Origin of the sequence: Vibrio sp. RM-41-2B, from assembly GCF_024744415.1 — a bacterium.
Classification (GTDB): domain Bacteria; phylum Pseudomonadota; class Gammaproteobacteria; order Enterobacterales; family Vibrionaceae; genus Vibrio; species Vibrio diabolicus.
Map to the genome: position 1 here is coordinate 57,672 of NZ_JAMQWD010000004.1, position 56,346 is coordinate 114,017.

Consider the following 56,346-nt stretch of genomic DNA (forward strand, 5'->3'; position numbering starts at 1 on the left):
ACGCGCTTGGTCTTTTGGTACCACAGGGAATGAGAAGCCGATTACGTAGATGCCTTTCTCTAGTGCTCGCTCAGCAAATTCTGCTGCCACTTTCGCATCACCTAGCATGATTGGAATGATCGCATGGTCAGCGCCGCCCATTGTGAAACCAGCAGCTTCCATACGTGCGCGGAAGTGTGCTGCGTTTTCCCATAGACGGTCACGTAGGTCACCGCTCTCTTCTAGTAGAGCTAGAACTCGGATAGAAGCGCTTACGATTGCTGGTGCAACAGAGTTAGAGAATAGGTATGGACGAGAACGCTGACGTAGCCAGTCAATCACTTCCGCTTTACCAGACGTGTAACCGCCTGAAGCGCCACCCATTGCTTTACCTAGCGTACCTGTAATGATGTCGATACGGTCAACCACGTTGTGGTATTCGTGCGTACCTGCACCCGTTTTACCCATGAAGCCAACCGCGTGAGAGTCATCAACCATGGTCAGTGCGCCGTATTTTTCAGCTAGGTCACAAATAGCCGGAAGGTTCGCCACTACGCCATCCATTGAGAACACACCGTCAGTAACGATAAGAATGTGGCGTGCGCCTGCTTCTTTCGCAGCAATCAGTTGCTGCTCTAGCTCTTCCATGTTGTTGTTTGAGTAACGGAAGCGCATTGCTTTACATAGACGAACACCGTCGATGATTGACGCGTGGTTTAGTGCGTCTGAAATAATTGCGTCTTCTTTACCGAGAATGGTTTCAAACAGACCTGCGTTTGCATCGAAGCAAGAGGTGTAAAGAATCGTATCTTCTTTACCTAGGAACTTAGACAACTTCTGCTCAAGCTCTTTGTGGATGTCTTGAGTACCACAGATGAAACGTACTGAAGCCATACCAAAGCCGTGTTCGTCCATACCCGCTTTACCCGCTTCAATTAGCGCAGGATGGTTAGCAAGACCAAGGTAGTTGTTTGCACAGAAGTTTAATACTTCTTCACCGGTAGAGATTTTAACAGCCGCTTGCTGCTGAGACGTGATTACGCGCTCTGATTTGTAAAGACCTTCAGCCTTCACTTCTTCAATTTGCTGCTGAATCTGTTGGTAGAATGCAGAAGACATTTGAAATTCCTTCCTGGTTATTTTGGCGAGTATTTACTCGTTTAGAATTAGGTTGAGCCTTTATGTGACGGGCATCACGGGCTATCACTCATCAATTAATTGTAGTGTAATTCAAGGAAGGAAGAAGGATTATCCCTTAAGGTGGAAAAGCATTAATGAATTCAAGGCACGAATTCAATTAATGCTTTCCTATATTATTGTAATAAAAGGAGTTATCGCCCAGTTGGTTGTTTAAGTAGTGCTTCAAAGTCTTTGGCTGGTAACGGGCGGCTATAGTGGAAACCTTGCCCGAACTCACAGTTTAAGCCTTTTAGATAATCGACATGACGCTGTTCTTCAATGCCTTCAGCAACAATCTTAAGGTTCAGCGCTTTCGCCATTGCAATGATCACGTTGACGAGCTCACGATCGGAGTCGTTTTCGAACATATTTTGCATAAAGCTGCGATCAATCTTAAGGCGATCGAACGGGAATTTCTGTAAGTAACTCAACGCAGAATAGCCAGTACCAAAGTCATCGATGGTAAGCTTAGTGCCTAACGCTCTTAAGTTATTGAGCATGTCTAATAGCTCTGAGTCGTGGTTAAAGAGAAGGCTCTCAGTCACTTCAATATCGAACTTATCTGATGGAAGACCAGACTCCTCAAGGCTCTTCTGAATAAACGCAAGTAAGCGATCACAATACCTAAATTGAACACTGGAAAAATTCACAGAAACAAACAGCGGCGTCAGACTTTGCCATTGCGCCGCTTGGCGGCACGCTTGCTGGATAGCGAATTCACCAATTTGATGAATCAAGCCATTTTTCTCAGCAATAGAGATAAACTCTTCAGGATTTACGAATCCGTACTTCTCATCATTCCAACGCATTAACGCTTCTGCGCCAACAATTTTACCACTGCTCAGATCAATAATAGGTTGATAATACAACTCTAGTAATTGGCTGGAGATGGCATTTCTTAGTCGATTTTCCAAATCCAAATAGCGTTGCAAGTCTTGGTTCATATTGTGGTTATAAAAGCAGAAGGCATCGCGTCCATCTTGCTTCACGCGATACATCGCCATGTCAGCACAGGCGAGGAGCTGCTCGGCATTATCTCCATCATCCGGAAATACAGACATTCCGACGCTGCTACTCAAGAAGAATTCATGGTTGTTCCATACAAATGGATCGTTAAACGCCGAAAGCACGCTTGAAGCAACGCGCTTCGCGGTGTCGTTATCAGGCAAGTCAGGAATCACTAATAAAAACTCATCCCCACCAATTCTCGCCAGTAAGTCTGTTTTTCTCGCGACTTGATGCAGTCGTTGAGCACTAAGTTTAAGGATCTCGTCGCCAACAAAGTGACCCATTGAATCGTTAATCTGCTTAAAGTGGTCTAGATCAATAAACATGACCAATACTTTTGAACCACTACGTGACGCTCTAATCAACTCCAAAGCCAGTCTCTCAGAACCGTAGCTGCGATTAGGCAAGTTAGTCAACGTATCGTATTTAGCTTGGAAGGCGAGTTCTTTTTCAGACGCTTTTCGTCGTTCAATTTCGTTAGTTAGTTTTCGGTTCTGTTGAGAAAGTATGTCTTTTCGCTTTTTCTCTTCTTCAAGTTTAATTTTCAATTCAATTCTATTATTGTTTGTGATGAACGCATAACACAGCGCAATAACAACCATAACAGCAAGAATACTCAAACCGAGAATGAAGATCCGTGATGTGAAAATATCTCGCTCACTCAAAGGCTCAAACCAAGCCATAAGTTTGAAGTGATGTTTTTCAACAAGCACTTCAAAATATATTTTTCCATCAACGGCTTCAGATATTAAATAGTTCTCATCTTTATTATGAGAAGACGTTTTATTTATTGTATCCCATACGACCATCTCAACGTCTTTTATTTTGAGCACCATCCGGCTATAACTGTCTTCGTGCTCTTGATTAGTGAGCTGATCAATAACAATGTTTTTATTGAGATCTGCAATTAGAAAGGCAACTGGCTTTCCAGAGAACTTAACTTGCTTAATGACTTGAATACGCACGTCGTCGTTATATCGAGTTGCACAAACCTCTTCGGGATGCCCATGTTGAGTCATTAAGGTTTGGATATCCATCTTATGCTCTATGTTGTCTTCAGAGCCCGTCGTGACAATCGTTGTGCCATCACTTCCTACCAGTGTGAGCTTTTTATAGATTTGGCTGCTATTAATTAACTTACCATCTATCTTTTCATCGAAACGACGCTTCAAGTTAATTAAACTCGCTCCTAATCCGTACTCCATTGACATGCCAGAGGCTAAATTAGCAAAGAAGGTTTGTACTGTTTTATCTGTAGATAAATTATCAACATCCTCACTGGCAATGGTAAATAAATTATCGAGTGTGCTTGCGTAGCTTTTTACTTTTAAACCGAGTTCCCTATGTTGGGATTCTTTTAATTTATTTTGCCCCAAACTTGTTACAACAATAAGCATAGCTAAATAAATAGAGACTAATATTGCGCTTATTGCAATAAATTTTTTACTGGATATTTTTTTAACGGCCTTTTTCATCGGGTTTTCTTACTATCTTCTATGAAGTAATCGTTATAAAAGTAGTAAATAGATGGATAGTATTTTTTTACTAATTTTTCGTAGGTTCCATCTTTCTTTATTGAATCTAAATAACGATCAAATGCTTTGCGTAATTCCGGCGAGTTTTTCCGGAATGCAACAGCCATTTTCTGATTTTCGGATACTGGACCAATGACTTTTATTTCACCTGGCCATTTTTCTAATGCAATTAACGTATCGGCGACGTCTAGTAATGTGCTTTCCGCATCATTTTTCATTATCGCTGGCACCATCTCATTCAGAAGACGAGCCCCATCAGGCAGTATGACTTTTGCGCCTGTGTCATATAAGTCATAAAGGTTAGGGTCCAAGCAAGAGTGCTCCAACGCCAACACTTCGCGACCATGAATAAGCTGCTTGACGGTTTTTACATCTTCATCAACCGACCCACTGGGTTTAATCGGACTCAGCGTGGAATCTGTTCTGGAAACTAACCAAACGCCTGACGGGAAGTAATCTTGTGAAAAGTCTAAAACTTCAGAACGCCAGTCAAGAATGGTAACGCCATTTGCGATCAAGTCCCCCTCGATTGGAACACTTTCTCCCACGACGGCTTGCTTATTATGGTATTGAACATCTTGGCCCGTCAGCTTACCGACCATATCGCTCCACTGAGCTGGAACATATTGGTACTTAACGCCCAACGACTTGGCAAAGCCTTTTACTATCTCTACATCTAAGCCAGTCAAGGTTTCCACTTCACCTTGTTCAATATAAGAAACGAAGTTAGCGTACGGCACACCAATATGGCGCAACACTCCGCGATCACGGATCTGTTGTAAGTCGTCTGACCAAGCGGAAGAGGACATAACAGAGGCCGCCATAAGCGCCATCGCCGCTAAAGTTCTTTTGAATGTTTTGACTGACATAATAATATCCTTACCTTTCACAAAGCGCCCAATCATGGGCGCTTGAGTGATAAACAACGATGTTAGAACGACGAGTAATACAAATTCGTCATCGCCACCACGAGCCCTTCAACATCCTGCTCGTCATGGAACAAGTGCGTGGAGATACGGAGTGCGTAAGTATCAAAGTCATCATCTTTATGCAGCTTAAAGCTGGTTGTTCGAATGATGTAGCCATATTCTTCACGTAGACGATCTCTGAATTCAGTCAATATGTCTTCATTCGTCACATCAGAGAATGGGTTAACTGTGGTTAAGCCACTCGTTAAACCTTCCACGTTTGGTGAGTACATTTGGGCTTGTGGCAAGTACTCTTGAAGTAAGGTTTTACACAAACTACCAAGACTTAGAACACGTTCCTCAATGCGGTCACGGCCAATCTCATCCCACATTTTACAGCTATCAACTAACGCTTGTTTAGCAGGATAGTTGTCGTTCCCGATGTACTGCATCTGTAATTGTTTGCCTAAGTAATCCGCATGAGAAAGTGAAGAGTTGATCAACCACAACGGGTTTTCACGATCACTCCAATACTCATTCAAGCGATTGGCGTTATCACGTACGTACAAAATACCGGTTGCGCCAGGACCACACTGCCATTTGTGGCCAGAACCTGCATAGAAATCACAATCCATATCATGGAAATCGAGGTCAAACATACCGACAGTATGCGCTCCATCTACAAGCGTAGGCACACCATATTCTTTCGCTAAAGCACAAATGGCTTTGGCTGGTAACGCCGTTCCCGTTTTATAGGTGATATGAGAGAACATGATGAGGCGAACGTTTTGATGCGCATCAAGCGCGTCGCGGAAAGCTTGGATGTAATCTTGTTCAGAAACGTCTTCAGTACCAGTAAATACCGGTAGTTGAATTTCAACAACATCGACGCCAAAACGATGCTTTGCGACGTTCATCGGTGATGTTGCAGCCATATGCTCATGGTGCGTTGTTAGAATCACATCGCCTGGTTCAAAGTGTAAGCCGTTAATGATCGAACATAGACCATCAGTAGTATTGCGGCTGAGAATGATTTCTTCTGGGTTAGCACCAAAGCCAGGCGCTACTTCTTGAACCATCTCAGAGACATAAGGCCAAGAGCCAAACTTGCCCTTCATATCCCAAGGATACTTAGCCACCAACTTGTTGTTATGCTCGTAATCTTGAAGAACTTGTCTTGGCATAGAACCCGTTGTGCCAATGTTCATGTAAGTCGTACGTTTATCCAAAACGAACTGTCGTTGCACTTTACGCCAAAAGCGCTTATCGTGTTTTCTACCTAGCCCGCGGCTGCTCCAATCAATTTTCTGTTCTCGTGCTTGAACTGCGCCCGAGAAAGCGGAAGCACTCACACCAGCAACAACAGCTCCTGTTGCGCCTTTCAGAAAATTACGGCGGCTGCTATTAGTCTGAATAGATTCCTTGTCTTTCATCTTTTTCAATCCTTGTCGGAAATTAGCCATATTATTAATTTTAAGTGCGTAACTATCTGTTACTAAAACATTATTACCCATTAAAACCAGAGTTTAATTTTTTCCTCTGCCATTAAGTGACTTTAGTTCCAATTTTTTATCTTATTTGATGATATAAGCAACAGTTTGACCACAAACCTATAAACAACCATATTCACATTAAAATATTCATTAAATTGATTATTTTTTATAGAAGACAATTCCGACAACTTCTTTATAAAACAATTATGAGCTTTGTTATAAAGTCATTAAAAATTTAACTTTGCGTTAATTTAAAAATATTCAGGCTATTTTTTGATTGACGTCTATTCTTTTTATATCTGAACAATCTCAATATGTTAAGTCTTAATAAAGGAGAACTGGTTTCGCAGATAGATACCAGTTTAAGACAATAGAGTGAGACACATCACTCTCTGACATAAACCCACCGCTCAACAGACATAAGGAAGAGAAGTTTTCACTAATATGTGCTTGAGCGTACAACCAAAAAGAAGGAAGTCCCATGTTAAAAGGATTGCTATGCATTTCAGTTGCTGCCACTCTCGTAGCCGCTCCTAACGTACTTGCGCAGACTGTCGCGATGACCGATCTCAACAGCAAGAAGAGCGCTGGCACCATTGAGATTTCACAAAGTGACTATGGCGTGGTATTTATGCCTCAGTTATCAGGTTTGTCATCAGGGGTACACGGTTTCCATGTTCACACCAATCCATCGTGCGATAGCGCGGAGAAGAATGGCAAAACCGTCCTTGGCGGTGCAGCAGGTGGTCACTATGACCCCAGCAACACAGGGAAACATGGCTACCCTTGGACCGATGACAATCATTTAGGCGACCTGCCTCCACTCTACGTGGACATGGATGGCAATGCTAATCAGCCCGTTGTCGCGCCTCGCCTAAAATTATCAGATTTAAAAGGCCGAGCATTAATGATTCATGCTGGTGGTGACAATCATTCCGACCATCCTGCTAAATTAGGCGGCGGCGGTGCGCGCGTTGTATGTGGCGTTATTAAGTAGTCATTCGATAAGCCAAATTCGCGCTTCTCCTCAAGTAGCGAGAAGTGCGAATTTTTGTTGATACTCAGTGTCAGTCTCACACGTCTCTAAGTAGCTGTGGTGCAACATTAAAATTGACTGCACTATCTTTGTACCAATTCCTAATGCGCCCCCGACGGCATCTTTATCAATTCGATTGACAAAAGTGAACAGGATTCGCGACTTATCTTCACTCAAATGCGCTTGGCAATGCACTTCTGAGCCAATTGGGCTGTGGCGTAATGCATTTTCAAGCAGGTTAAATACCAACCGCTCCAATAGCCCCTTGTCACCCACGGTTTGGATTTCGCTATCGATATCCACTTTCAACACCACTTCTTTACGAGAAAACTGGCTCTGCATCGTTTCAGCACATTCTGCCATCAACGCGCCAAGATCCACGGGGCGGTACTCGTAGTTTGGCATTGGGGCTTCTTTACGGGCAGCGTCTAATAAAGAATGCAATTGAGTTGAGAGCTTCTCACAATTTCGGAACGCGACATCAATCAAAGGATCAGATTCCGGATGTTTCAAACGCCACGTTTCCAAATAACCAAGCACACTCGATAACGGCGTTTTTAAATCATGACTGAGCTGCAACAAGCTCTGACGACGATGAGAAGACTGATACTCCAACTGTAAAAACTGCTGCTGAATGTGCTTCGCCATCATCTGATAAGAGTGCGCAATCGGCACGAGCTCCGGCACTTGGTGAGTAAAGTCAGGTTGCAGGTGAAAATCATGTTCGGCTTGCTGTTGAAGTTGCTTGGTCACACGCTCAATCGGGTTCAATAGGCTACGTTTGACCAGCACATAAGCCCCGAGAGCAAAGCCTAAAATGGACACTAAGACCAATCCTACCAGCGCGATGTAAGGGGTATCGACTTGCGCATTGGCAATGGCGTCATGCCGGGTACTGCCAATCACCACATAGAGATAACCGACCGTAGAGCCTAATTCCTTTATCGCCGCAACAGAAAACACTTTGTGTTCACCGCGATTACGAGGATCTTCGCCTAAGATGGGAAGCGGTTCGTTGTTTAAGAATTGCTGAATGGGGTTCAGATCCACCGAATCCATAAGCTTTGCCCCATCTGGCGCAGCATGAGTGGTGATATTGCCTTGGCTATCGAGGAAATAGATTTCAAAATCAGGGCCGATCAACATAAGGGTATGAAAGATCGACTTGAGCGCTTTAGGGTTGTAATCCGTACCAATCATCAGCGGATTATCATCGCGCATGTGGCTGGCTAGCTCTTTATGCAGGCTTTGCTTAGTCCGTAACTCAATGGTTTCTTTTTGCCAATTGTAAGTCAGTGCAATCACCACCGCCGCGAGGCAGAACCACAAGCTGGTAAATACTACCAAGCGAGATTTGAAGCTCATCCTATCGCCTCCTTAAACAGCGGTGTTTTTGAAACACCCGTGATGATTGAAAAATGACGGTGAAAACAACTGCCGACTTACTGTCTTGGCTTGATATTTTGACTTGCTTTTTTGCATTAGTGTCTTGGTTGAAACTTATACCCAACGCCCCACACGGTTTGGATGAAGTGATGATCTGAATCAGACAAAGACAATTTGCTGCGTAAACGGTTAATGGTGCTACACACCGTGTGGTGATAACCAGAATGACTGGTGTTCCATACGTGATCGAGCAATTCATCTTTACTGTAGACTCTGCCCGGACGAGTCGCGAGAAACTGCAGCAAAGTAAACTCTGTCGCGGTAAGAGTGACATCCTTGTCGTTTAGGGATACTTGGTGCAACTCCGGAATGATTCTCAGCGGGCCAAAATCCATCGCATCGTCGAGGACCTCATTTGCGACCTTTGCTTCTGCGGTTTGGCTGACTCTGCGTAACACGTTTCTCACTCGTGCTTGGAATTCTAATACGCTAAATGGCTTAGTGATGTAGTCATCAACGCCCGCTTCTAAACCGTCAACCTTGTCCATTTCACCGTCTCTGGCTGTCAGCATGAGCACTGGGCTCCAATCTTGTTGCTGACGCAAATAATGGCAGATGTCTAGACCATCACCATCTGGTAAACCTCGGTCAAGGATCAATAAATCAAAGGGTTGTTGCTGATATTGCGCTTTAGCATCGGCGACATTTGTTGCTCGCGACACTTGGTGTCCTTGAAACTTAAGATGCATCTGAACCAGTTCTGCCAAATCATCGTCATCTTCCACCAACAAGATGTTAGCGACTAAATTGATTGCCTGTTGTTCCATGGTCCTTTCCTTGCCTTCGAGTATCCTCACTTTGCACATGACCGGAACAAATTAGAAATTCTTTCAAAAAAGGTTCCGATGACGCCATGAGGGATAAAGCGCTCGGCTACAAGCGCTTTGGAAAGGAGACGTCATCGGAGCCTGTGTTACTCGACTCGAGTGATGGTGACTTTCGCACCTGGGTTCAAGAAACGATGGTTCGCAGAGAGTGCTGAGTTTGCTAATCCATCACCTTGGCTAACTACCCCCGCATGGAAGGCAACGACATCATTGCTGTCATTACGCGCGGCATTGAAGCCCTCACCGCCACCTGCTGGGCCTGGAATGGTTGCGGCAAGCTCATCGTTCAGTTCTGTGCCAGAATCCCAAACGTTCATGCTCATTTCATAGCTTTCACCCACTGCGAGCGATTTGAGCGATAGCCCCGTTTCGCCAACAAAGGCATCATTGGTATTCACGAACATAGACGCCACGGATAAGTAACCGTAACGACTAGGGTCAACCGTGATGGTGACTTCGTCCGATTCCCCCGGCAACACCAATCCATTACCCGAAATACCTTGGTAAACACTGTCATTACTGTTCATCAACTCAATCAGCTCTGCGTTACTACCGCCTTCGGCAAGATGCTCAAGTTCAACAGATGCGGCTTGTCCAATTTCAAACAATTGGTAGTCACCATTGTGAGTGAGTACCGCAAGCGGAGACATTGGTTGATTCGCAGTCAAGTTCGCCACGTTGACGGTGTAGCGGTACGATTTCACTATGTCGTTATCATCATCGCTTGGACAACCGGCGAGCAAACCGACTGAAGCTGCTACTAGTAAGATTCTGACTTTCATACATCCCCCTTACTTCACAACGATTGTGATGGTTGCAACTGGGTTTAACCAACGATGGCTGCTGCTATCTAGGTCACTGATGCCGCCGGTTGGATCGCTATCACCAAGGTTACCCGGATGCACGTGAACTTTGTCGTTAGTTACTGTTGCTTCAACGCCTGTGCCGCCAGTACCAAAGGTAATGAAAGGTGGGTTTGGCATGCTAGACGCAAGTTCATCGTTCGCTTCTGTACCGGCATCGTAACTTCTTAGCGTTGCTCGGTATGTACCCGCTTCCGTTGGAATCTTCCAGCTATCCAGACCGACGAAGCCATCATTGGTTGGCAGCAACATAGCGCTCAGAGAAAGATAACCGTGGTCACCACTGTCCAAAGTGAAGGTGGTTGCAACACCCGGATTCAAAATACCACCAGCAGGATTCTCAACCACCACACCACCAGCGTTACCAATCACACTAGCAAGACCAGAGATATCACCGCCTTCTGCCATTGCTTCTAGTTCTGGCGTTGCTGCTTGACCCGTTCTGAACATTTGAAGGTCGGAGCCATGTGCAGCAACAATAAGTGGCGTAAAGTAGATGCCTTTGGTTGCGTTTGTCACGGTGATTTCCAATTCCGCCGCATTCACTGATGCAGAGCCTAGTGCCATAGCGACTGAAGTCATGACGAGTCCGAGTTGGGTACGTTTTTTCATTGTGATTCCATCCTTTAATGAGGGTTGAACTACCCAAGCCCATCTGTACGGCTTTACTTCTTTGTTCGTGACTTGAGTAGGTTAAGCATTGCGTTTCGAACGTTTTGCGTTCTTGCCTCTAAGAATGACGAGCAAATCTATCAGCAACTTCATCGAATTCTCATAAAATTCTCACAAGTTCTGTTCGAATTCTGTCAGCAGCACTTTTTTACTCTTAATCAGCTATTTACACGTCGCGCTTTCCCCTCCTACAATGCGATATTCCCTGTTTAAATCACGATTCTCACCATGATTCATAACGTTCTGTCTGCCTACTATGGCGAAATCTACGGCATCGCTTTTTTCAACCACTACTTGAGCCATTACGCCCAAAGTGAACAACAAACACTGTGGCAAACCTTGATTGAAGTGGAAGAACTCACCGCAGAAAAGCTCAAACCTGTACTGCTGACAAATGGCATGGATATCGAAAGTCGACACCAAGAGATGCTGGATAAAGGCTTGGCAGATGCAACCAAGTGGATTGGTTTACCATGGCAAGAGTTGGTGGCGACTCTTCTGAAATGGGTGGAGCCTTATGAGGTCAAATATCGAGAGTGGCATGAAGAAGTGAAAGCTTCAAAACAGTATTCAATCGCTGAGCGAGAAGCTATCGAATTGATTGCAGACCACGAAACGGCCATTTATCACTGTTGGCAGCAATACCATACTGGTGAATCTGGCTTGCCTGCACTCAATGCATTTTTGGCAAAATATCGTTAAAGCGAGACGGTGACACTTGAACCTCGTGAAACCGTACCAGACAATATCGTTATTCCGCAGCGCAGAACTGAACAATTATGGTTAATCCAAAACTCATTGCCCTACTTCCTGATCTTGCGTCGTTTATCTTGGTGGTAAACGAAGGCAGTTTTACCGCTGCAGCCAAACAACTCGGCGTGACGCCATCGGCTTTAAGTAAGTTGATCACACGGTTGGAACAAGCCCTCTCAGTGAAACTGTTTGAGCGCACAACTCGTAAGTTGCTCATCACTCAAGCAGGGCAAAAGGTTTACGACCAAAGCATCGCAATGGTGAATGCCGCGCAGCAAGCCGTTGAATTATCGGCGGAAGATCATGCCGAGCCAACAGGCGCACTCACAGTAGCAGCCCCTGAAGCATTTCTTAATTCGGTGCTTCAACCGTTTGTGTTGCCATTCCTAGAACGTTATCCAAATATACAGCTTAAGCTGCGTGCAGCAGATGGTGAGATCGAGCTGTTCCGCCAAGGAATTGATGTCGCATTTAAGCTCACCGACAAACCCGATGAGAATCTGGTACTCAAAGAGATCAGCAAGACCAATCTCGTTTTATGTGCCTCTCCAGATTACCTCACCAAACACGGTATGCCTGAGCATCCCACTGAGCTTGAACAGCACGACTGCATTTACCTTGCCGAGAACGACAAAGACAACATCTGGTCGTTCTTTAAAGAGGAAGCCTTTCATTCGATTGCAGTAAGTGGGCGCTACGCCGTCAACCATTCTCAAATGCGCTTGAACGGGGTTAAGTCTGGCTTGGGAATTGGAATCTTCCATGACTTCGTGATCAAAGACGCGTTAGAGCAAGGAGAAGTGGTGGAGGTTCTATCGGATTGGATGATCAAGAGTAACTACCACGGTGCTATCGCGATGCAGTATGCACAAACCAAATACATGCCTGCTCGCCTGCGCGTGTTTATTGACTTCGTTAAGGAGCATTTAGTCTCCGAGGATACTAACCATGTTTGAAGAGGCTAACCATGTTTAATGCCATTCATCACGTCGCGATCATTTGCAGCGATTACCCAAGGTCAAAACGCTTTTACACTGAAGTGTTGGGGTTAAAAGTCATTGCCGAGAACTATCGTGAAGCCAGAGACTCATACAAGCTTGACCTCGCTTTACCTGACGGCAGCCAAGTGGAACTGTTTAGCTTTCCGGGCGCACCAGAGAGACCGAGCTTTCCTGAAGCACAAGGGCTACGGCATCTCGCTTTTTTGGTTGATGATGTTGAACAGGTGAAAGCCTACCTAAAATCGAATGACGTTGAAGTTGAGCCAATTCGTATTGATGAATTCACAGGCAAAGCCTTTACCTTCTTCCAAGATCCAGATGGCTTGCCACTGGAGATTTACCAGAAATAAAAAGAGCCAGCACGTCGCTGGCTCTTTTACCATTCCATTCTTTGTCTGTTACTAATTCAACGCTGTTTTCAGCTTCTCAACGCGGTTAAACAACAGCCAATCCAGTGCGAGAACGGTAACAATTGCCAAACCGCCCATCGGGAACGCCAGACACAATACTACCAACGTTACTAAACCAAGCTTCCAAATGCCGTCTTGCTGAAACTTAGGTGGCGCGCCCAATGCGGCACTGCGACTTGGTCTACGAATCCACCACATCACCACACCTGTGATTGAGATTAAAATGAACGCCAAACAGAACACTACGTTGAGCACTTTGTTAACCACACTGACATCACCTTGATGCAATGACACACCTGCCGCCATGAACTTGGCAAATAGGCTGTAATCTTGCCACGTTACATCCACCAACAAGCGACCGGAATATTGGTCAAAGTGGCTGGTGCGATCTTGTCTTGGGTCGGAAATGTCGCCGCCCATAGAGTTAGCTGCAACGGTGTAAACGCCCGTCTCAGAGCGTGGTAAAAACAGCTTATAGCCAGTGAAGCCCATCATTTCAGCCTTGAGGATGATATCATCAATGGAGAGCGCATCATGACTGCCTGCGTATGCCATCTCTTCCTTCATATTGGCATGATCATGAGCGGGCTTATCTTTCGATTCTGGCACAGCAGCAAGCTCTAAGTTCCATGGCATCTCTTCTGAAGCACCGTGGTTAAGATCTTTATGTGTCAGTGTGGATTCCGGTTTCTCACCCCATGTGTAATAGGTTGGGAAGGTATTCCAAGCTTGCACCATTTTCGCTCCCCAGATCCCTGCCCACGACAAACCTGAAATCAAAAAGAACAACAGTACAATCGACAGCACACCACCTAAATTCGCATGCAGGTCACGCATCAAAATTCGAGGACCATTGTTAAGGCGAATTTTCAAAAAGCCGCCGCGGCTGGCGTTGTCTCTAGGTAACCAAAGGTACAAACCAGACACCAACAGCAAAATCCCCAGACTTGCGGCGATTTCAATTAAACGGTCGCCTAGGTCGCCGATGAGCAACGTACCGTGAATGCTGTTCATCAGTTCATAGATGCTGTCACCACGATTAATGGTGCCTTGTACGTCTCCTGTATAAGGATTTACTGCAACAATCAGTGAGCTGCCTTCTTGGTTTTGAATCGAGAAGCGGTTGGCAATATCGGCCGTTTTAGCAGGTACAAATTGAGTGACATTAAAATCGGGATACGCCTGCTTGACGGTTTCCAGTTGTGCAGAGACAGGAACCATGTGCTCTTGTGGTGAAACTTGTAATGTCGCTTCATATCGAGCCAGTTCGATTTCATCATCAAACAACATCACCAACCCAGTGAGGGAAAGCATGAGCATAAATGGAATGACGAACAAACCTGCGTAGAAGTGCCATCGCCAAGTCATAAAGTAGATGGATTTTGCGCGTGAGGCTTCCTTGAGTTGAGGCTTTGCCGAGTTTCTCAACATGTGTATTTTCCTTTTTTCATTGTTGAACACCCAAATTCAGTCAAACGCATCCTGCACATACACATTCGTATGTGGCGCTAATTGACTTAGATTCGGGAGTACTACTGCTCAAAGTGGCAGTGTTATGTGACTTTACTTGTTATTGTTTTCGTTATGAGAAAAGGGAAACTGGCGGCGCTCTAGGAACTGGTGTTTCAAATCGTACACTTAGAGCCAAAAAAGTGTAGCTTTCAGAAATGACCAAGCTCAGTTGTGGAAGTATTGGTGTAGTTGGAAGTGAATCATGATGAAAGGTCGAGAAGTGGCTAAAAGGACAAGGTTTGCCTTTATGGCTGACGGCATTGTCACTTTCTTCGATTTGAACCAATTCAAAACCGTTAAGCGTACATAGCGTCGCCCACACACCCATGCTGTTACCATGAGCATTGATAACAGGCATTAGGGTCACTAGCACCCAACTTAGAGCACTAGCAAATAGCATGGAGCGATAAAAAGGAATTAATCTACGCATAACGGTGACTTAACAAATTTAATTCAGCGTAACTAATTCTGAGTGCTAGCTCAAAAACAGGATCAATAAGTGGTTGCCACCTCACAGCTTTTCTTCAATAACGCAATTGACAGACACAAAAAAGCCCACCAAAACGGCAGGCTATTTTCATATTCTATTGTCAGCTTTTATCGCGATTAGCCGAACAGCTTACTCCAAATACTTGGGTTACGCTTGTCATGGTATTCTTCACGTAGGCTATCAATTTCACGTAATTGTGCTTTCGCGTCTTGCAGGTTACCAGCGTCTAAGTCTGCTTCAATCTTGTCTAACGTTACCGTTAGTTTATTAAAGCCTTCTAAGTAGGTATCGAATTTCTCTGGTGGATAGTTACCGCGCTTAGATTGCTCGACGATTGCTTGCAAGCTATCAATTGCAGACTTCATGGTTTCAACATCCGACGCTTCTGCCGCCTGTTTGAATTCCATCTTCATCTGCTTCATGTTTTGTTTTAAATCAACCGCTTCTGCCATTGCGTATGTTGAGCCAAACGCAATCGCACACCCTAGGACTAAAGGACGTAACATTTTCACTTCTCCATTTATAGTGCCGAATTCTGTGTCGGCTTTATTTACCCAAATAACCCACGCCATAAAAGGCGACAAACTAGCTTAGTTGAGTATTTCCGGGTCGCAGTGTAAAGCAATCTTACGCCAGGTGCATACCTAAAATGTAATCAAGTTTATGCGTTGCGAATGTCGTCATACTCTGGAATTGGCTTACGGCCTCTCAGAGCTAAGAAAGACAAAAACTGCTGGGCGGTGTGAGTAATCACTTTTTTGCTATCGATACCCACTTTATCCATTAGCTCTCCAACCAAATCCAGATTACCAACATCATGGCAGAAATGTGCATCACTTCCTGTTGTGAAGAAGACACCGAGATCTTTACCGATTTGTGCAATCTCGTGGCAACGGTCTACGCTACCCACTCGGCTATTCCCTTTTAGCGTGGTGTTATTGATTTCAATCGCAACATTATACTCTTTCGCGCACGCTAAAACGGCCTGAAAATCAAAGTCGAAATTTGGATTCCCAAGATGGCCAAGCGCATCAATACGACCGTTTTGAATCACACTAATGAGCGCTTCCGTATGAGTTTCTTTGTTTGCAGGACGAAAAACAGGTTCATGGAAACTTGCAATAACCCAATCTAGGTTACGATCGACACTCAGCGGAATATCGATGTCGCCTTCGGTATTAAGAATGTTGGATTCCACACCCCGAATGATCGCGATACCGTCTAAAAATCGAGGCAGGATTTTTTGGTTGGAGAAAAACCAGTAATGCGGCGCGCCCGGCATTGATTCTGCGTGATCGGTCGTACAGAACATATCCAAGCCGTTCTCTTTCGCCAATTTTGCATTTTCAATCAAGGTGCTGTACGCATGACCACTGGCGTACGTATGTGTATGGGTATCAACTTTAAATTCCATCATCCACTCTCTTAGGTGCGCTATCTTGCGTGCTATTGTATACCTACACGTGACGTACCGTCAGCCCAAGATGAGTATCAGACTTCAGCTTGCTCCTCACTGATGGCTTTTATTAGGGGCAACGCTTTTTCCCATCCGTGATTAAACATAGAAACAAAGTCGCTGTGCGTATGAATGGTGACATTGAGTAACAAACGATCACTGTTGGTGTCGATCTGATAGATCTCTCGTGATCCAATCCACTTAGATGCTAAATCTCCATCCAGTTGCTGCCTATTATCCGGATTAAAAATGGCAATGTGATGAAATTCAAGGCGCTGTTGCGGTTGCACGATATCGATAGTCGCTCGCGTTCCGCCCATATCGGGATCAAAAAAAGTGATGTCTTGCCCTTCTTCCCATATCCCATCAAATTGAGACTGGGGTGAGAAAGCCTGTGCCCAGCGTTTGTATAACTCAGCATCGGTTAGCACTTCCCACACCCGTTGCGGTGTAGCCGAAATCTCAACGTAATAATTTAGCGTAAGCATTATTTCTCTCCCTGAACCTTTCTTGACGCTAGTTCATTGTCAGAAAAAATCAAACCTCACCTCTGATTTGCCTTATTTAATCCTCTATTTTCCGACAGGCTAAGAAGTTCTCGCTTGTAACCTACCACCACGATGCGCCGTAAAGCGAACCCAACATGTGTTCAGTATGGTTGCGAGCACGATTAAACTCATCCCGATAATTTGGCTTTGACTCATTCGGTCATCGAAAAACGCACTCTGCCAAACCGCGGTGAACAGTAGGTTAGTAAAAATAAGTGGTGCAAGTTGAGAGCCGCTGCTTGCCAGTTGATACGCTTTGGAGCGGAAAACTTGGGTGTTAATGATCATCAGGGACATCACACCGAGCCACAGCATATTAGAAGAAACAGTAGATTCCATCACATTGGCTTTGAGGAAAACATCGATGTCGTTAAACAACGTTAGCGGTAACAGAAATACGGCAGCAAACCCAAACGCCCAAAAGTTGATTTCTAATGGCGACATATCAGTTTTACTCACTTTATATAGCGTAAGCTGAGAGCCGGAATTGAAGAGTCCACCAGCTAGACCGAGTAATAAATCCGAACGCCAAGTAAACTCCCCACCAACTCCCGCCAACATAACCACTCCAGTAAACGCCATTGCTAAAGCCGCCAATGTTGAAACGCGAATGTGGCCTCCCATAAACAGCTTTTCAACCAAAGGAATAAATAATGGGCCAGTGGCAAACAATACCACCCCTTCTACCAGCGTTAACGTTTGTAATGACGCGATGAAACACAACTGTGATAAGCCGATACAGAAGGCGCGAAGCAAAATCGGTTTTAACGTCCCAGCTTTAGGAAAGGTAAGATTTTTGAAACGAAGTAAGACAAGCAAAATAAGTGCAGGAGCCAAAAAGCGTAAGAAGCTAAACAGTGTGACGGAAAGTTCACCTGTCAACTGCTTTGCTAACAACCCAGTAACAGATAAGCTTAACGTAGACATCAGCATGAAAAGAATAGATTTATTTACTGCATTCATTCGATACTCCTTAATATGTGGAGTATTTTATGAGATATCACTTATTGTAAATAGCGAGTAATATTAACCATTAATGTAAGAAAAACTTACAGGTTAACTTATCTCTCATCATGTTACGGTTTCTAAAATATGCGTAAATTAGTCCCTCTAAAATCCATCTATGCATTTGTCGCTGTGGCGGAATCTGGCAGCATGACAGAAGCAGCGCAGATATTAAGTGTGAGTCATTCGGCGGTGAGTCAGGCGATAAAATCACTGGAGACTCAGGTCAACAAACCTCTGTTTGATCGCGTAGGCAGACAAGTTCAACTTAATGCTGACGGTAAAAAATATTATCGAAAGGTTGCGCCAGCTTTAGAACAAATTGTCGATGCCACAGAAGCGCTAATCCAAGACCAAAACTTGCAACGTATTACGCTTAATATGGTGAATTCCTTGGCGCTGCATTGGTGGATTCCGCGAATGTCGAGTTTGCAGGACTTTGCTCCGCAATTAGACGTTCGTTTATCAAACCTGTCTGGCAGGTTTAATCTAGAGCAAGAAGGTATCGACGCTGCCCTCGTGCATGGAAACACCGAGGAATGGCAAGATTATTACTGTGAAAAGCTCAGTGAAGATGAACTGGTTTTGGTGTGTAGCCCTGAATTGATAGCTAAGACGAATGACTCAAACATCACTCAACTTTTAAAGCAGTATCCCATCATTGAAGTTACTAACGAGCGAAGAAAAAATGACTGGAACGTGTGGCAGGACGCGACGGGTATCCAGCGACCTAAAAATAAAAAACCAATCACTTTTAACATGTCGATACAAGCCGTCCAGGCCACAACTCGTCGTTTGGGGTTATTGGTCACTCATCGCTTGTTTGTGAAGGATGACATCAAATATGGTCAGCTAATCGAGCTGGGTGAACCCGTCATTAATCCTCATCAACAGCTTTACTTTGTATGCCCGCCACACAAGCTAAAGCTTGAATCGTTTCATCTGTTGCGATCTTGGCTACAACAATCATTCAACTATTAGAAACTTTTGTTAAGCACATTCACTGAAAAACTAGTATAAAGTTAGAAGAGCACTTTTCATCCAAGGATGGTTTATGAAGCAGTATCAAATATGGCTAAGCGCACTCTGTTTTGCAGTATCTTTGAGTACGACCGCTGAAGCAGAAAATGATAACCGCCTTTCAGAACAAGGGATCTCCACGGCAATTATTGGGGGGCAGCAGGCTACCCAAAACCAACTTCCTTTTTTTGCACGTCTTATTCTACATAAAACCGGCGCTAATCAGTTTGCCAATATTTGTGGGGGAACCATTGTAAACGACCGCTTCATTTTAACTGCGGCCCACTGCGTAGAACCAAGCGTTTTTACTGATGGCTGGACAATCAACGATCTACGAGTGCTAGTCAAAAACCCTACGATGAATGACGTGTTTGTTGAAGAATTCAAAGATGTTCGCTCTATCACGATTCATCCTGATTATGTGCCTAGCGATTTATGGATTAATGACATCGCTGTCCTTGAATTGACTAGACCTATCACCGATAACGTCCAATCCATCACTTTACCGCAAGACTTTGGAGACTACAGCAGCAAGTCAGTTTATCAGATATTCGGTTTAGGTCAGACCGCGACCAATGATGAAAGCACCCCCAACTATTTACGCTGGGCAGAAGTAAAACCCCTTACCGACACCCAATGCGCTTCGTTGGTAACAGGGTTTAACGCTCAGGAAAGTTTATGTGCGAATGGATTTCCTGAACGACGCTACACTGGCATCTGTCGTGGTGACTCAGGCGGTCCTCTCACCTATCAAGACAATAATGGCATGTATCAGCAAATTGGCATTGTGAGCTACGGTTCTTCAGTTTGCGAATCCGCTGCGATTCCAAGTGTGTTTACCGAGATTTTGAACTATGCAACATGGATTGAGACCCAAACCAGCTCAGGTGTAAAAACCAGTTATAACGCCCTCTTAGCAAGTTCGGAAGATTATCATAGCGAAGGGGACTCTGGCTTTGAGCCTGTCGATACCAACACATCTGGCTTTGGTAACAACGGCAGCAGTGGCGGCGGTGCTCTCGGATCAGGGTTGATCATGCTTGGAGGCTGGTTTGGTTGGCTAAGACACCGCAGAAATTATTCGCGCTCCTAGTAGCGTCAACAAGACATCATAATATCTTGCGCTTAACGCGAGAGTTAATGATGTCTTCAATCATCTTTTGCTCTTTTTTCGCTTTTTCATAGTTCTGCTTAGTACGCCAACGTTCAAGCACTTTTTCTAACCCTTGAACGCGTGCGTGCTTGTGTTCTAGCGTTTTCTGTACAGATGCACATTCCGCTTGCATAACGGCTTGCTCTTGCTCGTGGTGACGAAGCATTCTTTGTAGCATTTGGTCAACACGATTAAAGTTCATCAAAGCCGCGCTCGTCAGCGTCGGGCCGGTTCGGGTTGATTGTCCAGCGTGGCCTTTCAACGCCGACAACTGTTCCAATTGCATTGAAAGATGGGAGTGACGCTGACGCATGGCATCAAGTTGTTGACCCACACGGTCACGCTGTTTTTCTTCCATTTGCTGTAACTTGCCTACGGCTTTTAACTTGGATTTCATTTCAGCTTTGTCACTCCCATTTGATTAAGCACTTTGAAAAAGCTGCGCGAGCTCGGTCAAACTGGTTGGGTAATCTACAGACTCGTTGGCAGCTTGTTGTAGATATGCACGCAAATTTGGATACATAGCAACAGATTGATCTAACTCAGGATCTTGTCCTGGTTGATAACCCCCTAATGGCAGTAACTCTTTAACCTGAAGGTAGTTGGAGTACATTTGACGGAAGTTATTCGCAATCGTGCTGTGTGCGTCCTGCGTACAAGTATTCATACAACGGCTAATAGACGCGTTGATATCTATCGCGGGATAATGCCCTTGCTCAGCCAGTTGACGCGATAAAACGACATGCCCATCTAAGATGGCGCGCGCGGAATCCACGACAGGATCTTGTTGGTCGTCCCCTTCTGCCAATACGGTATAAATTGCCGTTAAGCTACCATGTTGATTTTCACTGTTACCCGCTCGCTCTAGGAGTTGAGGTAACACGCTGAAGACTGAGGGCGGATAACCACGAGAAGCTGGAGGCTCACCGAGCGAAAGAGCGATTTCGCGCTGTGCCATGGCGTATCGGGTTAGAGAGTCCATCAGAAGTAGAACGTCTTTGCCTTGGTCTCGGAAATACTCTGAAACGCGATGACAAAGTAGTGTCGCTCTTAACCTCATTAGCGGGGATTCATCAGCAGGAGCCGCGATAATGATCGCTTTCTTGCGCGCTTCTGGGGTTAAGTTTCTCTCGATGAACTCACGTACTTCTCTGCCTCGCTCACCGATAAGCCCGACCACAATTACATCGGCCTCCGTGTTTTTGGTGATCATCCCCATTAACACACTTTTACCGACGCCACTGCCAGCCATCAAACCAATACGTTGGCCTTTGCCTACCGTCAATAGTCCATTAATCGCTCGCACGCCTACGTTGAGTGGTGTATCAACTGGGCGTCGCTTCAGTGGGTTAATCGGTTTTGGTTCAAGTGAAACTCGCTCTCCCCCCTTAAGCGGAGCCCCGTCATCTAACGGCTCACCTAAACCATTCAGTACGCGTCCTAACCACTGAGAGCTTAGCTGCACGGTACTGTCACCATCAAGAGGGATGACTTTTGCACCAGCAAATAAGCCACCTAAGCGCCGAATAGGCATTAGGTAAGCAATAGTGTGCTCAAAGCCCACCACTTGCGCTTCGATCATGTCGCCTTCTGCGGTTTCTACGAGACAGCGCTGCTCCAGTTTAAACCGGCACCCAACGGCTTGTAACATTAAGCCGTTTACTTTAATCAAGCGCCCTGTCACGCGAGCAACAGGGATTGAATCGAGCGAAGCCAATGCTTCGCTCAAACGCTCACTCAATAGCTCATGGCTTAAGGTATTACTCATGCTCTGATTCTACCTGCGGAATACTAACTTCATCCAAAAGGTGTTGTTTTACATTGTCCATACAGGCTTCTAAACGAGAGTCGCAACTTGCATCCGCCTCTGCATCATCGGTCACTAGTTGGCAGCCACCAATCGGAAGTTCCGTATTAGCCACCAGTTTCCAAGATTGTGGTAGATCAGCATTAATGTGAGTAATTCGTTCTAAATCCTGCGGATTTAAATGCACGGTTACGGTTTCCGCTTTGCCTGGCATGGCAGACAATGTCTCATCCACCAAGGCAAGGATCTGTTGAGGCATTAAAGTGAGCTCAGCACGAATCACTTGCTGAGCCACTTTTTGTACCAGCTCACAAATCATATGACGTTGCTGTTGCTCTTTTTCGTCTTGCCAACGAGACAGCGCATGAAAGAGCTCGTTCACGGGTTTCGCCGCCTCTAGAAAGCTCTGTTTTCCTGACTGCTCACCAGACACAAAGCCTTTTTGGAAGCCTTCTTTTTGCCCATCTAACAGACCTTGTTGCTTACCCTGCTCGATACCTTGACGTAAGCCTTCTTCATGCCCTTGTTGTAAACCTTGTTGAAAACCGGCTTCAAGCTGCTGTTGAATATCAACTTGCGGCTCTTGCCAACCTTGGTTATCTAGCCCGAATTCGTCTTCTATAGCCTTAGGCTGCGCCAAAGGCGGAAAACGGTGCAAACGGTATCCACTCGGCGGCAGTCGCATCGTACTTGATTTTGTCTCTACCATGACGTTACTCCACCGTTGGCTCTTCATAAAGAAGCAACTGAACTTCACCAGATTCATCCAATTCACGCACCATTTGCATGATGTCTTGACGCGCTTTTTGAACACGACTTAGCGCAACAGCCCCGCGCGCTTCCATATCGTCTTCCAGTGCTTTCACCATACGCTGAGGCATAGAACGTTTAATGGCTTGCTGTAACGTAATTTCTGAACCTTTAAGTGCAACCGCCCACAATTCTAGTGGGATCTGCTGCACCAGCATGTCCATGGTTTCTTCACGCTGACGACCAAGAACCATAAAGTCGAACATATTCTCTTCAATGGCATTAACGACATCTTCATCATGCAACTTCAGCATTTCCATCAACGACCCGCGATCACCTTCAAAGCGGTTAATGATGTCAGCAGCTTGCTTGACACCAGATAGCGGTGTGCTTTGGCTTGCAGATACTTTTTCAATGCAGCGCTCAACGAGCTCATGCAAATCAATAGCAACTTGATGATCGATGTCTTGCAGCTGAGCAATTCGGAACAAGATTTCGTCATGGTAATCTTGTGGCAGGTGCTTCAACACCGCTGAAGAGCTATCGGCTGGCAAATACGCAAGAAAAATCGCTTGCATTTGCGGGTGCTCATTCACAATGAAACGAGCAAGCGTTTCTGCTTCTACCCACTGTAAGCGCTGCATATTGTTGCGAATTTCATCACCATACAGCGTATTCAGCAGCCCTTTTGCCAAATCATTACCCAATGCTTTACGTAGCGTATTGGACAAATATTCTTTAGAAGCTCCACGAATGCCACTGTGCTCACGAAAGTCTTCAAAGAAAGTTTGAATAACGCCGCGAGCGGAATCGCTCTTAATGCCATTCAACTTCGCCATTGCACGAGTCACCCGCTGGGTTTCATCACGGCTAAAGTGCTGTAAAACCTTCGCAGCGGCATCCTCGCCCATGCCTAATAGCACGAGCGCGGTTTGTTCTACATAACTAAGCGTCTGCTTTGATGGAACTGTGTTCATTGATGTTTACCCATTGTTTCAGTATTTCGGCTACGCGCTCTGGCTCTTCATTGGCAATAAGCTGTAGGTGTTTCAATTGAATCTCTAGTGGCGAACCGGCTGGAGGCAGCATGTCGCTGTTTACATCTAAGCCGGAAGAGGCTGAGATACCTTTTTCTGATAGACGGCGATCAAGCACTTCTTCATGCTCACGCTCTTCACGCGTTTGCAGGTTGTCATACTCAGGCTCTTCTTGCGGCTCTGCAAAGTCTAACTCTGGTACTGGCTTATCAACGCCTGTGAGGTGCATGATCAATGGGCGTAGTACGAAGAAGATCATCGCCAAGCCTAACAAACCACCGATAACGTAACGTATTGGCTGCTGTACTGTAGGGTCTTGCCACCACGGCAGCGCAGGAGGCGCATCAATTTCAATTGGAGTGAAGTTGAAACTCATCAAGCTTAAGCTGTCACCTCGTGCCGCAGAAATACCGACAGCATCCATGATCATATTTGAAATCTGCTCTTTATCTGCTTCACTCCAAGCAACACCATCCGGAGAGGCTTTCGAGTTCAACAGTACCGACACGCTCATTTTCTCAATTTGACCTTGTTGGTATTGAGTACGACGAACACTACTCCCCACTGCATACTGACGGTTTACTTCAGAGCGTGCGTTGGTGTTTTGGCTATCGTTCGTTTCTACTTCTTCACCAGTTACCGGCGGTTGGTTGCTTAGAGAACCTGGTACGCCTAGCGCGATTTGGTCAACTGAGTTGTTGTGAATGGTGTGCTCGTTACGTACGACAGGTGCGTTATCCAAAATCTCTTGCGTTTCTTCAACTTGGCTAAAGTCCATATCGGCAGCAACTTGCACACGGAAGTTACTCGGACCCACAATTGGCGTAAGCATGTCTGCTGCGCGTTGAATGATCTGCTTCTCAACGTTCTTTTGATATTCAAGGTATTTTGCATTGACTTTACCTGCTTCCGCCGAAGCAACATCTGCACTGAGTAAACGGCCATATTGGTCGATAACAGATACAAATTCAGGCTTCATCGCCGTCACGCTACCAACCACTAAGTTGATGATTGCTTCAACTTGCTCAGACTTGAGATCTTCGCCAGGTTTCAGCTCAAGCATCACTGACGCTGAAGGGTTCTCGCTGTTTTGACGAACAAATAAGGTTTGACGAGGAATAGCTAAGTGAACACGCGCATTCGCCACTGAATTCAGAGACATGATAGTGCGTACTAACTCACCTTCTAAACCATGACGGTAACGCGCCGTTTCCATAAATTGGCTTGTACCGAGAGAGCTGTCTTCTTTAAGCGAATCCAAACCTGTCGGCAGTTTGGCTTTAACACCTTTTGATGCAAGCAACATGCGAACTTTCGCAACTTCGCCTTCTGGCACAAGAACTTGGCCATTTTGCTCTTGCATACGGTAGCTCACACCTTCGCTTTCTAATACCGAAACAATCTCTCCGATATCAAAACGTTCTTGTTGGCTATACAGTGGACGAAAGCTTTGTGAGGAACTCCAAAGAGCGACCACAATGATTGCCGCAACAATTGCAGCGAGTACGGCAGATAACACTAGATTTCTCTGGCTACTCGACCAGATTTGCTTCAGCTTCGTTGTTACATCGTCCATGCTATTCGCAGTAGAAAATGTCTGTGCTGAGCCGGAGGTCATGGCTGTATTTCCGGCGACTTGGGGGGTTAGTTCTGACATGAATTACACCGGCATCTTCATAATATCTTCAAATGAGGTCACGACTTTGTTGCGCACTTGCATCAAAGCATTAAATGATAAGCTGGCTTTTTGGCTAGCGACCATCGCACCAACTAGGTCATCACTTTTTCCTGTTTCTACGGCCGTCATTTTTTGACTAGCCACTGATTGATGTTGATTCACTGTATCCAACACATTTGTCATCGCTTGTGAGAACGATAATGGTGCGTTTAGTGATTGTTGATCTAAAGGATTTGCACTCACGATAAACTCTGGCGGCTGCACTTGTGCCTGCATCGCCTGCATTTTTGACAACATAAGTTGCTCTGCCGAGACCGCATGAGTAGGTTGACTTGCCATCTATTTTTTCTCCTATTAGGCAGCCGAGCCTAGTGCCGACTGTAAATCAATACCATGTTCTCGCATGGCTGCGAGCTTGTAGCGTAGCGCTCGAGTTGATACTCCAAGCGCGTTTGCGGTTTTCGTTCGGTTTCCACCAAACTGACGTAATTTTTCTAAAATAAATTGATATTCGGCCTGCTTCTTCGCTTCTACATGACCAAAGCTTGAAGCTGGCTCAGCGGATGGAACTGGCGCAACAAGTTCAATAGGCAGCATCAGATCATGGGCAGTAATGTAGTCACCATGACGCATGACCAATGCACGCTGAATGACATTTTCCAACTCACGAATATTGCCTGGCCAGTGATACTGACTCAGCGCACTGATCGCGTCTTGGGATAGATGACAGCGACTGCTATCTTGATACTTTTCAATAAAGAATTGGCTGATCGGTAAAATGTCTTCTTTTCTTTCACGCAAAGGCGGCCAGTGCAGAGGCAAAACATCCAATCGATAATAAAGGTCTTCACGGAATGTGCCTTTTTGAACTTCTTCACGTAAGTCTTTATTGGTTGCCGCAATAACACGAATATCAAGCTTCACCGCCTTGTGGCTGCCTACGCGTTCCACTTCACGCTCTTGAAGAACGCGTAATAACTTGGCTTGAACTGCAGGGGACATTTCACCGATTTCATCTAGCAAAATCGTCCCGCCATTCGCTTCTTCAAACTTACCGCTTTGAGAGTTAGTCGCTCCTGTGAAGGCACCTTTGACATGACCAAATAGAACCGCTTCTAGCATCGACTCTGGAATGGCAGCGCAGTTAACCGCCACAAATGGACCATCAATACGTGGAGAGTGCTCATGCACATATCGAGCCAGCACTTCTTTACCCGTTCCCGATTCGCCTGTAATTAACACACTGGCGCTAGTGCAAGCGGCACGATGCGCCAATTGCAGTACCTGTTTGCTTCGCCAAGATTCCGCAACAATGTTGGCCATTGGCTTACCTAGCGCTTCAACGCGCTTCAGTAAATTGAGCAGCTGATTCGCTTCAAATGGGCGTAATAGATAATCGGTTGCTCCCGATTTCATCGTCTCAGCCGCCAAGATTCCCTGCTCTTGATCGACAATAGCGATAACAACACCAGAGTTACGTTGCTTTTGGTGGCAAGCAACAAACTCGCGGACACACATGTCCGGTAAAGTAGAGCTCACAAGAGTGATTTCTGCTCGATCTTCAAGTAATGCGCCTCGGCCAGTACGAGTGTGTTTTGCGGTGTAACCTGCATTTTGCAACACATCCAATACTGGTTGAGCAAGAGCTTCATTTGGCTCAACCAACAAAATTTTCGTTTTCGTCATCATTGAACCTTAACTTTCGTTTGTTGATTTTGTTGTTGTACATCAGGGTGGTGTTTCACTGCCGTTCGCTCGTTATCTCTAACTAGGCGCAACGTTACACGTCGATTTTTCGCTTGGCCCTTCGTCGAACTATTGCTGGCAATTGGGTAACGAGAACCATGCGCTCTTGTTTCGATCATCGATTTATCAATACCAAGTTCAACTAAGGCCTCGGCAACTTGCTCTGCTCTAGTACGTGATACTGAAAGGTTCGCCAAACTAGAACCAACGTTATCGGTGTGGCCATCAATTAAAATCTTGGTCACACGATCATCAACAGATACATAGCTATTTAACGCTGCGAGCGTTTCTTGCTGCTTACGACTTAGCGCCTTCTGACCAAAGTCAAAAGACAGAACAAGATTTCGTGCCTCTGAAAACGAAAGCTTAGGCAAACGCGCTCGACAGGCATTAAATGACTTGAGCGCGTTTTGAATTTGAATAGTCGGAATTACAATCTCTGACAAAGAGGAAGCATCACTTCCCTTTAGTGACAACGTCACCCAATTACCAGTAGCAATTAAATCCATGAGTTCATCAGCACCTTTGCTGAAGACAAATCGTTGGGATGGCTTAGTAAAGTCAAGGGTGGCAAACTCTTTTCTATAAAGCTCACCAGACCAAGGAGCACTTTGACTTATTAGAGCAATCGTTTTCCATTTATTATTTTCATAATGTATATCGGAAATAAAATAAGTTTTATTGTTAGGTTCCGAACGGAAATAAAACTTCCCATACGGCGTGCTTGAGTGCAATAAGTTGCATTCAAAGTTGTTTCCTTTATATGTCCACTTTGAAAGGTCCATGGGGATGGTCACAACTTCACCTGAATATGTCACCTTAGACACTAGCAAACTGACAAAAATAAATATTTTACAATTTATTAAACCGTTAGGGTTCATGTATATCTTACAATTCCATGACCTTATCAATTTAATTAAATATGCCACTAAGCCGTGATAACTGGCATAGCTAATCATGTTAATTACCTATTCTGAATATTGAAACTGGTTACAAAATGCTCACAAGAGCATAGCCAAACCTTTAAAATCAAGATTTAAGCTTTAAAAACAATGTCTTATATTTTAATTATCTAAATTAGCCGTTACACCATGAAGATGGTTTTAAAAAGTTAATAACAACTAAAAACGCTTAATATTTTTATATTTTCTTATTAAGCAATTTATAAAGGAAACTAACCCTTTTTAAATTTTATTAAAAGATTAAGACTATATGCTCAAGGCAACATGTGAACTAAAGTCACAATCTTAGAGTTTGAAACTAAAAGATCATTAAAATTTCTGTGTAGACTACACGCCATTAAGTTAAAACAGTTTCGATTGTTAACGCACGGTAAAATATAAATGGAAAATAGAGTTAGCGAGCCTATTTCTGACATTCAACTACTTGATGTAGAATTATTAGGCAAACCTATTCATATCATTCGTGAAAAGCTTGAAGGCTTGATTTCAGAGTCTTGTTCCAGCCTTACGATTGAATTACAAAATTGGCTCAGTACGAGTAAAGTGGAAGCTAGCTTAACCTCTGTAGACTTGCATCGCTTTACACCGATAAAAATGGATAAAGACCAAACGTCAACCTATCAACACCAAGAGGGCGGCATGGTATTTGTTCATGGAGATGCTCACACGTTAATAAAACTGGCGGATCGGTTCTATGGCGCCAGCACTGAGCGTTCAGCAACAACACTGACAGCAAGTGACCTCCGCTTACAAGAGCGAATCAGTCGCATCATTATTGGTTGGCTTGCACCAGGTGAGATGTGGGAAATGGGTGAGTACGAAGCGCCCCGAGGGATTGGAATCAACGTGCAATTAAACATCGCGTTTGACGATCACCAAGGCTCAATTCATCTCAAACTAGATAGCCACCTTATTCAAACACTGATCGAGCAGCTTGAACTGCAGCCCGATACGGATTTGTACCAACCATTCTGTCGCTCTTTAGAGGCAACGCCTGTTCGACTGAATGTTGTTTTAAGTAAAAAGAAGATGCCGTTGAGCGACGTTGTAGGCTTACAACCTAACGATATTTTACCAATTGAGCTTCTTAATACGGTTCCAGTCAGCATTGGTAACCAATCTTTATTTACAGGTCGTATTGCTGAGCAAGACGGCCAACTTGTTTTGATCTTTAACCCTGATAAGGAACCGCAGCGATGAGCGAAGCGCCAGAAACGAATGCATTCGACGCAGAAGAATTGAACTTTGACGACTTTCAATTAGAAGACTTTGAAGCTGAAAGTACGCTCCAACAAGAACCAGCAACTGCGGAACGTGATCTTAGCTTTTTCAAAAGTATTCCCGTCACTGTCACGCTGGAAGTTGCAAGCAAAGAAATCCCACTTGGGGACTTAATGAAAGCCGGAGAAGGCACGGTTATCGAACTTGAAAAGCTCAATGGTGAGCCTTTAGACGTAAAGGTAAACGGCTCTCTAATGGGTCACGCTGAAGTCGTCGTCGTTAATGATAAGTACGGACTTCGTCTGATCGATGTACATGACTCTGCATTGAGTGGCGTTGGTCAATAATCTTAGGTAGGCATCACAATGAAAAATCTGAGCGCTTGGCACCGTTGGTTACCTCTTTTGGTACTGGTGTCACTTTTGTTTGCTTTCCCAACCATGGCGGCTGACAACGGCTTAACTATCCTGTCCGTTTCTGATGGCGACACACAGCAAGAATACAGCGTTAAATTGCAAATTCTGTTGTTGATGACGGCGCTCAGTTTTCTTCCAGCATTCATTCTGATGGCAACGAGCTTTACTCGGATTATCGTCGTCCTCGCGATTTTGCGCCAAGCCCTTGGTCTTCAACAAAGTCCTCCTAACCGCGTATTGGTTGGGATTGCTTTGGCATTGACCTTGCTGATCATGCGACCTGTTTGGAGCGATATTCATGAAAATGCATTTCAACCGTATGACAATGGTGAAATCACGCTAATACAAGCATTCTCTGTAGCAGAGAAACCAGTGAGAGAGTTCATGCTGGCACAAACTCATCAAAGCTCTCTTGAGCAAATGCTGCGTATTGCCAATGAACCACTCGACCAAAACGTTGAAGATATTTCTTTTGCGGTTGTCTTGCCTGCGTTTGTCATCAGTGAACTAAAAACCGCCTTTCAAATTGGCTTTATGCTCTTCATCCCCTTCTTGGTTATCGACTTGGTTGTCGCCAGTGTGCTCATGGCAATGGGTATGATGATGCTATCGCCTTTGATTGTTTCACTCCCTTTTAAACTGGTGGTGTTTGTACTCGTGGATGGCTGGGCAATGACGGTTGGCACGTTATCTGCCAGTTTCGGTTAAATAGGAGCATGCTATGACCCCTGAACTAACCGTAACGTTATTTTCCGATGCAGTATGGCTGATCATTCTGATGGTTGCGGTACTGGTTGTTCCTGGCCTAATTGTCGGTTTGTGTATCGCCGTTTTCCAGGCCGCCACACAAATCAACGAGCAAACACTCAGCTTTTTACCACGTTTGCTCGTTACGCTATTAATGGTGATTTTTGCGGGTCATTGGATGCTCCGAAAAATCATGGAACTGTTTGATTTCTTATTCCACAACATACCGGGGATGATTGGCTAATGGCCATCACATTTGCAGAGCTCTCAGCGATACTCGGTCAACTCTGGTGGCCGTTTTTTCGTGTGGGAGCTGTATTTATTTCGATGCCCTTCTTTGGTGATGCAATCATTCCCGTTTGGATCCGTACCTTACTGGCACTCTCGATCGTCGTGATTACCGCACCATTGATGCCACCAATGCCACAAGTCGAATTATTCTCCATAACGTCTCTATTCCTTGCTTTTGAGCAAGCGATTTGGGGCGTGATGTTTGGGCTAATTTTGCACATGCTCTTTAACGTTTTCACCATGCTTGGTCAGGTCGTTTCTCTGCAAATGGGATTGGGTATGGCAATGATGAATGATCCTATCAACGGACTTTCTGTCGCCATTTTGGGCCGCATATTTCTTATATTTTCAACCTTGTTATTTCTCGCGCTAGAAGGACACTTGCTCGTCATTGATATCGTGATTCAAAGTTTTGTCGTGTGGCCGGTCGGTTCTGGCATCACATCGCTTTCTCTGCAAGGCGTTGTAAATATTTTCGGTTGGATGTTTGCCTCTGCTTTAGCACTAGCGTTGCCTGCTATTGTTTCAATGCTCCTAGCCAACATCAGTTTTGGTGTGATGAATCGCGCCGCCCCCTCACTCAACGTGTATGCGTTAGGTTTTCCAATGACGATGCTTCTTGGCCTGTTCAGCGTATTAATTTCAGTATCTGGTGTGCCGGGTCGCTACACCGCGCTTGTGCACGACACCATCAGACACTTGAGTAACTTTATGTTGGGGGGCGCATGAGCGATCAATCGTCTCAGGACAAAACTGAAAAAGCCTCACCGCAGAAAGTAAAAAAAGCACGTCAGGAAGGACAAATTCCTCGTGCTAAAGAGTTTACTACTGCGGTGATATTTCTAGCGGTGGCGCTCTACTTTTACTCTCAGCTCAATAGCATTTGGGAAAGTATGTCAGGTATTTTTCGCTACAACATGATGCTGACGCGAGCCGACTTAGAAAACCCGAAACAGCTTGTCGAGCAATTGGGACAAAGTTTAGCGGTAATCATCGACATGTTATTACCGTTGTTTACCGTCATTATTATCGTGACCTGTGGTAGCAGCCTTGTACTAGGCGGTTGGATGTTCCGTCCGGCGAACGTTATGCCAAAGCTGAGCAAAATTAATCCTTTAAGTGGGATAAAGCGCATTTTTTCGACACGCTCAGTGGTTGAGCTATTAAAGTCCACGTTCAAAGTAGCCGTTATTTTCGGCATCTTATATGGCTATTTAGACAACCACTTACAGCCTCTGCTAGGTATGCAAAACTTACCTTTAAGCCAAGGCTTTTCCCTGGTGATGTCTATTCTCTTTGAAGGCTTATTGTTGATGGGGTTTGCGTTGTTGTTATTTGGTGTTGTAGACATTCCCTACCAACGTTGGGAGCACCTAAAAGAGCTGCGTATGACCAAACAAGAGCTGAAGGAGGAATTCAAGAACAACGAAGGCCGCCCAGAAGTAAAGCAGCGAATCCGTCAAATTCAACAGCAGTTTGCACGCCGTAAAATCGATAAGATGGTACCAACGGCTGACGTGATCATCACTAACCCAACTCACTACGCTGTCGCTCTGAAGTACGAACCTTCACTTTCTGATGCTCCATTTGTGGTTGCAAAAGGCGTAGACGAAACAGCCATGCACATTCAACGAATCGCCCGAGAAAACAAGGTGGAGATCATCAACTCACCACCGTTGACTCGTTCGATCTATCACACCACAGCGATTGAACAAGCAATCCCAAGCCAACTGTACATTGCCGTGGCACATATTCTTACTTACGTTTTGCAATTGAAAGCCTTCCGTAAAGGTGAAGGAAAAGAGCCAACTCCTTTGCCTCATTTTTCGATTCCAAAGCATTTGCAGCACTGATTAACCCGCGTTTATCCAAGGACACGAAAGTATGCTTAACCGGTTAAAACAACTTCAAACATCAACCAAAGGCTACATTGGCATTCCAATTGTCTTGCTAATGATTTTGGCAATGGTGATTTTACCTTTGCCTCCCCTGCTATTGGATGCGTTGTTTACCTTCAATATCGTCTTGGCAATCCTAGTATTGCTGGTCAGCACTACCGCAAAGCGACCATTAGACTTCTCAGTTTTTCCAACGATTTTGTTAGTCGCGACATTATTGCGTCTTACACTAAACGTCGCTTCCACACGAATCGTACTCCTAGAAGGACATAATGGGGGGGATGCGGCAGGTAAAGTCATCCAAGCATTCGGTGAAGTCGTTATTGGCGGTAACTACGTCGTTGGTATGGTGGTGTTTGTTATCTTGATGATCATCAACTTCGTCGTAATTACCAAAGGTGGCGAACGTATCTCTGAGGTGTCAGCGCGCTTTACTTTGGATGCCTTACCGGGCAAACAGATGGCGATTGATGCCGACTTAAATGCCGGTCTTATCGATCAGGAAACCGCTCGATTGCGTCGTAAAGAAGTCGCTAACGAAGCCGATTTCCATGGTTCGATGGACGGTGCCTCAAAGTTTGTGCGAGGCGATGCTATCGCTGGTTTGCTAATTCTGTTTATCAACATCATTGGTGGTATCAGCATCGGCGTCTTTGAGCATGGACTCGCAGCATCTGACGCCTTTAAAACCTACGCACTACTTACAATCGGTGATGGCTTAGTAGCTCAAATTCCGTCACTTCTATTGGCAACGGCTGCAGCGATTATCGTTACGCGAATTAATGATAGCGATAATGGCATGTCGGAAACCATGCAAAAACAATTGCTGGCAACCCCGGCGACACTGTTTACCGTCGCAGGCATCATGGCTGTGATAGGCATGGTACCAGGCATGCCACATTTGGCCTTTTTTGCTTTCGCGGGTGCTTTAGCTTTCGCGGGTTGGCGTCAAACGAAAAAGCCCGTGCAAGACTCCCAAATCGAGGAGGTCGAAGCACTTTCACAAGCCATGCAAGAGGACGATACACCACTTACGTGGGAAGATATTCCTCATGTTCAAACGTTGTCACTTTCCCTGGGTTACCGTCTCGTTCACCTAGTCAACAAAGAACAAGGTGCACCTTTATCACAGCGTATTCGCGGTGTGCGCCGTAACCTATCTGAACAAGTCGGCTTTTTATTACCAGAGGTGCGTATTCGAGACAACCTAAGCCTTAAGCCGAATCAGTATACAATTTCTCTCAATGGCGAAGTGATCGAACAAGGCTTTATCGAGCCAGAACGTTTGATGGCGATTGCAGTCGGAGAAACGTACGGTGAGGTAGATGGTATTTTGGGCAGTGATCCTGCCTACCAATTACCAGCAGTATGGATTGAACATCAAGACAAAGCGAAAGCGCTGAACATGGGTTATCAAGTGGTCGATGATGGCACGGTCATCGCGACTCATATTAGCAAGATAATGAAAACAAACCTTGCTGAGTTGTTTACGCACGACGATGTTGAAGCCATGACGCAACGTTTGACACAGCAAGCACCGAAGTTAGCCGAAGCCCTAGCCGCGGCACTTAACCCTGCGCAGCAACTCAAAGTATATCGCCAGTTGTTACTAGACCAAGTGCCACTAAAAGATATTCGCACGATTGCTAACACGATGTTGGAATCCGCAGAAAACACTAAAGACCCGATTTTACTGGCATCTGATGTGCGTTGCGCACTAAAACGCACGCTCGTAAACCTGATTGCGGGACAGAAAAACGAATTAAATGTCTATGCTCTCTCTGATGAACTAGAACAAATGCTACTGACTTCGCTACAACAAGCACAATCTTCTGGTACAGTAATGTTAGACAGCTTCCCAATTGAGCCAAATATTCTTGGTCAGTTCCAACAAAACTTGCCACTGATAAGACAACAGCTCAAACAACAGGGATTACCTCCGATTCTTCTCGTTATGCCTCAGTTACGTCCACTTCTGGCTCGTTACGCACGCACATTTACGCAAGGACTGGCAGTATTGTCTTACAACGAAATTCCAGAAAACAAACAAATCAATGTGGTAGGAAACCTTGGTTAATCTTATTTCAACACATGCGATGTACGAACATTTGGTTGGTCTCGCAGTACAACATATCGTCACGGATGACGATCAATTAGTATTTGATGCTTTAAAGCACAATGACATTCAACACGCGTGCCAAGCCATTCGCGAGACTCAATCAGGAGAGGTAGAATTCCAACACCTGACGTTGAGATTTGGCACGCGTGGCGAACAAAGCGTCTATCAATTCGAACTCTCTGAACAAATGCAGTACTGCCTAGATTTGTTCAGCCTTTATCTCGCATTGCGACAAACACAGTTTCAGCTAGAAGCCTTTCACCCCGACTTAATCAGTAACGTCGTCGTGCCGGTAAGAATTGACGCATTACTATGGGAACCAGGCATATACTTTCTCGAACAGATGATTCAGTTTCACTCTTCCGCTTTTCAACATGTGATTCCTTCTCTTCAAGCAGACAAAACGCTATGCGCCTATGATAAAGTCTCAGCGCTGATAGAGAAGTTAAGAGAAAACGCCTACTCACTTTGGTTTGAAGTCGCGACATCACAAGTGAACTTCGAACGAGTCGCTGACTTTAATCCCGATATGATCAAACTATCAGTCACGTTAGAGGATAAAGAAGAAAGACATGCTTTCCTACCGATTGCTAAGTTCTTAAGAAAGCACAAATACCCTTGGGTAGCCGGGCGGGTAGCGAGCCAAACAGAGCTAAACCGCTATCGCTTGTTAGGGGCCAATTATTACTTTGGTTATTTCAGTGACATCCCGACCTCCCTCTCTTTTCAATCTTTTGGTGAGGAATGACAGAATCCTAACTATTAATCTTTATAAAACAGCGCGAATTATTCGCGCTGTTTTTTTATTTATAACGAAGAACGACAATATTGATAGATGACTGCTTCCCTGATTAAGTCAGGCTTATTCAGGTTATTTGATGTTATATCTGCATTTTCATGGAATACAAGTCACTAAAAATCATCAATTTTGATCTTTTTTAGGAATTTTTTAATTTTCAAATTAATCATTAAAGCTGACCGACCGCCTCTAGTTAGTGACTAGGGAATATCCCGAGGCCTGAAAGATATAGTGACTAACTAAGGAGACTAAGATGGCTTTATCAATGCACACTAACTACGCATCGCTTGTAACTCAAAACACTCTGAACAACACAAGCGGTCTTCTAAACACTGCGATGGAGCGTCTAAGCACGGGTTACCGCATCAACTCAGCAGCAGACGACGCTGCGGGTCTACAAATTGCAACTCGTCTGGAAGCTCAGACTCGTGGTATGAATGTAGCGATGCGTAACGCACAGGACGGCATCTCTATGATGCAGACTGCTGAAGGTGCAATGGATGAGATGACAAACATCACATACCGCATGAACGACCTAGCAACACAATCTTTGAACGGCTCAAACAGTCAAGAAGACCGTGCAGCTTTGGATGCAGAGTTCAAACAGCTAGCATCTGAGCTAGGCAACATCATGGAAAACACTTCATTTGGTGGTCAAAAACTTCTAGCTGAAGGCGGCGGTTTTGGTGCAAGCAGCGTTACTTACCAAATTGGTGCGACTGGTGCAGAGAAACTAGCTGTAAATGCAAAAACACAGCTAAACGACATCTCGACAGCAATTGCTGGCCTGACAAGCATCAGCACTGCTGCTGCAGCTTCTACAGCTCTTGCAAACCTTTCAAGCTCTGGCGGTATGCTAGCAGATCTAGGTACAGCACGTGCTCAGTTTGGTGCTAACATCAACCGTCTAGAGCACACAATGACTAACCTTGGTAACATGACTGAAAACACTTCTGCAGCAAAAGGCCGTATCACTGATGCAGACTTCGCTACAGAGTCTTCAAACATGACTAAGAACCAAATGCTTATGCAAGCAGGTACAACAGTTCTTTCTAAGACTAACCAGCTTCCTGGCATGGCAATGTCTCTACTACGCTAATCATTGAAGCTTATAACCCCACCCATCCGGTGGGGTTTTTTACTATCTGAATATTATGACACCAGTTTATTCTCAACATATTGATATCATTCGCTCTCGTTGGCCTGACGTAGCAAAAGCCTTAGACAGTGCAGACTTTAGCGACTTACACTTTGAAGTAGTTGAAAAAGCAGCGATGACCCTAAAAGTCAACGGAGTTCAACTTAGCAGTGCTTATGACCCGGTCGAAGAAGCCTTCCAGTACCGAAGCCTAACGTCTAGCGACGATTATCATATTTGGGGCATCGGTATGGGCAATGTCCCATCCCTGTTAACACAAGATAAAAATGCTCGATCAATTCGTGTTTATCTTTATAACCTACCGTTAGCAAAATTGGTGCTTTCTCTCGTTCCACAACAATGGATATCCGATCCTCGTGTTTCGTTGATCATCGTCTCAGAAGACCAAAGCGATATAGGTAGAAAACTCGCGAGCCTTACTTGGGATGATTGTATCATTCTCAATGCCGACAGAGCCATTTCGCGTCATACTCATCAATGGCTTTATTTCCGCTTAGAAAACCGTGTTTTGATCGGCTATGCAAACGCTAGCTATAGACATAGCGATGAAGAACTGCTCACAAGAGAGAAAGAAAACGAACCTCTTTTAAAACGCCTAAACTCTTCTGATCATTATCTTATGTATCAAGTAGACGACGCTATTTGTATTGGTGCTGGCCCATCACTCCAGCATCATATTGAAGAGTTAAAAACAGTCTATAACCGACCAAATCGTCCCAAGCTTATTGCTGCATCAACTGCATGCAAGTGCTTAATTGAAAATAACATCAAACCAGATGTCGTATTTGCTGTAGATTTAAATTTAGGTGACGAACATATTCCATATGAGATCGCCAAAAATACTATTTTGGTGTTTGGTAGCCATATGCCTAGCCGTATTTTCCAAAACTGGCATGGCGAGAAGTATTACTTACACTTGGGTGACTTCACATACGACAGATTTGCAAGCAAACTACCGGTTAAATATCGCCCATACTCGTTTGGTTCGGTAATCCATCCTCTAATCCACTTCACCCTTTTACAAGGTGCTACCCAAGTATCACTAATCGGATGCGATTTTGGTTTCCCTGGAGATATCATCCATTCAGGACGCGAAAACAGACCAGACGACCCGAACGCGACGATGACAGCACGAGTAGAGAATGGTTATGGTGAGATGATCAAAACCTCACCAGCCTACCGCATGTTTGGAAGCGGTGTTGAGAACCTAATAGCAGCATCACCACAGACCAAGTTTTACAATTGGAGCCGTATTGGTGCAAAAATTATTGGTGCTGAATATTTCAATGTGGAGGAACTATATGGCAACCGAGATTAACTCTGTTTATGACACTTTTATTAAAACTTCAGAGGTTTACTCATACGGTGACCACTTGACAGGCGACTTAATGTTAGGGAGATGTCTAAATCTCCTAACAAAATTATTCACCGTTCAGTCAGAGCGCACGTCTGTTCTCGAAATACTTTCGCGAATAAATACCGCCCGAGAAGTTCATGACTTCACTGCACTTGCAGATATTCTAAGGTATGAAATTGCGCCTAACATAAAAGCGTTGAGTGAACGCTATTAGCTCTAGAAAGCCTCATCATTGAGGCTTTTTTATCGCCTGATGTAAATAGAACTATTATTATCCCAATGAGAGTCTGGCAATCTAAAACCTACTTTCAGCATAATATTCCTTAACACTTTGTTAAATAACTCTAGTTCCACTGGCTCAGGACTATTATCGAACTGATAGCGTTTTAACTCAGGAAATTTTGATATGGCCTCTTTTTGGATACTTGCCAACTCGTCAGAATTAAGACTCTGCTTGCTAAGTAGTTTAGCGTGAATAAAGCGCTCATATTCGCGAGCACACTTCATTAGTCGTAAGGCAAATTCGTTCATAATTGTTGTTTTTCTTTCCGATACTCCAATTTGATGAAAAGATAACAGGAAGCATATAAATACGATGTAAGAATTATCTTAATTCATTAGAAGTAAACACCGAAATATCTGTTCTGAGTCCCTTCCTCCCTTTCAACTCCACTTAGAAATTCTATTAAACATTTACGAGTCTTGAGTCGCCTTGTCTTATAGGAAAACGCTACTTGTTTTCTAGAGGAAAGCGGAACACAAAAGGTGGAACCACAGCTTCCTCTCTATGAAATAATACATCGCAAAGCATTGTTATATATAGCCATTTATATACGGCACACATCTTGCGATGAACTGTTAAACCAAGGCATAGCAGATAAGCTATTTAAGCCGTATATATGAGAGAGGGAGTAACCTCATGAGTTCATTAGATCCAATTACAATGGCTACTAAATTTGCCACTTTTGACGTTCAACCGTTTCAACAGCGCTATCAGCTACAAGCCAGCAAATATCAAGCGCAACTTTCCGCACTAGGTAAAGTTGAAACGGCATTACGAGACTTTCGTAATTCGTTAAACGAAATGAACAGCAGCACAAACACCATCATTAAGAACAGTGCAACCCTATCTCAGGAAGGTTACTTTACAGCCAGTGCAGATGCTAAGGCCCTCACAGGCAACTACCAAATTTTTGTTGAGCAAGTTGCCACGTCTCATCAAGTCTCTACAGGGATGCCTGCTGATCTAGAAGCAACAACTGAAGTCCCAACAACTGGCTCTCTCGAGTTCACGATCAATGGCGAAACAATGACGCTAGATCTATCGACTGTTGATTCAGACGGTGATGGCACAGCAACAGTCAGTGACTTAGCAAAAGCAATCAACAACAACAGCGATAACCCTGGAGTAAACGCCACCTTAGTTCGCTCAAATGGTCAAACTCACTTTATGTTATCAAGCACTGAAACTGGCGTTGCTAACCAAATCAACGTCTCGGCGTCTGGTACTGGCCAAGCCTGGTTTGAAGATGCATTCACAAATCTAAACCAAATTAGCGCCCCGCAAGATGCTGTAATGTGGTTGGGAGCTAAAGACTCTGGTCTCAAACTGACGAACGCAAGCAATACATTTGAAGGTGTAATCGACGGTGTAGATATTACTCTAACCAAAGCTCAAGCTTCTGGTGAAACACCTGTTGGCCTTGATATAGGCTCTGACAGCGAAGCAACTAAAGAGCAATTGGATAAGTTTGTTGACACATATAACACTCTTATTGGCGCAATGAACCAGCACACCCAAATAGGTAGTGAAGACAAAAAACGTGGAGTGTTAGCAAGTGATCCAACACTTCGCTCCATTGAGAGCCAATTAACTAATTTGGTTCGAGGGGAACACGGTGGTATGCGTCTGAGTGAAATCGGTGTGAGCTTGGATCGTGATGGAAAAATGAAAGTCGACCACGAAAAATTCGCCGAAGTTCAAAAGAATAACAGCGTGGGCTTGGAAGCAATGTTTAATGGCGACGATGCCTTACTTGACTCAATGGACGCGATGATTGATCCATTTCTGAAGTTTTCATCAGGCGCATTCAAATCCCGTAAAAATGCGCTTCAAGCTAACTTGGATCGCATAGAAGATAAACAATCTACATTAGAGCGTAAATACGATATGTCGTACAAACGCTACATCAAACAGTTCACACAAATGAACGCGTTAATGACCCAAATGAACCAAACCATGTCGATGTTTGGCTAAGCCTTTAGGAGAAAAAACTCATGCTTATGGACTCTGGCTATGACTCGTACCAGCAAGTAGACCTCAACGCGCAAGCGGCAGCAGCAAACCCACACCAATTAGTCATTATGTTGATCGATGGCTTACTTGATGAAGTTGAACGTATTCGTGGCCATTTGGCTGCGAATCGCTTGGCTGAGAAAGGTAACGGAATCAACAAATGCATGAACATCTTGATTGGGCTCACAAGCGCTCTAGATGATGAGAATGGTGGCGAAATTGCTGAAAACTTACGCCAGCTGTATGACTTCTGCCAAGTTGAGCTTTATTACGCCAGCGTGCAGAACGATGCGAATCGCTTGGTTAATGTCGAGCGTGTAATGGGTAACATTCGTGAAGGTTGGATGAATTTTGGACAACAAGCATAAAGTGTCGCCAGAGCGATTTCGTCATTTATCTCAGCTCATCCAATTCGCTACAAAAACAGCAGATTGGCATGCGCTTAAGCGCTATGACTTGCAGTTGCGAGAGCTATTGATCAGTCACAAACCTTTTTTGAAGGATCCTAAGCTTGCACCTGAAATTCAACGTGCCAAAACCGTTCATGCTGATGCATTCGCTAGATTAGAAAAGTCGAAGAACGAGTTAGAAAAAGAGATGAACATGGTCAATGACCATCAAGAGCGCGCTATGGCCTATCAATTAGCGATGACCATGGAGCTAACTCAATGATCGTATCTCCTTCAACTCAAATATCCGGCAATGCATCACCTAGCCATGAAGGCAACATAAAACAAGCAAGAGCTGTACACGGTTTTTCTCATAACCCTATGTCTGAGCATAGCCAGTATGACGGCCAAGGTTTCGCCTCAGCTTCAACCGTGCCGAGTTTTCATCTTACCGCTCCAGCTTTGGACAGCGAAGAAAAGGCGTATGATCGTGGTTCGGATACTGACGAACACTCGGCTTCTGAAGCAGATGCTCACCTGACAAGTACACTGGGTTCAACAGAATCACCTGATCTTGCTATGCAAGCTCAGGCTCTAACCCAGAGTATGCTCACTATGGCCGAAAAGCAGCCGGGTCAGTTCGGAAAAACTCCGCCTTTAGCGGTAGCTAACGACGTTAAGTCTGCAACACAAGACTCAAATAACGCCTTGCTAAACACCTCTCCAAAGCAACAAGAGGTGCAACAAAGCCAACCGATGTCATCGAACTCGCGTCTATCAATCTCCAGTGCCGACTTTCAGACCCTATTGAGTCAACCAGCTCAAGGGCAACCAACGGCCTCACCACTCCAAGGACAAACACCAACGCCACAAGCCCCGAACACCGCCGTTGCCACGAGTCATATTCAAACTCAAGGCTCTGAGTGGGCGGCTGTGCGCGTTGACACCAGTGCTGGAAAATGGGGAGAGCAAATGATGCAAGTTCTGCATGACCGTGTGACTCTTCAAGCGCAACAAAATGTACAAGAAGCCAAAATCCGCCTCGACCCACCGGATTTAGGTAAGCTGGATTTACTTGTACGTGTTGAAGGCGACCGACTAAGCGTGCACATCAATGCCAATACAGCCGCAACACGAGAAGCTTTAATGCAAGTGTCTGAGCGTCTGCGCACAGAACTGCAAGAGCAGAACTTCGTCCATGTCGATGTCAACGTGGGCTCTGATCAAAGCCAGAGTCGCAATGACCAACATACAAATGAAGAAGACGCCACTATTTTCGCAGCACGAGAATCTGGTGCATTCCAAACCACAACAACAAACTATTCAGAACACTGGCTGAACACTCAAGCCTAGTTAATCCTCGAGGAAAAAGGTTATGACCAAACAACAAATGATCGCCCTGTTTATCGCCATGATCATCACCAGCGCCCTCGTTTCGGCCGCCACGATTATGGGCGGAATCTGGTACTTAAACAAACACGCTCAAGAGTCACCTGACTCTGGTTCCTTGATCGATGATTCTCCATTGTCATTTTTAGTCACAGAAGAACCGACAAGCAAAGGTCCTAGCTTCCATCCTTTAGACAAAGTCGTTTTAACCGTAAAAGGTAAAAAGCAGACTCACTTTGTCATGCTAGAACTAGCGATTGAAACACGACGTCCTGAGCGCATCAAAGACATTGATGAATACATGCCAATGGTACAAAACTCATTATTAAAATTGTTTAGCGACAAAACATTTGATGAGTTACAGCAAGCGGGTGCCATCGATATTCTGCAAAACGAAGTAAAACAAACGCTTTTACTGGCTTTTGCTAAGACAGACATCGTTCGCGAAATCGACGATGTTTTGTTGACTAAATATGTTGTGCAATAACGGAGCACAACCATGTTAGACATGAATATACAAGACACCTATACCACAGAAGAGGAAGTGACGACGCCATCACGCCCAATTGACGAAAATGCACTGCTGCAACGTCATCAAGTTATGGTGAAACGCGTCGTTAACCAGCTACGTGTTCATGCCACTTCTCACTGTAGTATTGAAGATATGCAGCAAATTGGCCTTATCGCTCTAGTTGAAGCTGGACGCCGATACGGCGATGTTGACGATCCTCATTTCCCTGCCTTTGCCGTGTGTCGCGTTCGAGGTGCAATTTTAGACGAATTACGCCGGTTAGATTGGCGCTCACGTAAAACTCGCCAACAGGCTCACGAACTCAACGACGTGACTCGAGATCTCACACGCTCTTTAGGTCGGATGCCTACGGATGCAGAAATCATCCAAGCCTTGGGGACGAATGAGCAGGACTATTACAACCGCCAAAATGCCGCCCTTGCGGGAGAGATGCAAAGCCTTGACCAACTGATGGAAAGCAGTGGTGATAGTTATATTGGCGGGAAATATGATGGCATGGAACATGAGCATATTCGTCGCAGTTTAGATAGCGCTTTAGGCAAATTGCCGAAGCGTGATCAATTGCTGCTTACTCTGTTCTATCAACATGAACTCAACTTACACGAAATAGCTCTGGTATTGGATCTGACACCACCTCGTATATGTCAGCTTCACAAACAAGCGCTGAAACAACTCAACCAATTAATGTCCTCTTAGGAGTCACAAGATGCAAAAGTTTTTTGGAGTCCTCACTATCCTGGTGTGCGTCTTCGGTGGATACATGTGGGCCGGCGGTAACTTAGGCGCTATCTGGCAACCAGCCGAATTCCTTATCATCATTGGCGCTGCTGCTGGTTCTTTGATCATCGGTAACCCACCTCACGTACTGAAAGAAATGCGTCGCCAAGTGCCTGCGACCATCAAAGGCCCGACAGAAGAGCATGAGTACTACATGGAATTAATGGCGCTGCTCAATAACTTGCTCGAGACAGCGCGCAACCGTGGTTATAAGTTTCTCGACTCTCACATTGAGTCGCCAGAACAGAGCTCTATGTTTCTCGCTTACCCGACGATTGCTGAGGATCATCGCCTAATTTCTTTCATTACTGATAATTTACGTTTAATGGCAATGGGACAAATGTCGCCTCATGAATTAGAGGGACTGCTAGAGCAAGAAATTGAAGCTATCCAAAACGAAATGCTTTTGCCTTCACGCTCACTACAGCGTACAGCAGAAGCACTACCTGGCTTCGGTATTCTTGCAGCAGTTGGTGGCATCATTATCACCATGCAGGCCATTGATGGCTCAATCGCTATGATTGGTTATCACGTTGCAGCAGCTCTCGTAGGTACATTCATTGGTATTTTCGGTTGTTACTGTGGTTTAGACCCACTAAGTAACGCCATGGCTCAGCGAGTAAAACGTAATATGACTGCTTTTGAATGCGTACGCGCAACCTTGGTTGCCTACGTAGCGAAGAAGCCGACATTGCTCGCCATCGACGCTGGTCGTAAACATATTCAGCTAGACATCAAACCAACATTCAACCAAATGGAGAAGTGGTTAGCTGAACAGGAGGGATAATGCAAAAACAAGAGCATGTAGTGTTCAAACGTGCCAAAGCACACAGCCATGATGAACCTCATGGCGGCGCGTGGAAAGTCGCGTTTGCTGACTTCATGATCGCCCTAATGGCGCTGTTTCTTGTGCTTTGGGTTATGCAGGTGGTAGACAAAGAAGAGCGTAAAGCAATTGTCGCCCACTTACATAGCTCAAGCGTATTCGACAAGAGTTACGGTAATCCATTTGATACTTCACAAAGTATCTCTCCTATTGACTTGGCACAGGACTCTTCTGTGCCAAGTAAACACAATTCCAACCACGTGGTAAGCTCATACTTTCGAGGTGACGGCGATGGGCCAGAAATCGACTCGTTGATTCCTGGTAACTTCGATACTCAGGAGCAACTTGCAGCGCTGGCGAAAGTCATTGAACGAATGACCGCTCAGATTAACGCACAAGGGAATGTCAACGTAACCGTGACCCCACAAGGCTTACGTATCGTCCTTCAAGATGATTACAAACAGCATATGTTCAGTCGTGGTGGCGCAGAGCTGACCCCTTTCTTCGAAGACTTATTACTTGCACTTGCGCCTGTATTTCAGCGTGTGAACAACCCACTGATCATCAGCGGACATACGGATGCGATTCCATTTAAAAAACGCTTTGGTCGTCAATCAAACTGGGCGCTATCTGCATCTCGAGCTGATGTCGCAAGAAATACGCTGGTTGAAGGTGGCATGCCGGATGATCGAGTCATGCAGGTCACAGGCATGTCGGATAGAGCACTGCTTAACCCTGATGAACCAGATTCAAGCGAAAACCGCCGTATCGAGCTGTTCATTTTAACGACGCCAGCAGCCAAAGTACTCGAAACTCTTTTTGGTAACCACCAAGAAAGTGAACTGCAAAAAGCGAAAGATAAAGCCGAATTTAACCAACCAGTCATTCGACAAGAAGTCATCAATTACTCGGGTGATACGGCCACCAACGAAGTAAATATTCAAGAATTATAACCTCAAAAGGTCACCTCGCCTGATGGTGACCTTTCTAACTGAAACCTCTGTTACTGTGACTTTTTAGTTGAGTTCTATATGCACATAACACCTTCCGAAAACAAAAAACGCGATCTGTTGAAGAAAGCCTTTTTATGGTTAATTGTCTTCGACTACCTTTTATTGGCGTTTTTCTTAACTCAGCTGTCCAGTTTAACGCTTAACAGTGGGACCATGATTAGTATGCTGCTCGTCGTCTACAACGTCTTACTCGTTTCTCTGTGCTTTCAAAGAACCAATAAACAGGACTCTTATATTATCTACCCTGTTTTATCCGCGACGTTGTTGGCATTTGTCTGCTTTCTTTATTTCTTTTTTTTAATTTAGATACCTGACTCCACCATTGACTTTATTTTTACTGCTTTTTCGAAGTGGTCGAGCCGATGGGTCTGAATCCACCACGTAGCCGCCTCCATCAACCGTTCTGGATCATCATTTTTGTTGGCGAAAAACGCATAAAATGAGAGCCCAACCTGCTCACCTTTGCTTTCGATCTTTTTGTCACAGACCTCTATTATTTTGTCTCTCAATGAAGCTCTCATTTCTATTCCCTTACGCTAGTACATACTCACTAACCATACGGTTGAAAGAAATCAGATCAAACGAACCTTTAATTTCAAAACGTACTCTTCCCACCTCACTCATGAAGAACTCAATTTCACAATCTAAGTCAAAAGTACCAGACGTCTCGATAGAAAATGCATTGATCTTGCTATAAGGCAGCGACGTGTAATCCACTTTTGAGCCCGTAATCCCTTGCACATTCGCCGCAATCACTCGCTTGTTGGTAAACACCACTTGGTCGCGAACCGTTTTAAAGCCCGCAAATACCGACTCGCCATCAATAAGAAACTTGTGAAAATCTTCCCTAACTTTTGATACCTCAATGGGTTTAAGCTTAAACACTGATGAATTGTCGAAATCGATCATAGTCATTCCTTTTTAGTTGATAACGAACAAACTCAACGTAGCAGATACACAGACCCTTGCCTATCAGCTAAGTACCATCTTTCGATTTCAAACCTAGGAAAAATTCAACAAAGTGCATTACTTCCAGCCCTGCCGCCATAGCTCTGGGTCTTTCAGGTCTTGCCAGTTCATCTCTTGCTCACGTTTACTCATAACCGCCTCAATGACACATTTCACAACATTGCCTTCTTCATCCAGCTCCATTTCTGTTACGACAAAGTGCTTCTCTTTATTTTTAGGTGACGTCGCCGTCCATTTGCTGTGCAATAGCTTCTTGGGGTGAATTTTATTCATAGTGGTATACCAATTTAACTAACATCTTTATGTATACGACTGAATACCAAGAGAGAATCAGATTTTATTTTTAAGCATCCACGAAAAGAAAAAGCCGCAAAAGAGGTCATCCCCTAATGCGGCCTTACTTGCAACCCAATTAGGTCTTTTGACCGTTCAAACGAGGGGTTAAGTACTGACTCTGTAGCAACTGCAACGCCTTACCAACCAGCACAATCACTACCGCGCCGATCAGTACTGGCGTGAACAAAAAGCTCCACCCCTGCCCAGAGGCCATGATCAAGATAGGATTTGCGCCCGCAGGTGGATGCGTTGTCTTCGTAATCAGCATCGCTGACACACCTAACCCAGTCGCAATCGCCAGCGTGATTGGCGTGATCTCAACGTATTGGCTAAACGCAATACCGATAGATGCCGTAATGAAGTGACCAATGATCACATTTTTTGGTTGAGCTAGAGGGCTGCTAGGCACCCCAAACACCAATACCGCAGTAGCACCAAATGGCGCCATGAGAAGTACAACCTCAGTAAGAGATACCTCGGCGTAAGACAACACACCAATAGCCAATGTCGCACCAAGCCCCGCGACCAAAGATAAAATTAAATTATTCATAAACACCTCAAGGTAGACCGAATTGTCTACAAATTAAAATAGACAAATCTGTCTACCTTTGTCAATATGTGTTTGTAGAACTTTTTGAGGACGTAGTTATGAACAAAAAGAAACAGTTATTGATCGATACCGCGTTGTCGCTGTTTTACAAACAGGGCATCAACTCCATTGGCATCAATGAAGTCCTTAAAGTATCTGGCGTGGCTAAACGCACACTGTACAGCCATTTTGAGAGCAAAGAAGCGCTCATCCTCGCCGCACTAGAACAACGCCACCAAATCTTCATGGCGTGGCTAGAGGAAAAACTGTCATCAGCACAATCGAGCACAGACGTGATCGACCAGTTGTTTACCGCGCTTAACGGCTGGTTTCATGGTTCTGAGGAAAAATTGGGCGAGTTTCGCGGCTGTTTCTTCATCAACACGTCCGCCGAATTCAGTGACGACAGCGGCGAGATCGCAACGTATTGCCGCCACCATAAAAAACAGGTTCGTGAGCTAATTCAACGCTATCTCAAATCAGACAACACATCATTACTCGATGCTATTTGCATCATGAAAGAAGGTGCCATCACTACCGCTTACATGACAAAAGAGTACGACGACGTCACAAAGAAATGCGTGGAAATTTTGCACAAGCTGTAACGGTAAGAAAGCAAGAAACGAATCGACCGAGCACCAAACTGGCGAGAATGTTCAGAAATGGTAAGGTTATTTTATCAACCTAATGAGACACGCTTGATATGAAAATTGGCGAACTGGCGCAAAAAACGGGCCTTGCTCCCTCGCGTATTCGATTTTACGAGCGCATCGGACTGCTAAAAACCGTGACCCGTAAAGCCAATGGGTACCGCGAGTATCCGCAAGAAGCGTTAATGATTCTGGACATGATCACAACGGGTCAGCAAGCTGGATTCAGTTTGGATGAACTAAGTGCGTTACTGCCATCCGACCTTTCTAGCTGGGATCATCATCAGTTGTTGACAACCTTGCAGCAAAAAGTCCAAGAGCTAGACGAACTTGAGCGAAAAATTGCGCAGAGTAAAAGCAAGTTAAAAAAAGTACTTAAAGAGATTGAAGCTAAGCCAGATGACATGGACTGTGCAATGAATGCAAAACGCGTCATGTCTCAGCTTGGTCAAACGATTCTGACCAAAGAAAACCCTTCAAATAAAAATAAAGCCGTCACCAAAGCAAAGCAAAGCAACGTTAACAAGCGAAGCTTTACTCTTGATGTTGAGTTAAAGATTCGCAAGTTCCCTACCTGCCACTAAATTGAGTTTGTCAAAACCATTCGCTCTTAGCTCAGGTCTGCCATCTCCTTATTTCTATATTCAATAAAAATTAATCTGATTTATCTTCAAAATGCGGGTTGACCTTAAACCTAACTTTAATCTTAGGATGAATATCAAAGCAACACAGCAGGAGATTGGTGAATGCAAACGATATTAGGTGCAAGTGGGCAAATTGGCCGTGAGCTATCATTAAGCCTAAAACGAGACTTTACGAGCGACATCCGTTTAGTGAGCCGCAATCCGCATCGAGTCAACGAGACGGATCAACTGGTAAAAGCGGACTTGCTCGACGCGAAACAAACATCAGATGCCGTAAAAGGTTCTAGTATCGTTTACCTTACTGCAGGGCTACCAATGGATACCCAACTGTGGGTGGAACAGTGGCCAACAATGATGCGTAATGTCATCGCCGCATGTAAAACTCATCAAGCAAAGCTTGTTTACTTTGATAATACCTACATGTACCCGCAAACGGATACGCCTCAACAAGAAGATGCACCATTTCAACCTAATGGAGAAAAAGGTCGAATTCGTGCGGTCATTACTGACATGCTGCTAGAATCGATGAATAAAGGAGAAATCGAAGCCGTTATCTGTCGCGCTCCGGAGTTTTACGGCCCGGGAAAAACGCAAAGCATCACTAATTCCGCCATTATCGATAATCTACTTAACCAAAAGAGCGCAAAAGTGTTTTTACGTGATGACACCAAACGCAGCTTAATTTATACGCCAGACGCAAGCCGAGCCATGGCGCTAATTGGGAATACGCCCGATGCTTACGGACAAACTTGGCATTTGCCTTGCGATGATCGTCGACTGACGTATCGGGAGTTTATCGCTGTTGCGGCAAAGGTTTTTAACGTTCAGCCGAAATACAAAGTCATCAAGCGCTGGCAATTGTGGCTAGCTGGGCGATTTAATCAAACCATTCGAGATGCAGCCGAGCTTTTGCCTCGCTACGAATCTGACAACCTTTTTGTTTCAGATAAGTTTCAGACTCGTTTTCCAGATTTTCAAATCACCACATTCGAACAAGGCTTGACCACAATTCAACAAGAAAAAGCCAATGACCAGAAACCTCTTTAAGCAGGCATTGATAGGAGCTTTTTGATGAAAGATAACACACCGGCATCATCCCCAGAGCGTTGGATCATATACGGAGCCAATGGTTATACAGGCGAGCTGATTGCGAGAGAGGCCGTAAAACGGGGTCACCACCCAATCCTTGCAGGTAGAAGTTTAGAGAAAGTACAAAGCCTAGCGGCTGAACTAGGGCTGCAAAGTCTTGCTTTTTCTCTTGAGGATAAAAGCAGCGCGGTCCAACATATTTCGGGTTCCTCACTGGTATTAAACTGCGCAGGGCCCTTTTCTTCGACGGCAAAACCGATGATGAAAGCGTGCCTAGAAGCAGGCGCGCATTATCTCGATATTACAGGTGAGATCTCTGTATTTGAGTTTGCACAAACGCTGCAATCACAAGCAAAGGAAGCTAGTGTCGTACTGTGCTCTGGTGTTGGTTTTGATGTTATTCCAACGGATTGCATTGCAGCCACATTGAAAGCTGCGCTACCAGATGCAACCCACTTGTCTCTCGGTTTTGACTCTCGCTCTGGTTTTTCTCCGGGCACAGCGAAAACGTCTGTCGAAGGTTTGGCTCAAGGCGGAAAAGTGAGACTTAACGGAAAAATCACCACCGTTCCGCTAGCGTATAAAGTTCGCAACATTGATTTTGGTGACGGCGAAAAACTTGCGATGACCATTCCGTGGGGCGATGTTTCAACCGCCTATTACACCACGGGGATTGAGAATATTGATGTTTTTATTCCCGGATCGCCGAACATGATAAAAAACGCTAAACGAGCGAATTGGGTTCGCCCCCTTCTCGGCATAACCTGGGTACAAAACCTCATAAAAAGCCGTATTGAAAGAACCGTAAAAGGACCGAATGAGGAGCAAAGAAACCAATTACCCACATATGTGTGGGGTAAAGCAAGTAACAAACTCGGACAAAGCAAAACAGCACGAGTACAAACGGCCAATGGCTACAGCTTAACCGTAACGGGATCTCTGGCGATTGTAGAACACCTGCTACATACGAAGCCTGAAGCCGGTGTATACACACCCTCTAAACTCATGGGCTCCAATTTTGTGTCGCAGCTTCCCGGCTCTAGTGGCATAACCATTGAAGAGTAAACAAAAAGGCACCTATCGGTGCCTTCTGCATTAACAGGGGTTGAGACCATCACAACTCGTGTTCGGTACGGGCGATGATGTCATCCTGCGCGTCTCGTGACAGCGCGGTAAAGAAGGCTGAATAGCCCGCAACTCGTACAACGAGATCGCGATACTGCTCAGGGTTCTTTTTCGCCGCCAGCAAGGTTTCACGAGAGACGATGTTGTACTGCACGTGCCAACCTTTATGGTGATTAAAGAAGGTGCGAATCAGCATTGAAAGCTTGAGCTTATCTCCTTCTGAAGCGACAGCCGCTGGGCTTAACTTCTGGTTAAGCAGCACACCACCCAAGATTTTATTGGCTTGAATTTTACCGACTGAGTTGTACACCGCCGTTGGTCCCAAACGGTCAGAGCCCGATGCTGGACTTGCGCCTTCCGCCAGTGGTGTTTTCGCTTTTCGACCATCTGGTGTTGCCATCGTGGATGCGCCAAATGGCACGTTGGCAGAGATGCTTGATGTTCCCGCGTAGTAGCCACCACCAATTGGCCCGCGCCCATGACGTGTGTTGACAAATTGCGCCAACTCATCGATATAAACTTGGTAAGCATCAGCCAGCAGTTGGTCGACATAATCGTCGTCATTGCCGTATTTTGGCGCGAAGTTGATTAAGCGTTGGCGAAGTTGTTCGTTCTCAATACCATAGAAGTCTTCTTCTAATGCTTTTGCCAGTTCCGTTTGGCTGATTTGTGCTTCTTCAAACACCAAATGTTTGATCGCCGCCAAACTGTTACCCAAATTGGCGATACCCACTTGCAGGCCAGATACCCAATCGTATTTCGCTCCGCCTTCTTTTACTGTTTTACCGCGCGCCAAACAGTCATCCACCAGCGATGAGCAGAAAATATCTTGCGCTTGCTGCTCAAGCACGCTGTCGACTACGGTATCGATCTCAATCGATTTACGTGTGTAGTAGCGAATTTGCTCCGCCCAAGAAGCGGTGACTTGATCAAAACTCTCGAAGTTGCCTTTTGCCAACGACTTATCATGCGGCAAGAAGGCTTTGCCCGTGGTTGCATCCACACCTTCGTTAAGCGCCGCCAGCAAAATACGCGCAAAGTTAATGAAGCTCATACCCGTGCAACGGTAACCCCATTTGCCTGGAACAGCGGTTTCAATACAGCCAATAGACGCATAGTTGTAAGCATCTTCTTTCTCGACACCTAGCTTGATGAACTCTGGAATGACGATTTCATCGTTGTTGAATGCAGGCATACCGAATCCGCATTTGATCACTTCAATACAGCCCATCAAGAACTCTTGATTCAGACCTTTATGATAGCGAACACTCAAGTTCGGTTGCGTGGAACGTAGCTGACCACAAGACTCCAAAATCGCCCAAGATAGCGGATTTACGGCATCTTCAGGTTCTCCATTCTCATTCAGCTTTTGGCCACCGATACAGACATTTTGATACAGCGGAGAACCTGCCGACGCTTTTGAGTGCGAGCCAGAGCGAATCTTGTTTACTTCAAGCAATTTCAACCAACAGCTTTGCAATAACTCAAGGGCGAACGCTTTGTTCATCGTGCCACTTTCAAGATCACGCACGTAGTAGTCGTTTAGGAACTGGTCCATCCGACCGAATGAAACAGAGTGGCCATTCGATTCAATTTGCAACATCAACTGCACAAAATAGCTCAGTTGCAGAGCTTGCCAGAAGTTGGTTGGCGCATGGAAAGCCACATGACGACAGTTTTCTGCGATTGTCTCCAGTTCCGCTTTCCTCTCTGGTCGCGTTTCGTTTTGTGCCATTTCCAGAGCGAGATCGGCGTAACTCACCATGTGCTCCTGAATCGCAAGCAAGACAATTTCGACGGACTTATAAAACTGCTCTTTCTTCAACCCTTCATACGTCGACACGTCGTTATTAGCGCGATGCTGACGAACCTCATCCAGCAGACCGTTCATACCGATCTTCAGGATTTTTTCGTTATCCACTGCAAGGTGCGCGTCGCCCGAAGTCATGTTGCCTTCGGCTTTAATGATGGTGCTGGCTAGAATCTCTTGCTGCTCGTCGGTAAAGAGTCCATAGCAGCGATCTTGAACCGTTTTACCGCGCCAGTATGGCGTAATGGCGTGAATGCTTTGTTTGTCTTCTTCACTTACCGCAAAACCAGCCCCTGGTCGGTCGGCCAGTTCGTCGATTTCCGCTTCAATCCAACGCACCGTGTATTCAGGGAAGATCGGCGCAGCGCGTACTTTGCTCGCTTGGTTGCCTACAATCAGCTCGTCGTGCTTAATCCAAATGGTACGAGTGCGTAAGTGCTCTTGTAACGCCAACGCTCGTTGCACAATCACAGGTTTGTCTTCATTTGCCTGATACGCTCGAGTATAAGCCTCTGCGCGCTCAGTACAGATAGGCGGCGTTACGATGTTGACCAGTGCAGATTTGTGGGCTTTGATTCGCTCAGGAAGGGGATGTAGGTCCATGGTTAACCTCTAACAATCACGTTAAGTTGAGTATGTTCGCTTGCGTATTGCATTGCGTTTTCTAGCAGTTCTGGATTATTTAATGGTTTGTCAGAACACTCGTAAGGCATATCGAGCAAACGGTATTTATTGATGCCGAGGGTGTGATACGGCAACAAGTGAAGTTCTTGACAGCTTTCTAAAGAAGCAGCGAAATCAATGATCGCTTTGAGCTCATCAATGGTGTCATTGAAGCCCGGCACAACAGGAATACGAATCACAATGCGTTTCGCAATTGGTGCCAATTTTCTAAAATTGTCTTTGATGCGTTTTAACGATCCCTTCGCCCAGCAGAGAAACTTTTCTTCGTCGGTGTGTTTAAGATCCGCTAACCAGCAATCAATATACGGCGCGACTTTTTCTACGTTTTTCCACGGTACATGCATGCAAGACTCCACCGCCGTAGACACATGGTTTTGATGCAAACGTTCGGCAAGTTCTGCCACAAAACTTGGCTGCATCAGCGGCTCGCCACCAGAAAATGTCACGCCACCTTGGCTTTGATCGTAAAAAGGCTTGTCTTTCATCAACACTTCAAACAAGTCGTCCGATTTCGCCGCTTCTCCACATATGCTGAGCGCTTGTGTTGAACATACGTTTCGCAGCGCTATGATCTGCGCTTCGCTCATGGCTTTTCGATTGATGATGATTTGATCGTCAATACGTCGGATACCATCGCTCGCCATGTCGCCGTTTACGGTTTGTTTATAAGCCGATATACAAAGCTGGCAGTCCGCCATACAACTGCGCTCATCAAACAGCAGAGAGTGCTTTTCACTGCGGCTTTCTGGGTTTTGGCACCAAGGACAGGACAGACTGCATCCCTTCAGAAACAGAATGGTGCGAATACCATCACCATCGTGGGTCGAGAACCTCTGAATATTGAAATACATTGCTGTCCGCCTCTTGGTTTGCTCTTCTACTTTTTCACGCTTTTCTTTTTCTGAAAGCTTCATTTGATAATGAAATATTGGCACTTAACTTTCGTTTTGTGAAATTATTATGGTTTCAATTGAAATTACAATTGATCAAAATCAAGATCTCAGCGGATTGTCAGATCTATAGTGATCCCATCATCAAAACGAAGATTTTGTATAAGGTAGAACCCATGATCGAACTCTATTTAGATACTGCTGATGTGGCAGAAGTAAAACGCTTTAACCAATGCCTACCTCTGAAAGGGGTAACCACAAATCCAAGTATTTTGGCGAAATCAAAACAAGGCTTGAACCAAACCTTAGCTGGCATGCAAGAAGCGTTAGGGGGCACACCCCGTTTCCATGCTCAAGTGGTGAGCACAACTGTAGAAGGCATGGTGGAAGAAGCACGCCAAATCCATGAATTACCCTATGATATGGTCGTCAAAGTGCCAGCAACCGAAACGGGCTTAGCGGCAATTAAGTTAATGAAAAAAGAGGGAATTCAGGTGCTCGCCACTGCTATTTACTCTGCTCAGCAAGGTTTCCTTGCGGCATTGTGCGGCGCTGACTATCTTGCGCCTTATGTGAACCGTATTGATGCGATGAACGGAAACGGTGTAGAAGTGGTCGCAGACCTGCAATTGCTACTGGATCACAACCAACTGCCTGCAAAAATTTTGGCAGCGAGTTTTAAAAATACCCAACAAGCGATGGAAGTGATGAAGTTAGGCATTGAAGCGATCACCTTGCCTGTCGATGTGGCCGCGCAGATGTTTTCTCATCCAGCAGTTCAGCCGGCTGTCGATCAATTTGATAAAGACTGGAAATCCGCGTTTGGCAACAAACTTTCATTTGAAAGTTAAGCATAAAATTATCGAAAGTCCCGTTCCTCCTCGATCGAGGGGCTTTTGATATGGGAATCTCTGAGAAAAAGTAACATTCGCGCAGGCAACTGTTTGTAGATGCGGCTTACGAAGAGATTCCCAGCCCACTAGTCTCACCTCTCCTTTCACGCAAAGCACTCTATTCGTAACATCACTACTGACGAACAACGCTCGTTCCACAAGCAAAAAATTTTTGCTTCAAGCCGACAAACTCACAAGCGCAACGCATCAATAACTCGGTAATTATTAATTTTATCTATTGGAAATGAACACTGTTCATTTATAATCAGCGAACCTAACGCAGTAACAAGGAATCCACTTCATGAAACGCATTGCGCTTCTCTTTGCCATATTTGCATTACTTTCTGGTTGTAGCAGCATGTCGCCAGAACAATGCCAAACCGCAGACTGGTATCGCGTCGGCTACCAAGATGGCCGCTCAGGCAACAACCCAAACATTTTGTACGAATACATTAAAGACTGTCGCGAAGCAGGCGTAACGCCAAATCACGTTGAGTGGCAAGACGGTTTCGATAAAGGCACCATTCTTTACTGTTCGCCAGACAATGGTTACACGGTGGGTGTAGAAGGAAAAACCTACTATGGCGTTTGCTCTAACGATCTTTTCCTTAAAAACTATCAGTTAGGCCATCAAGAATATCAGCGTCAACAACGCATTAATGCGTTAGATGCGGAGATATCACGCCTTGATCATCAATTGGATGCAAACTTAGATAAAGACAACGCGAAGCGTATTAGAGAGAGAAGAAAACAACTGGCGCGTGAGCGTGCATCACTCATCTCGCCAGGAGCTAATTACTACTTTAACTTTTAGTCGCGACGGGCTACAACGCTAGAGTCATAAAGCGGCTATTTGGATCAGGTTGATAGTCGCCAAACGGCTCGCAGTACGCGAAGCCATGTTTTTCATATAGGCGATGCGCGGGTTCAAAAAATGCCATCGACCCAGTTTCCAAACTTAAACGTTGTATCCCCTGATGTTTCGCTTGCTCAATCACGTGATTGAGTAAGCGGGATGCCACGCCCTGTTTTCTCGCCGACGGCGTCGTACGCATCGATTTCAACTCTGCGTGACCATCTTCTAGTTGGCTCATTGCCACACATCCCAATAGCTGCTCACCATCCCACCCCGTCCAAAACGTGATTGAAGGCAGCTTCAACTTG

61 protein-coding genes (2 of these 61 running past the window's edge) are annotated in these 56,346 nt (G+C 45.0%); 31 read left to right on the forward strand and 30 right to left on the reverse strand.

The window, feature by feature from the left end; genetic code table 11:
• From NB463_RS01740 to NB463_RS01755, 4 genes are all read right to left on the reverse strand, one after another.
• A protein-coding gene (locus NB463_RS01740) for a glycine C-acetyltransferase (protein ID WP_257081871.1) crosses the window boundary here: on the reverse strand, nt 1-1,098 show its 5' portion. Its footprint begins 96 nt before the window's first position; only the first 1,098 of its 1,194 coding nucleotides appear in the window; its start codon is at nt 1,096-1,098; the stop codon falls past the left edge of the window.
• Between the two features lie 212 nt (nt 1,099-1,310).
• Nucleotides 1,311-3,641 (reverse strand): putative bifunctional diguanylate cyclase/phosphodiesterase, encoded by a 2,331-nt coding sequence (locus NB463_RS01745; protein WP_257081873.1) that lies wholly within the window; start codon nt 3,639-3,641, stop codon nt 1,311-1,313.
• Entirely contained in the window at nt 3,638-4,570 is a 933-nt protein-coding gene (locus NB463_RS01750) for a transporter substrate-binding domain-containing protein (protein WP_005394865.1), read from the reverse strand. Before NB463_RS01750 ends, NB463_RS01745 begins: the two co-directional genes overlap by 4 nt.
• A 62-nt stretch (nt 4,571-4,632) precedes the next feature.
• A complete protein-coding gene (locus NB463_RS01755; RefSeq protein WP_006741963.1) occupies nt 4,633-6,042 on the reverse strand; it encodes an aminotransferase class V-fold PLP-dependent enzyme in 1,410 nt (469 codons plus the stop codon).
• Nucleotides 6,043-6,583: 541 nt separating this feature from the next.
• On the opposite strand from NB463_RS01755, the gene NB463_RS01760 reads away from it, so the two are divergent.
• Nucleotides 6,584-7,099, forward strand: coding sequence for a superoxide dismutase family protein (locus NB463_RS01760; RefSeq protein WP_005394862.1), 516 nt, complete (start codon nt 6,584-6,586; stop codon nt 7,097-7,099).
• 30 nt (nt 7,100-7,129) lie between these two features.
• Here NB463_RS01760 and NB463_RS01765 read toward each other — a convergent pair whose 3' ends face one another.
• The 4 genes from NB463_RS01765 to NB463_RS01780 form a co-directional block, all read right to left on the reverse strand.
• Nucleotides 7,130-8,503, reverse strand: a complete 1,374-nt coding sequence (locus NB463_RS01765; RefSeq protein ID WP_256952690.1) for a sensor histidine kinase — start codon at nt 8,501-8,503, stop codon at nt 7,130-7,132.
• A 116-nt stretch (nt 8,504-8,619) separates the two neighbouring features.
• Complete coding sequence (locus tag NB463_RS01770; RefSeq protein WP_006741967.1) at nt 8,620-9,351, reverse strand: response regulator transcription factor; 732 nt, start codon at nt 9,349-9,351, stop codon at nt 8,620-8,622.
• A gap of 146 nt (nt 9,352-9,497) precedes the next feature.
• Complete coding sequence (locus tag NB463_RS01775) at nt 9,498-10,193, reverse strand: spondin domain-containing protein (protein ID WP_104972911.1); 696 nt, start codon at nt 10,191-10,193, stop codon at nt 9,498-9,500.
• 9 nt (nt 10,194-10,202) lie between these two features.
• Nucleotides 10,203-10,886, reverse strand: a complete 684-nt coding sequence (locus tag NB463_RS01780; RefSeq protein ID WP_054866843.1) for a spondin domain-containing protein — start codon at nt 10,884-10,886, stop codon at nt 10,203-10,205.
• Nucleotides 10,887-11,174: 288 nt separating this feature from the next.
• On the opposite strand from NB463_RS01780, the gene NB463_RS01785 reads away from it, so the two are divergent.
• The 3 genes from NB463_RS01785 (at nt 11,175) to gloA2 (ending at nt 13,050) form a co-directional block, all read left to right on the forward strand.
• Nucleotides 11,175-11,648 carry a hypothetical protein gene (locus NB463_RS01785; RefSeq protein ID WP_053808288.1) on the forward strand — a complete coding sequence of 158 codons (474 nt, stop codon included), beginning with the start codon at nt 11,175-11,177 and terminating at the stop codon, nt 11,646-11,648.
• A 77-nt stretch (nt 11,649-11,725) separates the two neighbouring features.
• The gene (locus NB463_RS01790) at nt 11,726-12,655 is read left to right on the forward strand and encodes a LysR family transcriptional regulator (RefSeq protein WP_053808287.1); all 930 of its coding nucleotides are present in this window, start codon (nt 11,726-11,728) and stop codon (nt 12,653-12,655) included.
• An 11-nt stretch (nt 12,656-12,666) separates the two neighbouring features.
• The gene (gene gloA2 / locus NB463_RS01795; RefSeq protein ID WP_258430573.1) at nt 12,667-13,050 is read left to right on the forward strand and encodes an SMU1112c/YaeR family gloxylase I-like metalloprotein; all 384 of its coding nucleotides are present in this window, start codon (nt 12,667-12,669) and stop codon (nt 13,048-13,050) included.
• A gap of 51 nt (nt 13,051-13,101) precedes the next feature.
• Here the strand turns inward: gloA2 and NB463_RS01800 are convergent, their stop codons facing one another.
• The 6 genes from NB463_RS01800 to NB463_RS01825 form a co-directional block, all read right to left on the reverse strand.
• Nucleotides 13,102-14,541, reverse strand: coding sequence for a PepSY-associated TM helix domain-containing protein (locus NB463_RS01800; protein ID WP_145533794.1), 1,440 nt, complete (start codon nt 14,539-14,541; stop codon nt 13,102-13,104).
• A gap of 151 nt (nt 14,542-14,692) precedes the next feature.
• Nucleotides 14,693-15,052: a hypothetical protein gene (locus NB463_RS01805; RefSeq protein WP_257081890.1), complete on the reverse strand. Its 360-nt coding sequence runs from the start codon at nt 15,050-15,052 to the stop codon at nt 14,693-14,695.
• A 176-nt stretch (nt 15,053-15,228) separates the two neighbouring features.
• Entirely contained in the window at nt 15,229-15,618 is a 390-nt protein-coding gene (locus NB463_RS01810) for a cytochrome b562 (protein WP_005394852.1), read from the reverse strand.
• Between the two features lie 155 nt (nt 15,619-15,773).
• Nucleotides 15,774-16,526, reverse strand: coding sequence for a phosphatase (locus NB463_RS01815; protein WP_047009782.1), 753 nt, complete (start codon nt 16,524-16,526; stop codon nt 15,774-15,776).
• A 77-nt stretch (nt 16,527-16,603) separates the two neighbouring features.
• Nucleotides 16,604-17,056 carry an SRPBCC family protein gene (locus NB463_RS01820; RefSeq protein WP_053808285.1) on the reverse strand — a complete coding sequence of 151 codons (453 nt, stop codon included), beginning with the start codon at nt 17,054-17,056 and terminating at the stop codon, nt 16,604-16,606.
• A gap of 99 nt (nt 17,057-17,155) precedes the next feature.
• Nucleotides 17,156-18,079, reverse strand: coding sequence for a DMT family transporter (locus NB463_RS01825; protein ID WP_005394849.1), 924 nt, complete (start codon nt 18,077-18,079; stop codon nt 17,156-17,158).
• 129 nt (nt 18,080-18,208) lie between these two features.
• Here NB463_RS01825 and NB463_RS01830 point away from each other — a divergent pair, with 129 nt between their 5' ends.
• Together NB463_RS01830 and NB463_RS01835 are read left to right on the forward strand one after the other, a co-directional pair.
• Nucleotides 18,209-19,102 (forward strand): LysR substrate-binding domain-containing protein, encoded by an 894-nt coding sequence (locus NB463_RS01830; protein ID WP_258430574.1) that lies wholly within the window; start codon nt 18,209-18,211, stop codon nt 19,100-19,102.
• 73 nt (nt 19,103-19,175) lie between these two features.
• Nucleotides 19,176-20,234 carry a S1 family peptidase gene (locus tag NB463_RS01835; protein WP_258430575.1) on the forward strand — a complete coding sequence of 353 codons (1,059 nt, stop codon included), beginning with the start codon at nt 19,176-19,178 and terminating at the stop codon, nt 20,232-20,234.
• A gap of 16 nt (nt 20,235-20,250) precedes the next feature.
• Here the strand turns inward: NB463_RS01835 and fliJ are convergent, their stop codons facing one another.
• From fliJ to NB463_RS01875, 8 genes are read right to left on the reverse strand one after another with little or no spacing between them, the layout of a single operon-like run.
• Nucleotides 20,251-20,691 carry a flagellar export protein FliJ gene (fliJ, locus tag NB463_RS01840; protein WP_005384016.1) on the reverse strand — a complete coding sequence of 147 codons (441 nt, stop codon included), beginning with the start codon at nt 20,689-20,691 and terminating at the stop codon, nt 20,251-20,253.
• 24 nt (nt 20,692-20,715) lie between these two features.
• Nucleotides 20,716-22,062, reverse strand: a complete 1,347-nt coding sequence (gene fliI, locus NB463_RS01845) for a flagellar protein export ATPase FliI (RefSeq protein ID WP_053350026.1) — start codon at nt 22,060-22,062, stop codon at nt 20,716-20,718.
• Entirely contained in the window at nt 22,055-22,810 is a 756-nt protein-coding gene (fliH, locus tag NB463_RS01850; RefSeq protein WP_005394841.1) for a flagellar assembly protein FliH, read from the reverse strand. The genes fliI and fliH overlap by 8 nt, the downstream gene beginning before the upstream one ends.
• Nucleotides 22,811-22,814: 4 nt before the next feature.
• The gene (locus NB463_RS01855) at nt 22,815-23,828 is read right to left on the reverse strand and encodes a flagellar motor switch protein FliG (RefSeq protein WP_005394839.1); all 1,014 of its coding nucleotides are present in this window, start codon (nt 23,826-23,828) and stop codon (nt 22,815-22,817) included.
• Nucleotides 23,797-25,545, reverse strand: a complete 1,749-nt coding sequence (gene fliF / locus NB463_RS01860; RefSeq protein WP_065646211.1) for a flagellar basal-body MS-ring/collar protein FliF — start codon at nt 25,543-25,545, stop codon at nt 23,797-23,799. Before fliF ends, NB463_RS01855 begins: the two co-directional genes overlap by 32 nt.
• Nucleotides 25,546-25,548: 3 nt before the next feature.
• Entirely contained in the window at nt 25,549-25,905 is a 357-nt protein-coding gene (gene fliE, locus NB463_RS01865) for a flagellar hook-basal body complex protein FliE (RefSeq protein WP_005375045.1), read from the reverse strand.
• 15 nt (nt 25,906-25,920) lie between these two features.
• Nucleotides 25,921-27,252 (reverse strand): sigma-54 interaction domain-containing protein, encoded by a 1,332-nt coding sequence (locus tag NB463_RS01870; protein WP_161445697.1) that lies wholly within the window; start codon nt 27,250-27,252, stop codon nt 25,921-25,923.
• Nucleotides 27,252-28,271 (reverse strand): MotY family protein, encoded by a 1,020-nt coding sequence (locus NB463_RS01875; RefSeq protein WP_203343051.1) that lies wholly within the window; start codon nt 28,269-28,271, stop codon nt 27,252-27,254. The genes NB463_RS01870 and NB463_RS01875 overlap by 1 nt, the downstream gene beginning before the upstream one ends.
• 384 nt (nt 28,272-28,655) lie before the next feature.
• On the opposite strand from NB463_RS01875, the gene NB463_RS01880 reads away from it, so the two are divergent.
• From NB463_RS01880 to NB463_RS01925, 10 genes are all read left to right on the forward strand, one after another.
• The gene (locus tag NB463_RS01880; RefSeq protein WP_005398043.1) at nt 28,656-29,474 is read left to right on the forward strand and encodes a FliM/FliN family flagellar motor switch protein; all 819 of its coding nucleotides are present in this window, start codon (nt 28,656-28,658) and stop codon (nt 29,472-29,474) included.
• Complete coding sequence (gene fliN / locus NB463_RS01885) at nt 29,471-29,842, forward strand: flagellar motor switch protein FliN (protein ID WP_005398044.1); 372 nt, start codon at nt 29,471-29,473, stop codon at nt 29,840-29,842. The genes NB463_RS01880 and fliN overlap by 4 nt, the downstream gene beginning before the upstream one ends.
• Nucleotides 29,843-29,860: 18 nt before the next feature.
• On the forward strand, nt 29,861-30,619 hold the full coding sequence (gene fliP / locus NB463_RS01890) for a flagellar type III secretion system pore protein FliP (protein ID WP_005398045.1): 759 nt from the start codon (nt 29,861-29,863) through the stop codon (nt 30,617-30,619).
• 13 nt (nt 30,620-30,632) lie between these two features.
• Nucleotides 30,633-30,902, forward strand: coding sequence for a flagellar biosynthesis protein FliQ (gene fliQ / locus NB463_RS01895; RefSeq protein WP_005375036.1), 270 nt, complete (start codon nt 30,633-30,635; stop codon nt 30,900-30,902).
• On the forward strand, nt 30,902-31,678 hold the full coding sequence (fliR, locus tag NB463_RS01900) for a flagellar biosynthetic protein FliR (RefSeq protein ID WP_053808280.1): 777 nt from the start codon (nt 30,902-30,904) through the stop codon (nt 31,676-31,678). Before fliQ ends, fliR begins: the two co-directional genes overlap by 1 nt.
• Entirely contained in the window at nt 31,675-32,802 is a 1,128-nt protein-coding gene (flhB, locus tag NB463_RS01905; protein ID WP_006741983.1) for a flagellar biosynthesis protein FlhB, read from the forward strand. Before fliR ends, flhB begins: the two co-directional genes overlap by 4 nt.
• Before the next feature lie 31 nt (nt 32,803-32,833).
• Nucleotides 32,834-34,924: a flagellar biosynthesis protein FlhA gene (flhA, locus tag NB463_RS01910; protein ID WP_006741984.1), complete on the forward strand. Its 2,091-nt coding sequence runs from the start codon at nt 32,834-32,836 to the stop codon at nt 34,922-34,924.
• A gap of 19 nt (nt 34,925-34,943) precedes the next feature.
• Entirely contained in the window at nt 34,944-35,714 is a 771-nt protein-coding gene (locus NB463_RS01915) for an EAL domain-containing protein (RefSeq protein ID WP_258432050.1), read from the forward strand.
• Nucleotides 35,715-36,018: 304 nt separating this feature from the next.
• Nucleotides 36,019-36,864: a lateral flagellin LafA gene (lafA, locus tag NB463_RS01920; protein ID WP_005398051.1), complete on the forward strand. Its 846-nt coding sequence runs from the start codon at nt 36,019-36,021 to the stop codon at nt 36,862-36,864.
• A gap of 55 nt (nt 36,865-36,919) precedes the next feature.
• Nucleotides 36,920-38,242 (forward strand): 6-hydroxymethylpterin diphosphokinase MptE-like protein, encoded by a 1,323-nt coding sequence (locus NB463_RS01925; protein ID WP_005398053.1) that lies wholly within the window; start codon nt 36,920-36,922, stop codon nt 38,240-38,242.
• A 282-nt stretch (nt 38,243-38,524) separates the two neighbouring features.
• On the opposite strand, the gene NB463_RS01930 is transcribed toward NB463_RS01925, so the two are convergent.
• Nucleotides 38,525-38,812: a hypothetical protein gene (locus NB463_RS01930; protein WP_041853112.1), complete on the reverse strand. Its 288-nt coding sequence runs from the start codon at nt 38,810-38,812 to the stop codon at nt 38,525-38,527.
• A 388-nt stretch (nt 38,813-39,200) separates the two neighbouring features.
• Here NB463_RS01930 and fliD point away from each other — a divergent pair, with 388 nt between their 5' ends.
• The 9 genes from fliD to NB463_RS01975 all read left to right on the forward strand — a co-directional run bounded on the left by fliD (nt 39,201) and on the right by NB463_RS01975 (nt 45,809).
• On the forward strand, nt 39,201-40,538 hold the full coding sequence (gene fliD, locus NB463_RS01935; protein ID WP_258432048.1) for a flagellar filament capping protein FliD: 1,338 nt from the start codon (nt 39,201-39,203) through the stop codon (nt 40,536-40,538).
• A gap of 20 nt (nt 40,539-40,558) precedes the next feature.
• Nucleotides 40,559-40,945, forward strand: coding sequence for a flagellar export chaperone FliS (gene fliS / locus NB463_RS01940; protein WP_005398523.1), 387 nt, complete (start codon nt 40,559-40,561; stop codon nt 40,943-40,945).
• The gene (locus NB463_RS01945; protein WP_005398525.1) at nt 40,929-41,249 is read left to right on the forward strand and encodes a hypothetical protein; all 321 of its coding nucleotides are present in this window, start codon (nt 40,929-40,931) and stop codon (nt 41,247-41,249) included. The genes fliS and NB463_RS01945 overlap by 17 nt, the downstream gene beginning before the upstream one ends.
• Nucleotides 41,246-42,319: a flagellar hook-length control protein FliK gene (locus tag NB463_RS01950; RefSeq protein ID WP_237309147.1), complete on the forward strand. Its 1,074-nt coding sequence runs from the start codon at nt 41,246-41,248 to the stop codon at nt 42,317-42,319. Before NB463_RS01945 ends, NB463_RS01950 begins: the two co-directional genes overlap by 4 nt.
• Nucleotides 42,320-42,341: 22 nt before the next feature.
• The gene (locus NB463_RS01955) at nt 42,342-42,842 is read left to right on the forward strand and encodes a flagellar basal body-associated FliL family protein (protein ID WP_005398533.1); all 501 of its coding nucleotides are present in this window, start codon (nt 42,342-42,344) and stop codon (nt 42,840-42,842) included.
• A 12-nt stretch (nt 42,843-42,854) separates the two neighbouring features.
• A complete protein-coding gene (locus NB463_RS01960) occupies nt 42,855-43,583 on the forward strand; it encodes a FliA/WhiG family RNA polymerase sigma factor (RefSeq protein WP_258432047.1) in 729 nt (242 codons plus the stop codon).
• Between the two features lie 10 nt (nt 43,584-43,593).
• Complete coding sequence (motA, locus tag NB463_RS01965) at nt 43,594-44,451, forward strand: flagellar motor stator protein MotA (RefSeq protein ID WP_005396580.1); 858 nt, start codon at nt 43,594-43,596, stop codon at nt 44,449-44,451.
• Entirely contained in the window at nt 44,451-45,443 is a 993-nt protein-coding gene (locus NB463_RS01970; protein WP_047009612.1) for a flagellar motor protein MotB, read from the forward strand. Before motA ends, NB463_RS01970 begins: the two co-directional genes overlap by 1 nt.
• A 78-nt stretch (nt 45,444-45,521) precedes the next feature.
• Nucleotides 45,522-45,809 carry a hypothetical protein gene (locus NB463_RS01975; protein ID WP_031780567.1) on the forward strand — a complete coding sequence of 96 codons (288 nt, stop codon included), beginning with the start codon at nt 45,522-45,524 and terminating at the stop codon, nt 45,807-45,809.
• On the opposite strand, the gene NB463_RS01980 is transcribed toward NB463_RS01975, so the two are convergent.
• The 4 genes from NB463_RS01980 to NB463_RS01995 all read right to left on the reverse strand — a co-directional run bounded on the left by NB463_RS01980 (nt 45,806) and on the right by NB463_RS01995 (nt 47,358).
• The gene (locus NB463_RS01980; RefSeq protein WP_006741989.1) at nt 45,806-46,024 is read right to left on the reverse strand and encodes a DUF6500 family protein; all 219 of its coding nucleotides are present in this window, start codon (nt 46,022-46,024) and stop codon (nt 45,806-45,808) included. The two genes, NB463_RS01975 and NB463_RS01980, sit on opposite strands and share 4 nt — an antisense overlap.
• A 10-nt stretch (nt 46,025-46,034) precedes the next feature.
• Nucleotides 46,035-46,412: a PH domain-containing protein gene (locus NB463_RS01985; RefSeq protein WP_005396583.1), complete on the reverse strand. Its 378-nt coding sequence runs from the start codon at nt 46,410-46,412 to the stop codon at nt 46,035-46,037.
• A gap of 117 nt (nt 46,413-46,529) precedes the next feature.
• Entirely contained in the window at nt 46,530-46,745 is a 216-nt protein-coding gene (locus NB463_RS01990) for a TIGR02450 family Trp-rich protein (protein WP_047009614.1), read from the reverse strand.
• Between the two features lie 139 nt (nt 46,746-46,884).
• A complete protein-coding gene (locus NB463_RS01995; RefSeq protein ID WP_006741990.1) occupies nt 46,885-47,358 on the reverse strand; it encodes an HPP family protein in 474 nt (157 codons plus the stop codon).
• 98 nt (nt 47,359-47,456) lie between these two features.
• Here NB463_RS01995 and NB463_RS02000 point away from each other — a divergent pair, with 98 nt between their 5' ends.
• The 4 genes from NB463_RS02000 (at nt 47,457) to NB463_RS02015 (ending at nt 50,845) form a co-directional block, all read left to right on the forward strand.
• The gene (locus tag NB463_RS02000; RefSeq protein ID WP_080535357.1) at nt 47,457-48,002 is read left to right on the forward strand and encodes a TetR/AcrR family transcriptional regulator; all 546 of its coding nucleotides are present in this window, start codon (nt 47,457-47,459) and stop codon (nt 48,000-48,002) included.
• 98 nt (nt 48,003-48,100) lie between these two features.
• Complete coding sequence (locus NB463_RS02005; protein WP_258432046.1) at nt 48,101-48,631, forward strand: MerR family DNA-binding transcriptional regulator; 531 nt, start codon at nt 48,101-48,103, stop codon at nt 48,629-48,631.
• A gap of 162 nt (nt 48,632-48,793) precedes the next feature.
• Complete coding sequence (locus tag NB463_RS02010; RefSeq protein ID WP_258432045.1) at nt 48,794-49,738, forward strand: SDR family oxidoreductase; 945 nt, start codon at nt 48,794-48,796, stop codon at nt 49,736-49,738.
• A 24-nt stretch (nt 49,739-49,762) separates the two neighbouring features.
• A complete protein-coding gene (locus NB463_RS02015) occupies nt 49,763-50,845 on the forward strand; it encodes a saccharopine dehydrogenase family protein (RefSeq protein WP_025508146.1) in 1,083 nt (360 codons plus the stop codon).
• Between the two features lie 49 nt (nt 50,846-50,894).
• Here NB463_RS02015 and NB463_RS02020 read toward each other — a convergent pair whose 3' ends face one another.
• Nucleotides 50,895-53,318, reverse strand: coding sequence for a formate C-acetyltransferase/glycerol dehydratase family glycyl radical enzyme (locus tag NB463_RS02020; RefSeq protein WP_258432044.1), 2,424 nt, complete (start codon nt 53,316-53,318; stop codon nt 50,895-50,897).
• 2 nt (nt 53,319-53,320) lie between these two features.
• A complete protein-coding gene (locus NB463_RS02025; RefSeq protein WP_258432049.1) occupies nt 53,321-54,250 on the reverse strand; it encodes a glycyl-radical enzyme activating protein in 930 nt (309 codons plus the stop codon).
• A 215-nt stretch (nt 54,251-54,465) separates the two neighbouring features.
• On the opposite strand from NB463_RS02025, the gene NB463_RS02030 reads away from it, so the two are divergent.
• Together NB463_RS02030 and NB463_RS02035 are read left to right on the forward strand one after the other, a co-directional pair.
• Entirely contained in the window at nt 54,466-55,140 is a 675-nt protein-coding gene (locus NB463_RS02030) for a fructose-6-phosphate aldolase (RefSeq protein WP_258432043.1), read from the forward strand.
• A 343-nt stretch (nt 55,141-55,483) separates the two neighbouring features.
• On the forward strand, nt 55,484-55,996 hold the full coding sequence (locus NB463_RS02035) for a DUF2799 domain-containing protein (protein WP_053808269.1): 513 nt from the start codon (nt 55,484-55,486) through the stop codon (nt 55,994-55,996).
• Between the two features lie 10 nt (nt 55,997-56,006).
• On the opposite strand, the gene NB463_RS02040 is transcribed toward NB463_RS02035, so the two are convergent.
• Nucleotides 56,007-56,346, reverse strand: the 3' portion of a protein-coding gene (locus NB463_RS02040) for a GNAT family N-acetyltransferase (protein ID WP_025499054.1). It continues 116 nt past the right edge of the window; only the last 340 of its 456 coding nucleotides appear in the window; the start codon falls outside the window, past its right edge; the stop codon is at nt 56,007-56,009.

What these genes read in the sequence shown, in the direction of transcription:
- NB463_RS01745 (WP_257081873.1), bottom strand. Translation starts at nt 3,641, where the DNA reads ATGAAAAAGGCCGTTAAAAAAATATCCAGTAAAAAATTTATTGCAATA.
- NB463_RS01750 (WP_005394865.1), bottom strand. Translation starts at nt 4,570, where the DNA reads ATGTCAGTCAAAACATTCAAAAGAACTTTAGCGGCGATGGCGCTTATG.
- NB463_RS01755 (WP_006741963.1), bottom strand. Translation starts at nt 6,042, where the DNA reads ATGAAAGACAAGGAATCTATTCAGACTAATAGCAGCCGCCGTAATTTT.
- NB463_RS01760 (WP_005394862.1), top strand. Translation starts at nt 6,584, where the DNA reads ATGTTAAAAGGATTGCTATGCATTTCAGTTGCTGCCACTCTCGTAGCC.
- NB463_RS01765 (WP_256952690.1), bottom strand. Translation starts at nt 8,503, where the DNA reads ATGAGCTTCAAATCTCGCTTGGTAGTATTTACCAGCTTGTGGTTCTGC.
- NB463_RS01770 (WP_006741967.1), bottom strand. Translation starts at nt 9,351, where the DNA reads ATGGAACAACAGGCAATCAATTTAGTCGCTAACATCTTGTTGGTGGAA.
- NB463_RS01775 (WP_104972911.1), bottom strand. Translation starts at nt 10,193, where the DNA reads ATGAAAGTCAGAATCTTACTAGTAGCAGCTTCAGTCGGTTTGCTCGCC.
- NB463_RS01780 (WP_054866843.1), bottom strand. Translation starts at nt 10,886, where the DNA reads ATGAAAAAACGTACCCAACTCGGACTCGTCATGACTTCAGTCGCTATG.
- NB463_RS01785 (WP_053808288.1), top strand. Translation starts at nt 11,175, where the DNA reads ATGATTCATAACGTTCTGTCTGCCTACTATGGCGAAATCTACGGCATC.
- NB463_RS01790 (WP_053808287.1), top strand. Translation starts at nt 11,726, where the DNA reads ATGGTTAATCCAAAACTCATTGCCCTACTTCCTGATCTTGCGTCGTTT.
- gloA2 (WP_258430573.1), top strand. Translation starts at nt 12,667, where the DNA reads ATGTTTAATGCCATTCATCACGTCGCGATCATTTGCAGCGATTACCCA.
- NB463_RS01800 (WP_145533794.1), bottom strand. Translation starts at nt 14,541, where the DNA reads ATGTTGAGAAACTCGGCAAAGCCTCAACTCAAGGAAGCCTCACGCGCA.
- NB463_RS01805 (WP_257081890.1), bottom strand. Translation starts at nt 15,052, where the DNA reads ATGCGTAGATTAATTCCTTTTTATCGCTCCATGCTATTTGCTAGTGCT.
- NB463_RS01810 (WP_005394852.1), bottom strand. Translation starts at nt 15,618, where the DNA reads ATGTTACGTCCTTTAGTCCTAGGGTGTGCGATTGCGTTTGGCTCAACA.
- NB463_RS01815 (WP_047009782.1), bottom strand. Translation starts at nt 16,526, where the DNA reads ATGGAATTTAAAGTTGATACCCATACACATACGTACGCCAGTGGTCAT.
- NB463_RS01820 (WP_053808285.1), bottom strand. Translation starts at nt 17,056, where the DNA reads ATGCTTACGCTAAATTATTACGTTGAGATTTCGGCTACACCGCAACGG.
- NB463_RS01825 (WP_005394849.1), bottom strand. Translation starts at nt 18,079, where the DNA reads ATGAATGCAGTAAATAAATCTATTCTTTTCATGCTGATGTCTACGTTA.
- NB463_RS01830 (WP_258430574.1), top strand. Translation starts at nt 18,209, where the DNA reads ATGCGTAAATTAGTCCCTCTAAAATCCATCTATGCATTTGTCGCTGTG.
- NB463_RS01835 (WP_258430575.1), top strand. Translation starts at nt 19,176, where the DNA reads ATGAAGCAGTATCAAATATGGCTAAGCGCACTCTGTTTTGCAGTATCT.
- fliJ (WP_005384016.1), bottom strand. Translation starts at nt 20,691, where the DNA reads ATGAAATCCAAGTTAAAAGCCGTAGGCAAGTTACAGCAAATGGAAGAA.
- fliI (WP_053350026.1), bottom strand. Translation starts at nt 22,062, where the DNA reads ATGAGTAATACCTTAAGCCATGAGCTATTGAGTGAGCGTTTGAGCGAA.
- fliH (WP_005394841.1), bottom strand. Translation starts at nt 22,810, where the DNA reads ATGGTAGAGACAAAATCAAGTACGATGCGACTGCCGCCGAGTGGATAC.
- NB463_RS01855 (WP_005394839.1), bottom strand. Translation starts at nt 23,828, where the DNA reads ATGAACACAGTTCCATCAAAGCAGACGCTTAGTTATGTAGAACAAACC.
- fliF (WP_065646211.1), bottom strand. Translation starts at nt 25,545, where the DNA reads ATGTCAGAACTAACCCCCCAAGTCGCCGGAAATACAGCCATGACCTCC.
- fliE (WP_005375045.1), bottom strand. Translation starts at nt 25,905, where the DNA reads ATGGCAAGTCAACCTACTCATGCGGTCTCGGCAGAGCAACTTATGTTG.
- NB463_RS01870 (WP_161445697.1), bottom strand. Translation starts at nt 27,252, where the DNA reads ATGACGAAAACGAAAATTTTGTTGGTTGAGCCAAATGAAGCTCTTGCT.
- NB463_RS01875 (WP_203343051.1), bottom strand. Translation starts at nt 28,271, where the DNA reads ATGATTAGCTATGCCAGTTATCACGGCTTAGTGGCATATTTAATTAAA.
- NB463_RS01880 (WP_005398043.1), top strand. Translation starts at nt 28,656, where the DNA reads ATGGAAAATAGAGTTAGCGAGCCTATTTCTGACATTCAACTACTTGAT.
- fliN (WP_005398044.1), top strand. Translation starts at nt 29,471, where the DNA reads ATGAGCGAAGCGCCAGAAACGAATGCATTCGACGCAGAAGAATTGAAC.
- fliP (WP_005398045.1), top strand. Translation starts at nt 29,861, where the DNA reads ATGAAAAATCTGAGCGCTTGGCACCGTTGGTTACCTCTTTTGGTACTG.
- fliQ (WP_005375036.1), top strand. Translation starts at nt 30,633, where the DNA reads ATGACCCCTGAACTAACCGTAACGTTATTTTCCGATGCAGTATGGCTG.
- fliR (WP_053808280.1), top strand. Translation starts at nt 30,902, where the DNA reads ATGGCCATCACATTTGCAGAGCTCTCAGCGATACTCGGTCAACTCTGG.
- flhB (WP_006741983.1), top strand. Translation starts at nt 31,675, where the DNA reads ATGAGCGATCAATCGTCTCAGGACAAAACTGAAAAAGCCTCACCGCAG.
- flhA (WP_006741984.1), top strand. Translation starts at nt 32,834, where the DNA reads ATGCTTAACCGGTTAAAACAACTTCAAACATCAACCAAAGGCTACATT.
- NB463_RS01915 (WP_258432050.1), top strand. Translation starts at nt 34,944, where the DNA reads ATGTACGAACATTTGGTTGGTCTCGCAGTACAACATATCGTCACGGAT.
- lafA (WP_005398051.1), top strand. Translation starts at nt 36,019, where the DNA reads ATGGCTTTATCAATGCACACTAACTACGCATCGCTTGTAACTCAAAAC.
- NB463_RS01925 (WP_005398053.1), top strand. Translation starts at nt 36,920, where the DNA reads ATGACACCAGTTTATTCTCAACATATTGATATCATTCGCTCTCGTTGG.
- NB463_RS01930 (WP_041853112.1), bottom strand. Translation starts at nt 38,812, where the DNA reads ATGAACGAATTTGCCTTACGACTAATGAAGTGTGCTCGCGAATATGAG.
- fliD (WP_258432048.1), top strand. Translation starts at nt 39,201, where the DNA reads ATGAGTTCATTAGATCCAATTACAATGGCTACTAAATTTGCCACTTTT.
- fliS (WP_005398523.1), top strand. Translation starts at nt 40,559, where the DNA reads ATGCTTATGGACTCTGGCTATGACTCGTACCAGCAAGTAGACCTCAAC.
- NB463_RS01950 (WP_237309147.1), top strand. Translation starts at nt 41,246, where the DNA reads ATGATCGTATCTCCTTCAACTCAAATATCCGGCAATGCATCACCTAGC.
- NB463_RS01955 (WP_005398533.1), top strand. Translation starts at nt 42,342, where the DNA reads ATGACCAAACAACAAATGATCGCCCTGTTTATCGCCATGATCATCACC.
- NB463_RS01960 (WP_258432047.1), top strand. Translation starts at nt 42,855, where the DNA reads ATGTTAGACATGAATATACAAGACACCTATACCACAGAAGAGGAAGTG.
- motA (WP_005396580.1), top strand. Translation starts at nt 43,594, where the DNA reads ATGCAAAAGTTTTTTGGAGTCCTCACTATCCTGGTGTGCGTCTTCGGT.
- NB463_RS01970 (WP_047009612.1), top strand. Translation starts at nt 44,451, where the DNA reads ATGCAAAAACAAGAGCATGTAGTGTTCAAACGTGCCAAAGCACACAGC.
- NB463_RS01975 (WP_031780567.1), top strand. Translation starts at nt 45,522, where the DNA reads ATGCACATAACACCTTCCGAAAACAAAAAACGCGATCTGTTGAAGAAA.
- NB463_RS01980 (WP_006741989.1), bottom strand. Translation starts at nt 46,024, where the DNA reads ATGAGAGCTTCATTGAGAGACAAAATAATAGAGGTCTGTGACAAAAAG.
- NB463_RS01985 (WP_005396583.1), bottom strand. Translation starts at nt 46,412, where the DNA reads ATGATCGATTTCGACAATTCATCAGTGTTTAAGCTTAAACCCATTGAG.
- NB463_RS01990 (WP_047009614.1), bottom strand. Translation starts at nt 46,745, where the DNA reads ATGAATAAAATTCACCCCAAGAAGCTATTGCACAGCAAATGGACGGCG.
- NB463_RS01995 (WP_006741990.1), bottom strand. Translation starts at nt 47,358, where the DNA reads ATGAATAATTTAATTTTATCTTTGGTCGCGGGGCTTGGTGCGACATTG.
- NB463_RS02000 (WP_080535357.1), top strand. Translation starts at nt 47,457, where the DNA reads ATGAACAAAAAGAAACAGTTATTGATCGATACCGCGTTGTCGCTGTTT.
- NB463_RS02005 (WP_258432046.1), top strand. Translation starts at nt 48,101, where the DNA reads ATGAAAATTGGCGAACTGGCGCAAAAAACGGGCCTTGCTCCCTCGCGT.
- NB463_RS02010 (WP_258432045.1), top strand. Translation starts at nt 48,794, where the DNA reads ATGCAAACGATATTAGGTGCAAGTGGGCAAATTGGCCGTGAGCTATCA.
- NB463_RS02015 (WP_025508146.1), top strand. Translation starts at nt 49,763, where the DNA reads ATGAAAGATAACACACCGGCATCATCCCCAGAGCGTTGGATCATATAC.
- NB463_RS02020 (WP_258432044.1), bottom strand. Translation starts at nt 53,318, where the DNA reads ATGGACCTACATCCCCTTCCTGAGCGAATCAAAGCCCACAAATCTGCA.
- NB463_RS02025 (WP_258432049.1), bottom strand. Translation starts at nt 54,250, where the DNA reads ATGTATTTCAATATTCAGAGGTTCTCGACCCACGATGGTGATGGTATT.
- NB463_RS02030 (WP_258432043.1), top strand. Translation starts at nt 54,466, where the DNA reads ATGATCGAACTCTATTTAGATACTGCTGATGTGGCAGAAGTAAAACGC.
- NB463_RS02035 (WP_053808269.1), top strand. Translation starts at nt 55,484, where the DNA reads ATGAAACGCATTGCGCTTCTCTTTGCCATATTTGCATTACTTTCTGGT.